The sequence below is a fragment of the Clostridium tarantellae genome, from assembly GCF_009295725.1.
In the GTDB taxonomy this organism is placed as follows: domain Bacteria; phylum Bacillota; class Clostridia; order Clostridiales; family Clostridiaceae; genus Sarcina; species Sarcina tarantellae.
The window spans coordinates 1-41,588 of record NZ_WHJC01000005.1 but is presented as its reverse complement, the minus strand read 5'-3'; the positions used below and the strand labels follow the sequence as shown (position 1 = coordinate 41,588).

Annotated in this window: 45 protein-coding genes, 1 tRNA gene and 1 other annotated feature; of the genes, 4 read left to right on the top strand and 42 right to left on the bottom strand. The window is 28.6% G+C overall.

All coding sequences use genetic code 11. The features are described 5' to 3' along the window. The 25 genes from GBZ86_RS01205 to GBZ86_RS01085 form a co-directional block, all read right to left on the bottom strand. Positions 1-145, bottom strand: a 145-nt coding sequence (locus GBZ86_RS01205; protein ID WP_234885102.1) for a GTP-binding protein, incomplete at its 3' end; no start/stop codon positions are given. 91 nt (positions 146-236) lie between these two features. Continuing rightward, positions 237-2,303, bottom strand: a complete 2,067-nt coding sequence (fusA, locus tag GBZ86_RS01200) for an elongation factor G (protein WP_152886961.1) — start codon at positions 2,301-2,303, stop codon at positions 237-239. 80 nt (positions 2,304-2,383) lie between these two features. Beyond that, complete coding sequence (rpsG, locus tag GBZ86_RS01195; protein WP_327443512.1) at positions 2,384-2,854, bottom strand: 30S ribosomal protein S7; 471 nt, start codon at positions 2,852-2,854, stop codon at positions 2,384-2,386. A 156-nt stretch (positions 2,855-3,010) separates the two neighbouring features. Next, a complete protein-coding gene (rpsL, locus tag GBZ86_RS01190) occupies positions 3,011-3,388 on the bottom strand; it encodes a 30S ribosomal protein S12 (RefSeq protein WP_055260258.1) in 378 nt (125 codons plus the stop codon). Positions 3,389-3,449: 61 nt separating this feature from the next. Then, positions 3,450-3,689 (bottom strand): ribosomal L7Ae/L30e/S12e/Gadd45 family protein, encoded by a 240-nt coding sequence (locus GBZ86_RS01185; RefSeq protein ID WP_152886959.1) that lies wholly within the window; start codon positions 3,687-3,689, stop codon positions 3,450-3,452. Between the two features lie 124 nt (positions 3,690-3,813). After that, a complete protein-coding gene (rpoC, locus tag GBZ86_RS01180) occupies positions 3,814-7,350 on the bottom strand; it encodes a DNA-directed RNA polymerase subunit beta' (RefSeq protein WP_152886957.1) in 3,537 nt (1,178 codons plus the stop codon). A 77-nt stretch (positions 7,351-7,427) separates the two neighbouring features. Next, entirely contained in the window at positions 7,428-11,117 is a 3,690-nt protein-coding gene (gene rpoB, locus GBZ86_RS01175; protein WP_152886955.1) for a DNA-directed RNA polymerase subunit beta, read from the bottom strand. 288 nt (positions 11,118-11,405) lie between these two features. After that, positions 11,406-11,768, bottom strand: coding sequence for a 50S ribosomal protein L7/L12 (gene rplL / locus GBZ86_RS01170; protein ID WP_152886952.1), 363 nt, complete (start codon positions 11,766-11,768; stop codon positions 11,406-11,408). Between the two features lie 56 nt (positions 11,769-11,824). Continuing rightward, positions 11,825-12,328, bottom strand: coding sequence for a 50S ribosomal protein L10 (gene rplJ, locus GBZ86_RS01165; protein ID WP_327443500.1), 504 nt, complete (start codon positions 12,326-12,328; stop codon positions 11,825-11,827). A 31-nt stretch (positions 12,329-12,359) separates the two neighbouring features. Further along, positions 12,360-12,486 (bottom strand) — a sequence feature (ribosomal protein L10 leader region). Between the two features lie 60 nt (positions 12,487-12,546). Further along, positions 12,547-13,236, bottom strand: a complete 690-nt coding sequence (rplA, locus tag GBZ86_RS01160) for a 50S ribosomal protein L1 (RefSeq protein WP_152886948.1) — start codon at positions 13,234-13,236, stop codon at positions 12,547-12,549. Between the two features lie 61 nt (positions 13,237-13,297). After that, entirely contained in the window at positions 13,298-13,723 is a 426-nt protein-coding gene (gene rplK / locus GBZ86_RS01155; RefSeq protein ID WP_152886946.1) for a 50S ribosomal protein L11, read from the bottom strand. A gap of 70 nt (positions 13,724-13,793) precedes the next feature. Next, positions 13,794-14,315, bottom strand: coding sequence for a transcription termination/antitermination protein NusG (gene nusG / locus GBZ86_RS01150; protein ID WP_152886944.1), 522 nt, complete (start codon positions 14,313-14,315; stop codon positions 13,794-13,796). A 38-nt stretch (positions 14,316-14,353) separates the two neighbouring features. Continuing rightward, positions 14,354-14,578: a preprotein translocase subunit SecE gene (gene secE / locus GBZ86_RS01145; protein WP_152886942.1), complete on the bottom strand. Its 225-nt coding sequence runs from the start codon at positions 14,576-14,578 to the stop codon at positions 14,354-14,356. A 56-nt stretch (positions 14,579-14,634) separates the two neighbouring features. Beyond that, a complete protein-coding gene (rpmG, locus tag GBZ86_RS01140; RefSeq protein ID WP_327443495.1) occupies positions 14,635-14,784 on the bottom strand; it encodes a 50S ribosomal protein L33 in 150 nt (49 codons plus the stop codon). A 174-nt stretch (positions 14,785-14,958) separates the two neighbouring features. Beyond that, a complete protein-coding gene (gene tuf / locus GBZ86_RS01135; protein WP_152886940.1) occupies positions 14,959-16,152 on the bottom strand; it encodes an elongation factor Tu in 1,194 nt (397 codons plus the stop codon). 59 nt (positions 16,153-16,211) lie between these two features. Further along, positions 16,212-16,287 (bottom strand) — tRNA-Thr (locus GBZ86_RS01130). Between the two features lie 87 nt (positions 16,288-16,374). Next, entirely contained in the window at positions 16,375-17,013 is a 639-nt protein-coding gene (gene sigH / locus GBZ86_RS01125; RefSeq protein ID WP_327443492.1) for an RNA polymerase sporulation sigma factor SigH, read from the bottom strand. A 50-nt stretch (positions 17,014-17,063) separates the two neighbouring features. Next, on the bottom strand, positions 17,064-17,576 hold the full coding sequence (locus tag GBZ86_RS01120; RefSeq protein WP_327443490.1) for an NYN domain-containing protein: 513 nt from the start codon (positions 17,574-17,576) through the stop codon (positions 17,064-17,066). Positions 17,577-17,592: 16 nt separating this feature from the next. Further along, positions 17,593-18,453, bottom strand: coding sequence for a 23S rRNA (guanosine(2251)-2'-O)-methyltransferase RlmB (rlmB, locus tag GBZ86_RS01115; RefSeq protein ID WP_152886938.1), 861 nt, complete (start codon positions 18,451-18,453; stop codon positions 17,593-17,595). Positions 18,454-18,481: 28 nt separating this feature from the next. Next, entirely contained in the window at positions 18,482-19,222 is a 741-nt protein-coding gene (gene thyX, locus GBZ86_RS01110; protein WP_152886936.1) for an FAD-dependent thymidylate synthase, read from the bottom strand. An 11-nt stretch (positions 19,223-19,233) separates the two neighbouring features. Then, positions 19,234-19,647 (bottom strand): Mini-ribonuclease 3, encoded by a 414-nt coding sequence (locus GBZ86_RS01105; protein WP_152886934.1) that lies wholly within the window; start codon positions 19,645-19,647, stop codon positions 19,234-19,236. A 153-nt stretch (positions 19,648-19,800) separates the two neighbouring features. Then, complete coding sequence (gene cysS, locus GBZ86_RS01100; RefSeq protein ID WP_327443515.1) at positions 19,801-21,198, bottom strand: cysteine--tRNA ligase; 1,398 nt, start codon at positions 21,196-21,198, stop codon at positions 19,801-19,803. Between the two features lie 64 nt (positions 21,199-21,262). Then, complete coding sequence (locus tag GBZ86_RS01095; protein ID WP_152886930.1) at positions 21,263-22,978, bottom strand: proline--tRNA ligase; 1,716 nt, start codon at positions 22,976-22,978, stop codon at positions 21,263-21,265. A gap of 323 nt (positions 22,979-23,301) precedes the next feature. Continuing rightward, a complete protein-coding gene (gene ispD / locus GBZ86_RS01090; protein ID WP_152886928.1) occupies positions 23,302-23,991 on the bottom strand; it encodes a 2-C-methyl-D-erythritol 4-phosphate cytidylyltransferase in 690 nt (229 codons plus the stop codon). Between the two features lie 20 nt (positions 23,992-24,011). Next, positions 24,012-25,130 (bottom strand): PIN/TRAM domain-containing protein, encoded by a 1,119-nt coding sequence (locus GBZ86_RS01085; protein WP_152886926.1) that lies wholly within the window; start codon positions 25,128-25,130, stop codon positions 24,012-24,014. 287 nt (positions 25,131-25,417) lie between these two features. On the opposite strand from GBZ86_RS01085, the gene GBZ86_RS01080 reads away from it, so the two are divergent. Beyond that, the gene (locus tag GBZ86_RS01080) at positions 25,418-25,816 is read left to right on the top strand and encodes a nucleoside triphosphate pyrophosphohydrolase family protein (protein WP_152886924.1); all 399 of its coding nucleotides are present in this window, start codon (positions 25,418-25,420) and stop codon (positions 25,814-25,816) included. A gap of 45 nt (positions 25,817-25,861) precedes the next feature. Here the strand turns inward: GBZ86_RS01080 and disA are convergent, their stop codons facing one another. From disA to GBZ86_RS01060, 4 genes are all read right to left on the bottom strand, one after another. Then, positions 25,862-26,926 (bottom strand): DNA integrity scanning diadenylate cyclase DisA, encoded by a 1,065-nt coding sequence (gene disA, locus GBZ86_RS01075; protein WP_152886922.1) that lies wholly within the window; start codon positions 26,924-26,926, stop codon positions 25,862-25,864. 15 nt (positions 26,927-26,941) lie between these two features. Further along, a complete protein-coding gene (gene radA / locus GBZ86_RS01070; protein ID WP_152886921.1) occupies positions 26,942-28,294 on the bottom strand; it encodes a DNA repair protein RadA in 1,353 nt (450 codons plus the stop codon). 161 nt (positions 28,295-28,455) lie between these two features. Then, positions 28,456-29,187, bottom strand: coding sequence for a glucosamine-6-phosphate deaminase (gene nagB / locus GBZ86_RS01065; protein WP_152886919.1), 732 nt, complete (start codon positions 29,185-29,187; stop codon positions 28,456-28,458). Continuing rightward, positions 29,184-29,906 carry a GntR family transcriptional regulator gene (locus GBZ86_RS01060; RefSeq protein ID WP_152886917.1) on the bottom strand — a complete coding sequence of 241 codons (723 nt, stop codon included), beginning with the start codon at positions 29,904-29,906 and terminating at the stop codon, positions 29,184-29,186. The genes nagB and GBZ86_RS01060 overlap by 4 nt, the downstream gene beginning before the upstream one ends. Positions 29,907-30,101: 195 nt before the next feature. Between GBZ86_RS01060 and GBZ86_RS16915 the strand changes: the two genes are divergently transcribed. Both GBZ86_RS16915 and GBZ86_RS01055 read left to right on the top strand, forming a co-directional pair. Further along, on the top strand, positions 30,102-30,269 hold the full coding sequence (locus tag GBZ86_RS16915; RefSeq protein WP_170272128.1) for a hypothetical protein: 168 nt from the start codon (positions 30,102-30,104) through the stop codon (positions 30,267-30,269). A gap of 111 nt (positions 30,270-30,380) precedes the next feature. Further along, positions 30,381-30,608, top strand: a complete 228-nt coding sequence (locus GBZ86_RS01055) for a glutaredoxin family protein (protein WP_152886915.1) — start codon at positions 30,381-30,383, stop codon at positions 30,606-30,608. Positions 30,609-30,715: 107 nt separating this feature from the next. Here the strand turns inward: GBZ86_RS01055 and GBZ86_RS01050 are convergent, their stop codons facing one another. The 7 genes from GBZ86_RS01050 to GBZ86_RS01020 form a co-directional block, all read right to left on the bottom strand. Next, on the bottom strand, positions 30,716-30,949 hold the full coding sequence (locus GBZ86_RS01050; protein WP_152886913.1) for a glutaredoxin domain-containing protein: 234 nt from the start codon (positions 30,947-30,949) through the stop codon (positions 30,716-30,718). 3 nt (positions 30,950-30,952) lie between these two features. After that, entirely contained in the window at positions 30,953-31,891 is a 939-nt protein-coding gene (gene trxB / locus GBZ86_RS01045; RefSeq protein ID WP_152886911.1) for a thioredoxin-disulfide reductase, read from the bottom strand. Positions 31,892-32,128: 237 nt separating this feature from the next. Continuing rightward, on the bottom strand, positions 32,129-32,485 hold the full coding sequence (locus GBZ86_RS01040) for a hypothetical protein (RefSeq protein ID WP_152886909.1): 357 nt from the start codon (positions 32,483-32,485) through the stop codon (positions 32,129-32,131). Positions 32,486-32,559: 74 nt separating this feature from the next. After that, positions 32,560-35,028 carry an ATP-dependent Clp protease ATP-binding subunit gene (locus tag GBZ86_RS01035; RefSeq protein ID WP_152886907.1) on the bottom strand — a complete coding sequence of 823 codons (2,469 nt, stop codon included), beginning with the start codon at positions 35,026-35,028 and terminating at the stop codon, positions 32,560-32,562. A gap of 22 nt (positions 35,029-35,050) precedes the next feature. Continuing rightward, the gene (locus tag GBZ86_RS01030) at positions 35,051-36,064 is read right to left on the bottom strand and encodes a hypothetical protein (protein ID WP_152886905.1); all 1,014 of its coding nucleotides are present in this window, start codon (positions 36,062-36,064) and stop codon (positions 35,051-35,053) included. Beyond that, positions 36,057-36,584 carry a UvrB/UvrC motif-containing protein gene (locus tag GBZ86_RS01025; RefSeq protein WP_152886904.1) on the bottom strand — a complete coding sequence of 176 codons (528 nt, stop codon included), beginning with the start codon at positions 36,582-36,584 and terminating at the stop codon, positions 36,057-36,059. The genes GBZ86_RS01030 and GBZ86_RS01025 overlap by 8 nt, the downstream gene beginning before the upstream one ends. A gap of 21 nt (positions 36,585-36,605) precedes the next feature. Further along, positions 36,606-37,061 carry a CtsR family transcriptional regulator gene (locus GBZ86_RS01020; RefSeq protein ID WP_152886902.1) on the bottom strand — a complete coding sequence of 152 codons (456 nt, stop codon included), beginning with the start codon at positions 37,059-37,061 and terminating at the stop codon, positions 36,606-36,608. Positions 37,062-37,267: 206 nt separating this feature from the next. Here GBZ86_RS01020 and GBZ86_RS01015 point away from each other — a divergent pair, with 206 nt between their 5' ends. Further along, positions 37,268-37,912 carry an MBL fold metallo-hydrolase gene (locus tag GBZ86_RS01015; RefSeq protein WP_152886900.1) on the top strand — a complete coding sequence of 215 codons (645 nt, stop codon included), beginning with the start codon at positions 37,268-37,270 and terminating at the stop codon, positions 37,910-37,912. Positions 37,913-38,030: 118 nt separating this feature from the next. Here the strand turns inward: GBZ86_RS01015 and GBZ86_RS01010 are convergent, their stop codons facing one another. The 6 genes from GBZ86_RS01010 to GBZ86_RS00985 all read right to left on the bottom strand — a co-directional run bounded on the left by GBZ86_RS01010 (position 38,031) and on the right by GBZ86_RS00985 (position 41,557). Further along, on the bottom strand, positions 38,031-38,201 hold the full coding sequence (locus GBZ86_RS01010) for a DUF362 domain-containing protein (protein ID WP_152886898.1): 171 nt from the start codon (positions 38,199-38,201) through the stop codon (positions 38,031-38,033). Positions 38,202-38,321: 120 nt separating this feature from the next. Then, a complete protein-coding gene (locus tag GBZ86_RS01005; RefSeq protein ID WP_152886896.1) occupies positions 38,322-38,525 on the bottom strand; it encodes a heavy-metal-associated domain-containing protein in 204 nt (67 codons plus the stop codon). Between the two features lie 12 nt (positions 38,526-38,537). Further along, complete coding sequence (locus GBZ86_RS01000) at positions 38,538-39,443, bottom strand: PSP1 domain-containing protein (RefSeq protein WP_152886895.1); 906 nt, start codon at positions 39,441-39,443, stop codon at positions 38,538-38,540. 2 nt (positions 39,444-39,445) lie between these two features. Continuing rightward, positions 39,446-40,378 (bottom strand): DNA polymerase III subunit delta', encoded by a 933-nt coding sequence (locus GBZ86_RS00995; protein ID WP_152886893.1) that lies wholly within the window; start codon positions 40,376-40,378, stop codon positions 39,446-39,448. Between the two features lie 24 nt (positions 40,379-40,402). Beyond that, on the bottom strand, positions 40,403-40,732 hold the full coding sequence (locus GBZ86_RS00990; protein ID WP_152886891.1) for a cyclic-di-AMP receptor: 330 nt from the start codon (positions 40,730-40,732) through the stop codon (positions 40,403-40,405). A 237-nt stretch (positions 40,733-40,969) separates the two neighbouring features. Next, positions 40,970-41,557 (bottom strand): nucleoside/nucleotide kinase family protein, encoded by a 588-nt coding sequence (locus GBZ86_RS00985; protein ID WP_152886889.1) that lies wholly within the window; start codon positions 41,555-41,557, stop codon positions 40,970-40,972. Positions 41,558-41,588 lie beyond the last annotated feature (31 nt).

Below are 41,588 nucleotides of genomic sequence, written 5' to 3'. Positions count from 1 at the left end.
CTGCATAGTTAAATGCTTCAGCGAATCCTCTATTTGCTAAAACTGTTGTTATAGCTGCTGTTAATGTTGTCTTACCATGGTCTACGTGACCGATTGTTCCAATGTTAACGTGTGGTTTACTTCTTTCAAATTTTGCCTTTGACATTGTAAATTCCTCCCTTATTTTGTAAATATTATAAATAAATGTTTTTTCTATATAATTATGTATAAGAAAAGCTTATGCTTTCTTTAACATACTATTTTTTTCTTTCTCCAGCAACTTTCTCTTGAATGCTCTTTGGAACTTCTTCATAATGGTCAAATACCATTGAATATGTTCCTCTACCTTGAGTTCTTGATCTTAAAGTTGTTGCATAACCAAACATTTCTGATAGTGGTACGAAAGCTCTAATTACTTGTGCACCATTTACAGCTTCCATTCCTTCTATTCTACCTCTTCTTGAGTTAATGTCTCCCATTACATCTCCCATATATTCTTCAGGAACTGTAACTTCAACTTTCATTGCAGGCTCTAATAATACTGGACTTGCTTTTTGCATAGCATTTTTAAATGCCATAGATCCAGCAATTTTAAATGCCATCTCAGATGAGTCAACCTCATGGTATGATCCATGAACTAACTTAACTTTGAAGTTTATAACTGGATATCCAGCAATTATACCATTTTTTGATGCTTCTTGAATTCCATTATCAACAGCTGGAATATATTCTCTTGGAATAGCTCCTCCAACAACTGCATTTTCAAATACATATTCACCTTCAGTTGGTTCCATTTCAATAACACAATGTCCATATTGACCTTTACCACCTGACTGTTTAGCATACTTAGCTTCAGCTTTAACTGCTGATCTGATAGTCTCTTTGTAAGCAACTTGTGGTGCACCAACGTTACACTCAACTTTGAATTCTCTTGTTAATCTATCAACAATGATTTCTAAGTGAAGCTCACCCATACCAGCTATTATTGTTTGACCTGTTTCTTGATCAGTAAATGTTTTGAATGTTGGATCTTCTTCTGCTAACTTAGCTAAAGCTAATCCCATCTTCTCTTGACCAGCTTTTGTCTTTGGCTCTATAGCTACAGATATAACTGGCTCTGGAAATTCCATTGACTCAAGAACTATTGGGTCATTATCACAACATAAAGTATCACCTGTAGTTGTATTCTTTAATCCAATTACAGCTCCTAATTCTCCTGCTTCTAACTCTTGAACTTCTTCTCTAGTGTTAGCATGCATTTTAACTAGTCTACCAATTCTTTCTTTTTTACCTTTAGTTGAGTTTAACACATATGAACCACTTTGCATAATTCCTGAATAAACTCTTGTAAAGGCTAATTTTCCAACAAATGGATCTGTAGCAATCTTGAATGCTAAAGCTGCCATTGGAGCTGAGTCTGAAGCTTCTCTTGATGCTTCTTCTCCCTCTAAAGTTGTACCTTTAACTGCAGGTATATCTAATGGTGATGGTAAGAAATCAACAACACCATCAATCATTTGTTGAACACCTTTATTTTTATATGATGAACCACATATACATGGTACTATTTCATTAGCTATTGTAGCTTTTCTTAAAGCAACTTTTAACTCTTCAAGAGTTAATTCTTCACCTTCTAAGTATTTCATCATTAATTCTTCATCAGTTTCAGCAATTGCTTCAATCATAGCTGATCTATATTCTTCTGCTTGATCTGCTAAATCTGCTGGAATTTCTTCAACTCTAACATCTTTTCCTAAATCATCATAGAACATTATAGCTTTATTTGTCATAAGATCAATCATTCCTTTGAATTGATCTTCTGCTCCTACTGGAATTTGAATCGGAACTGCATTTGCTTTTAATCTATCTCTTACAGTATTTATACATCTGAAGAAATCAGCACCTGTAGCATCCATTTTATTTACATATATCATTCTTGGAACACCATATTTATCTGCCTGTCTCCAAACAGTTTCAGTTTGTGGTTCAACACCACTTTTAGCGTCAAGAACTGTTACTGCTCCGTCAAGAACTCTTAATGATCTCTCAACCTCAACAGTGAAATCTACGTGCCCTGGAGTATCAATTATGTTTAATTCATAATCATGCCAGAAACAAGTTGTTGCAGCTGAAGTAATTGTTATACCTCTCTCTTGTTCTTGAACCATCCAGTCCATTGTAGCTGCACCTTCATGAACTTCTCCTATTTTATGACTTCTACCAGTATAGAATAATATACGCTCAGTAGTTGTTGTTTTACCAGCATCTATATGAGCCATTATTCCAAAATTACGGAATTTCTCTAATGGATATTTTCTAGCCATTTTAATTTCCTCCTCTCAACATAATAGTTTTTTAAATTCGACAAAACTGCTTTGGCAAGCCAAAACAGTTTTGAATATTATTAGTATCTGTAATGAGCAAATGCTTTATTAGCTTCAGCCATTTTATGAGTATCTTCTCTCTTCTTAACAGCTGCTCCAGTATTATTAGCTGCATCCATTAATTCTGCTGCTAATCTTTCTCTCATATACTTTTCGCCTCTTTTTGAAGCTGCCATAAGAATCCATCTAAGACCTAGAGTCTGTCTTCTCTCTGCTCTAACTTCGATTGGTACTTGGTAGTTAGCTCCACCTATTCTTCTAGCTTTAACTTCTAATAAAGGCATTACATTATTCATAGCTTCTTCAAATACTTCTATAGGCTCTTTACCTGTTTTATCTTGAATTATTTGGAAAGCATCGTAGCATATTTTTTGAGCTACTCCTTTTTTACCATCTTCCATTACGTTGTTTATTAATTTAGTAACAACTTTTGAACCGTAAACTGGATCTGGTAATACATCTCTTTTTGCAATATGTCCTTTTCTTGGCACTTTTCTTCCCTCCTTAACAATTTTAGTTTAAGTTCATCGGTACTCGACATAACTTACTATTTTTGTCGCAAAGTGCTTGCTTCATAAATCTATATAAACTTAAAATAATCTATTTAAATTTGAAGACACAGCACTTAAACTAAGTTTAAGCAACTATTACTTTTGCTTTGGTTTCTTAGCACCGTACTTTGATCTTCCTTGCATTCTGTTAGCTACTCCAGCTGAGTCTAAAGCTCCTCTTACTATATGGTATCTAACACCAGGAAGGTCCTTAACTCTTCCACCTCTTATAAGAACAACGCTATGCTCTTGTAAGTTGTGACCTACACCAGGAATGTAAGCTGTTACTTCGTATCCATTTGTTAATCTTACTCTTGCAATTTTTCTTAACGCTGAGTTAGGTTTCTTTGGAGTTGTTGTTTTAACTACTGTACAAACTCCTCTTTTTTGTGGACACTCTTTAAGTGCTGGCGCAGTTGATTTTGATGCTACTGTCTTTCTGCCTTTTCTTACTAATTGGCTTATAGTTGGCATACTTTCACCTCCTGATAAATTTTATTTAACTATCTATATTAATTATTAGATGTTAACAATCTTATTCTAGTACTAATGCTGTGGCAGCTTTTACTTCAATACCACACATTGATCCTAATATTTTCATTGTTTCAACATATTTTACTGGCATTCCACTTTCTTCCGCTATTTTTATTAATGGTAAAACTAATTTTTCATCTGCATCTTTAGCTACATATAAACAAATACCTTCACCATTTTTAATAGCTTTACTAGATTGTTTTATCCCAATAACTTTTTTTCCTAAAAGTCTGTCTATCATGAGATCCCTCCTTGATATGAATAATCATGTAGACAAGTTAATCCCTTAGTACTTTGTTAAATCACACAAACTGTATTTTATCATTTAAGACTATTACTGTCAATAAATTTAAAATTTAATTTTTTTATTCTTCTAAAGCATTTGCTGTTTCTTTTTCAACAATATCGCTTTCTGTGTTAAGTTTAACTGATCTATATCTTAACATTCCTGTACCTGCTGGAATTAACTTACCAATAATAACATTTTCTTTTAAACCAACAAGTGGATCAACTTTTCCTTTAATAGCTGCATCAGTAAGAACTCTTGTAGTCTCTTGGAATGATGCTGCTGATAAGAAACTATCAGTTGCAAGAGCTGCTTTTGTTATACCTAAAAGAACTGCTTCTCCAGTTGCTTTTTCTCCTCCAAAAGCTTCAACCCTAGAATTTTCTTCTTCAAAATCAAAAATATCAATCATTACACCTGGTAATAAATCAGTATCTCCTGATTCTGAAACTTTTATCTTTCTAGTCATTTGTCTTACTACAACTTCTAAGTGCTTATCGTTAATATCAACCCCTTGAAGTCTATAAACTTTTTGAACTTCTGAAAGTAAATATTCTCTTGCTCCATCTACACCTTTAATATTCATTATATCATGTGGATTAACTGAACCTTCTGTAATTTCATCTCCAGCTTCTATTATATCACCATCATGAACCTTTAATCTTGATCCAAATGGTATATCATAACTATATTCTTCACCAGTTCCTGACATTACATAAACTGTTCTTTTCTTTTTAGTTTCTTCCACTTTAACAGTACCAGCAATTTCACTTACTATTGCTAATCCTTTTGGTTTTCTTGCTTCAAATAACTCTTCAACCCTTGGAAGACCTTGAGTTATATCTGCTCCAACAACTCCACCTGTATGGAATGTTCTCATTGTAAGCTGTGTTCCTGGTTCTCCTATTGACTGTGCTGCTACTATACCAACTGCTTCACCTATATTTATTTTATGAGCTGTTGCCATGTTCATACCATAACATTTTGAACATACACCAATTTTAGAAGCACATGTAAATACTGATCTTATTTTAACTTTCTTAATACCTGTATTAGTTATTTTTTCAGCTAACATAGAATCCATATATGTGTCTCTAGATGCTAAAACTTCACCAGTTTTTGGATGCAAAACATCTTCTGCTGTATATCTTCCTGTTAATCTTTCTGCTAATCCTTCTATAGTTTCATTTCCTTCTTTTATTTCTGAAACATATAAACCGTCTTTAGTTCCACAATCTTCTTGTCTAACTATAACATCTTGGCTTACATCAACAAGTCTTCTTGTTAAGTATCCTGAATCTGCAGTTTTAAGAGCTGTATCTGCATTACCTTTTCTAGCTCCATGAGTTGATATAAAGTACTCAAGTACATCTAGACCCTCTCTAAATGAAGCTCTAATTGGTAATTCGATAATCTTTCCTGATGGACTTGCCATCAGACCTCTCATACCTGCTAACTGTTTAATCTGTGATTTAGAACCTCTGGCTCCCGAATCAGCCATCATGAATATAGGATTGAATTTATCCAAACTATTCATAAGCGTATTCGCAACTTCTTCAGTAGTATCAGTCCACTTTTCTATAACTCTTTCATATCTTTCTTCTTCAGATATAAGACCTCTTCTATACATTTTTTCTATTTTATCTACTGTTTCATCTGCATCTTTTAATAATTCATATTTCTTTTGAGGAACTATCATATCAGATGCTGCTACTGTTACAGCTCCAATAGAAGAATAATGATATCCTGTAGCCTTTATATTATCAAGCATTATAGATGTTTTTGTAGGACCATGCTTTAAATAACATTTATCTATTATTTTTCCTAATGACTTTTTAGTTATTAAGAAATCTATCTCTAATTTAAATAAATCTTCAGGATTTTCTCTATCTATAAATCCTAAATCTTGTGGTATAGCTTCATTAAAAATTATTAAACCTGGAGTAGTTTTTATTATACCTGATTTTACTTCTCCATTAATTTTTCTTTTAACTTTCACATTAATCTTAGCATGAATATCTATTTCTTTTAACTGATAAGCCATTATAGCTTCATCTAATGATGAAAAGCTTCTACCTTCTCCTCTAGCATTATCTTTATCCATTGTTAGATAATATGATCCTAAAATCATATCCTGCGTAGGTACACAAACTGGCTTACCATCTGAAGGCTTTAATATATTACCTGCAGCTAGCATTAAAAATCTTGCTTCTGCTTGTGCTTCCACTGATAAAGGAACGTGAACTGCCATTTGGTCTCCATCGAAATCTGCATTGTATGCTGTACAAACAAGCGGATGAAGCTTTATAGCTCTACCTTCAACTAAAATTGGTTGGAATGCTTGAATTCCTAATCTGTGTAAAGTAGGTGCTCTATTAAGAAGAACTGGATGATCTGCAATAACTTCTTCAAGTACATCCCATACTTGAGGCATTACTCTTTCTACCATTCTCTTAGCACTCTTTATATTATGAGCTATTCCATCTTCAACTAATTTTTTCATTACAAAAGGCTTGAATAACTCTAATGCCATTTCCTTAGGTAAACCACATTGATACATTTTTAATTCTGGTCCAACAACTATAACAGATCTACCAGAATAATCAACCCTTTTACCAAGAAGGTTTTGTCTAAATCTACCTTGCTTACCTTTAAGCATATCTGATAATGATTTAAGTGGTCTATTTCCTGGACCTGTTACTGGTCTTCCTCTTCTACCATTATCAATTAATGCATCTACAGCTTCTTGAAGCATTCTTTTTTCATTTCTTACTATTATATCAGGCGCTCCAAGATCTAATAATTTTTTAAGTCTATTATTTCTATTTATAACTCTTCTATATAAATCATTTAAATCAGATGTTGCAAATCTTCCACCATCTAATTGAACCATTGGTCTTAAATCTGGCGGTATAACTGGAATAACATCAACAATCATCCATTCAGGTTTATTACCTGATTTTCTGAATGATTCTACAACTTCTAATCTTCTTATTATTCTTACTTTCTTTTGACCAGTACTTTGTTTTAAATCTTCTTTAAGCTCTACTGAACCTCTTTCTAAATCAATTTCAGATAATAATGTTTGAATAGCTTCCGCTCCCATTCCTGCAATAAAGCTACCTTCACCAAATTTATCACATGCTTCTCTATATTCTTTTTCATTAAGAAGTTGCTTCTTTAATAAAGAAGTTTCTTTAGGATCTATAACTATATAAGAAGCAAAGTATAAAACTTTTTCTAAAGCTCTAGGTGACATATCAAGAATTAATCCCATTCTTGAAGGAATACCTTTAAAATACCAAATATGAGATACTGGTGCAGCTAATTCTATGTGTGCCATTCTCTCTCTTCTAACTTTAGATTTAGTTACTTCAACACCACATCTATCACAAACTATTCCTTTGTATCTTACTCTCTTATATTTACCACAGTGACATTCCCAGTCTTTCATTGGTCCAAATATTCTTTCACAGAATAGACCATCTCTTTCAGGCTTTAATGTTCTATAATTTATAGTTTCAGGTTTCTTAACTTCTCCTCTAGACCACTCTCTAATTTGTGCTGGAGATGCTAGCCCTATTTGTAAAGCATCAAAATTATTTAACTCAAACAAGGGTGTGTCCTCCCTTCATAATTTAATGTTTGTTCTTAAAGATTCCCCCACTTAATAAGTGGGGGATATTGTATTGTTTAGTTAAAATCATCTAATTCTAAATCGCCAGTAAGATCTTCTAAGTCAAGATTATCATAATCTATTTCTTCTTCTACTTCTTCTACTGGAATATATGCATTATTTTCTTCTGATGTTTTAGGTAACACTTCTTCTGTTCCCTCTATGTTAACATCTAAATCTTCTATCTCTTCTTCAACAAACTCTTTTAACTTAACTTCTTCCTTATCATCATTTAATACCTTAACATCTAAACATAATGCTTGAAGTTCTTTTATAAGAACTTTAAATGATTCAGGAACTCCTGGTTCAGGAATATTTTCACCTTTAACAATTGCTTCATAAGTCTTAACTCTACCAACAACGTCATCTGATTTAACTGTAAGAATTTCTTGAAGTGTATGAGCTGCTCCATATGCTTCTAATGCCCAAACTTCCATCTCTCCAAATCTCTGACCACCAAATTGAGCTTTTCCTCCCAATGGCTGTTGTGTAACTAAAGAGTAAGGACCAGTTGATCTAGCATGAATTTTATCATCAACTAAGTGAGCAAGTTTTAAAATATACATAATACCAACTGTTACAGTATTATCAAACTCTTCACCAGTTCTACCATCTCTTAAAACTGTTTTTCCATTTGCATTATAGCCAGCATCTTCTAAACATTTCTCTATATCTTCTTCAGTTGCACCATCAAATACTGGTGTAGCTATATGCCACCCTAAAGCACTAGCTGCCCAACCTAAGTGAACTTCTAATACCTGACCAATATTCATACGTGATGGAACTCCTAAAGGATTTAAGCAGATTTGAAGTGGTCTTCCATCAGGTAAGAATGGCATATCTTCTTCTGGTAAAACTCTTGAGATAACCCCTTTATTACCATGACGTCCTGCCATTTTATCTCCAACTGATATCTTTCTCTTTTGAGCAATATAACATCTTACAAGTTCATTTACTCCTGGAGGTAAGTCATCTCCATTCTCTCTTGTAAAGACTTTTACATCAACTATTATACCAGCTTCTCCATGTGGTACTCTTAATGATGTATCTCTAACTTCTCTAGCTTTTTCACCAAATATAGCTCTAAGTAGTCTTTCTTCTGCTGTTAATTCAGTTTCACCTTTTGGTGTAACTTTTCCAACAAGAACATCTCCAGATCTTACCTCTGCTCCAATTCTTATTATTCCTCTTTCATCTATATCCTTTAAAGTATCTTCACTTACATTAGGAATATCTCTAGTTATCTCTTCAGGTCCTAACTTAGTATCTCTAGCTTCACATTCATACTCTTCTATATGGATTGAAGTAAATACATCTTCTCTTACTAATTCTTCTGAAATTAGCATAGCATCCTCATAGTTATAACCTTCCCAAGTAATGAATCCTATTCTTATATTCTTTCCTAAAGCTATTTCTCCTAAATCAGTAGATGGTCCATCAGATAATACTTGACCTTTAGTAACTTTTTCACCTTTAGACACTATAGGTCTTTGATTTATACATGTTCCTTGGTTACTTCTCTTAAACTTAAGAAGTCTATAAGTATCTGTACCACCATCTAAATCTCTTTTAACTCTTATTTCATTAGCACTTACATAAGTTACAGCACCATCATTTTTAGCTTTTGGTAAAACTCCTGAATCTACTGCAGCTTTATACTCAATTCCGGTTCCAACTATAGGTGCCTGTGGTTTTAATAAAGGAACTGCCTGACGTTGCATGTTTGATCCCATTAGAGCTCTTGATGCGTCGTCATTCTCTAAAAATGGTATCATAGCTGTTGCAACAGATACTAATTGTCTTGGAGAAACATCTATTAAGTCAACATCTTCTTTTGGTATAACTAATACTTCTCCTTTAGCTCTTACAGTAACCTTTTTATCTATAAAACGACCTTCTTCATCTAATGGCTCATTAGCCTGAGCTACTAGATATTGATCTTCTTCATCTGCAGTAAAATATCTTATTTCTTTTGTCGCTATTCCAGCTTCTTTATCTACTACTCTATATGGAGTTTCAATAAATCCATACTCATTAACCCTAGCATAAGTTGCTAATGAGTTAATAAGACCTATGTTCGGTCCCTCTGGTGTTTCTATAGGACACATTCTACCATAATGTGAATGGTGAACATCTCTTACTTCGAAACCAGCTCTTTCTCTTGAAAGCCCTCCAGGTCCAAGAGCTGATAATCTTCTCTTGTGAGTCAACTCTGATAATGGATTTGTTTGATCCATAAACTGTGATAATTGAGAACTTCCGAAAAACTCTTTTATAGATGCAGCAACTGGTCTTATATTAATTAATTGTTGTGGAGTTATAGTTTCTTGGTCTTGAATAGTCATTCTTTCTTTAACTACTCTTTCCATTCTTGATAAACCAATTCTAAATTGATTTTGTAAAAGTTCTCCAACACTTCTTAATCTTCTATTTCCTAAGTGATCTATGTCATCTACATATCCTATGGAATATGCTAACCCAATTTGATAACTTATAGTTGCAAATATATCATCTCTGATTATATGCTTTGGTATAAGTCTTGTTATGTTCTTTTTAATTTCTTCTTTTATAGTTGCTTCATCTGAGTAATTATCTAAAATTTCTTTTAATGTAGGATAGTGAACTAATTCTCTTATATTTAAATCTGATAAATCAAAATTCACACACTTATGTATATCTACAAAGTGATTTCCTATAACTCTTATTACTCTGTCTTCAACAACAACATCAACTGAATTTATACCTTTATTTTGAATTTCTTCTGCTTTAACTCTTGAAATTTTTTCACCTTTAACTACTAAAACTTCACCTGTTTCAGAATCAATTATATCTTCAGCTGCTATTTGATTAGCTATTCTTAAATTCAAAGCTAATTTTTTATTAAATTTATATCTTCCAACTCTTGATAAATCATATCTCTTAGCATCAAAGAATAGAGAATCAATTAATGAAATAGCACTATCAACAGTAGGTGGCTCACCCGGTCTTAATCTTTTATAGATTTCTAATAGTGCTTCTTCCTTAGTCTTAGTATTATCTTTCTCTATTGTAGCTTTGAATCTTTCTTCTTCACCAAAATAGTCTAACAATTCTTGGTCACTACCAAATCCCATAGCTCTACCAAGAATACTTATAGGAAGTTTTCTTGTTTTATCTATTCTTACATAAATAACATCATTAGAATCTGTTTCATATTCTAACCATGCACCTCTATTAGGTATTACTGTTGCTGAGAACAGCTTTTTACCAGTTTTGTCTACATTATAATTGTAATAAACTCCTGGTGATCTTACTAACTGGGAAACAATAACTCTTTCGGCACCGTTAATTATAAAAGTTCCTTGCTCTGTCATTAATGGGAAATCTCCCATAAATACCTCTTGTTCCTTAATTTCACCAGTCTCTTTGTTTTGTAATCTTACTGCTACTTTTAATGGTGCAGCATAAGTAGCATCTCTTTCTTTACACTCTTCAACTGAATATTTTGTGTTTTCCATATCTAGAGTATAACCTACGAATTCAAGCACAAGATTTCCAGTAAAGTTTGATATAGGATTTATATCATCAAAAACTTCATGGAGCCCTTCTTTTAGAAACCAATTATAAGAATCTAATTGTACTTCAATTAAATTTGGCATTTCTGCTACTTCTTTTACTTTTCCAAAACTCATTCTCGTTCTTTTTCCAACTTGGACAGGATGTACCATCAACTTTCACCCCTTGTATAAACTAAAATAACCAAAAACATAATTTCCCTAAGGACCTATGCTTTCGGATTGCATACAATATCATCTTTTTAGTATAACCAGTTTTTACTGTACTATACATAAAAATACATATTAAAAAAATACTATCACTTAATAGTACATTTATTTATACTATCATACAGTTAACATATTGTCAACACGCTATAAAGCTTTAAATCTTAACGTTCTTTAACTCTTTCGTGAAAAAAAGAGGCACTTAAAAAGTACCTCTCCTATTTTAAAAGTTAATTATTTAACTTCTACTTCTGCTCCAACTTCAGATAATTTAGCTTTGATTTCTTCAGCTTCTTCTTTAGAAACAGCTTCTTTTAATGTTTTAGGAGCTCCGTCAACTATTTCTTTAGCTTCTTTTAAGCCTAATCCAGTTAACTCTCTAACAACTTTGATAACTTTTATTTTGTTAGCACCAGCGCTAGCTAATACTACATCAAATTCAGTTTTTTCTTCAGCAGCAGCACCTGCAGCAGCTCCAACAACAGCTACTGGAGCAGCAGCGCTTACACCAAACTCCTCTTCACAAGCCTTAACTAACTCGTTTAATTCTAAAACAGTCATACCTTTTATAGCTTCTATAATTTGCTCTTTTGTCATGATTAGCACCTCCGAATTTTCTTTCCTATTTAATTAATTATTTATTTTATTTTATTTTATTCAGCAGATTCTGATTCTTTCTTGTCTGCTATTGCACTTAATAAGTATGCAAAATTTGATACTGGAGCTTGGAAGCTTCCAAGAAGTTGTGCAAGTAACACTTCTCTTGAAGGAATTGATGCAAGTTGTTTAACTTTTTCAGCATCAAATATTTCTCCATCAACGATACCTGCTTTTAACTCAAGCTTTTTATTTTCCTTAGCGAAATCGTTAAGGATTCTTGCAGCAGCTGTAGCATCCTCGTATCCAAATGCTATTGAAACTGGACCTTCTAAAAATGGAACTATTCCTTCGTGTCCTAATTCTTTAGCAGCTAGAGTAACTAATGTGTTTTTGTAAACTTTGTACTCAACACCTGCTTCTCTTAAGCTTTTTCTTAACTTAGTATCTTGTTCAACAGTTAATCCTTGATAGCTTGCAAGTATAACAGATTGAGCTTTCTCTAACTTCTCTCTGATTTCTGCAACCTTAGCTTCTTTTAATTGTCTGTTTTTATTCACTGTGTCCACCTCCTCACAGTTTAAAACTGCTTCATATATTAAGAAAAGTCTTCCCGTAGACATAGGAAGACTCATTACATACAATGTATTGAACCTCGGTAGGTTGATTTACGTTATGCTTTTGCACCTACTGTCTACGGAAACTTTATTTGCTTTTTTCAACAAGTGATATTTTATCACTTCACTTAAGTTATGTCAACTATTTTATTAAATTAAAATTAATCTAAAACTTTAGTTGGGTTAACTTTTGCTCCAGGTCCCATAGTAGCTGAAACTGAAACTGATTTAATGTATTGTCCTTTAGCTGCTGCTGGCTTAGCTTTTACTAAAGCATCCATTAAAGTTTTGAAGTTATCACTTAACTTTTCAACTCCAAAAGATTTCTTTCCGATTGGACAGTGAACTATAGCAGTTTTATCAACTCTATACTCAACTTTACCAGCTTTAATATCAGCTATAGCTTTAGCTACATCAAATGTAACTGTTCCTGATTTTGGGTTTGGCATTAATCCCTTTGGTCCTAATACCCTACCTAATCTTCCAACTACTCCCATCATATCTGGAGTAGCAACAACTACATCATAGTCAAACCAATTTTCTCCTTGGATCTTTTGAACTAATTCATCAGCTCCAACGAAATCTGCTCCTGCTGCTTCAGCCTCTTTAGCTTTTTCACCTTTAGCAAATACTAAAACTTTAACAGTTTTACCAGTTCCGTGTGGAAGAACTACTGCTCCTCTAACTTGTTGATCAGCATGTCTTGGGTCAACCCCTAATCTTACATGTAATTCAATAGTTTCATCAAATTTAGCTTTTGCAGTTTTAACAGCAAGCTCTAAAGCTTCTGCTGGAGTATATAATGCATTTCTATCTATTAATTTTGCACTTTCAACATATTTCTTTCCCATGAATATAATCCTCCTTCGTGGTATTAGCGGTTTTTACCTCCCACCGTTTTGTGTGAATAAATTATTCTACTACAGTAACTCCCATACTTCTAGCAGTTCCTTCTATCATGCTCATTGCACTTTCAATTGAAGCTGCATTTAAGTCAGGCATTTTTAATTCAGCAATTTTTCTAACTTGCTCTTTAGTTATACTTCCAACTTTAGTTCTATTTGGAACTCCTGAACCACTTTCGATTCCTAATTCTTTCTTTATAAGAACTGCAGCTGGTGGAGTTTTTAATATAAAGCTGAATGATCTATCTTGATATACAGTTATTACAACCGGTATTATTAATCCTGCTTGATTAGCAGTTTTTGCATTGAACTCTTTACAGAATCCCATTATATTTACACCATGTTGACCTAAAGCTGGTCCTACTGGTGGTGCTGGTGTTGCTTTCCCTGCAGGAAGTTGAAGTTTTATCATTCCTGTTACTTTCTTAGCCATGAGTTTGTTCCTCCTATACTGTGGTATTTTCGGACTTACGCCCTCCCACTTAATTAAGACGTTAGTCTGATTAATCTAATTTTTCTATTTGATTAAAATCTAGTTCAGCAAGAGTCTCTCTTCCGAACATATCAACTAAGGCTTTAACCTTATGTTTATCTGCAGTAATTTCTTGTACTGTTGCACTAAAGCCACTTAAAGCACCTGAAATTATATTTATTGTTTCTCCTACCTCCAAGTCTACATCTACAAAAGTCTGCATTACTCCCATAGATTCCACCTCTTCATCGGTAAGTGGAACAGGTTTAGATCCTGGTCCAACGAATCCAGTAACTCCTCTAGTATTTCTTACTACATACCAGGAATCATCTGTCATTAACATGTTAACTAAAACATACCCTGGAAATTTTTTCTTCAAAGTAGTTTTAACCTTACCATCTTTCTCTTCTGTACATTCTTCCATAGGAACTTGAATATCTAGAATCAAAGAATGAAGATTTCTATTTTCTATAGTTTTTTCAATATTAGCTTTTACTTTGTTTTCATATCCAGAATAAGTGTGTACAACGTACCATCTAGCTCTTTCACTCATATTCTATCTGGTGATTATTTCACCAAACCTCCCTTATATTATTTAAGTCCAAACACTAAATCAAAGAGGTTTTTAAAAATAAAGTCCATGCTACCTACTAGTAATATGAAAGCTATAGCAAATACAAATACAGCTAATACAGCTTTCTTAGTGTCTTCTTTAGAAGGCCAAGTTATTCTTTTAACTTCTGCCTTAACCTCTCTAAAAAATCTTGTTAAACTAAATCTTCTTTTAGACTCTTTAACATTTTGTTTTGCTGTCATAAATTCACATCCTTAACACCATTTATGTGTTCAAATTTAATTAATATAAAACTTAATTACTTAGTTTCTCTATGAAGAGTATGTGACTTACAGAACTTACAGTATTTGTTCATTTCTATTCTGTTAGGATCATTTTTCTTATTCTTCATTGTATTGTAATTTCTTTGTTTGCACTCTGTGCATGCTAAAGTTATTTTTACTCTCACGTCCAGCACCTCCAGTTTTATTATATATAAAATTAGTTTTACTTACTTTGTTTACTTATGTGTTACTAAACTACATTATCACAAATCCATAAAACTGTCAACAAATGTTGACTATGTAAAGGACTAGGTTAATTCACCCAGTCCTTTGTTTTAAATATATTTTAATAATAATTATTACTCTATTATGCTAGTAACAACTCCTGAACCTACAGTTCTTCCACCTTCTCTGATTGCGAATCTTAATCCCTCATCCATTGCTACTGGGTTGATTAATTCAACATTCATGTCTATGTGGTCTCCTGGCATTACCATTTCCATTCCTTCTGGTAATTTGATTGATCCAGTTACATCTGTTGTTCTGAAGTAGAATTGTGGTCTATATCCATCAAAGAATGGTGTATGTCTTCCACCTTCTTCTTTTTTAAGTACGTATACTTGACCTACAAATTTTCTATGTGGGTTTACTGATCCAACTTTTGATAAAACTTGACCTCTTTCGATATCAGTTCTTTGAACACCTCTTAATAATGCTCCTATGTTGTCTCCAGCTTGCGCCTCATCTAGTAACTTTCTGAACATTTCTATTCCTGTTACTACTGTTTTCTTTCTTTCATCAGTTAATCCGATTACTTCAACTTCGTCTCCTACGTGAAGTATTCCTCTTTCAACTCTTCCTGTTGCAACTGTTCCTCTACCAGTAATTGTGAATACATCTTCTACTGGCATTAAGAATGGCTTATCTGTTGCTCTTTCTGGTGTTGGAATGTAGCTATCTACTGCTTCCATTAACTCTAAGATTGGTGCTATTGAAGCTTCATCTGTTGGGTTCTCTAATGCTTTTAATGCTGAACCTTTTATTACTGGTATATCGTCTCCTGGGAAGTTGTACTCGCTTAATAACTCTCTAACTTCCATTTCTACTAATTCTAATAACTCTTCGTCATCTACCATATCTGCTTTATTTAAGAATACTACGATATAGTCAACTCCTACTCTTGATGCAAGTAAGATATGCTCTCTTGTTTGAGGCATTGGACCATCTGCTGCTGAACAAACTAATATTGCTCCATCCATTTGTGCTGCTCCTGTTATCATGTTCTTAACATAGTCAGCATGTCCTGGACAATCAACGTGTGCATAGTGTCTATTATCTGTTTGATACTCAACGTGTGCTGTGTTGATTGTTATTCCTCTTTCTTTCTCCTCTGGAGCTTTATCTATATCTGCATAGTTAAATGCTTCAGCGAATCCTCTATTTGCTAAAACTGTTGTTATAGCTGCTGTTAATGTTGTCTTACCATGGTCTACGTGACCGATTGTTCCAATGTTAACGTGTGGTTTACTTCTTTCGAATTTTGCCTTTGACATTGTAATTTCCTCCTTAAAATCAAATAAACTCTGCCTAGCGTGTTGTGAATTCCATTTTTTGGAGCTCACGATCGGGATTGAACCGACGACCTCCGCCTTACCAAGGCGACGCTCTGCCGACTGAGCTACGTGAGCAACTTCAAAATTTATTCAATTTATTCCTTATACCATAAAAATTTTACTACTAATAAATTTCTTTGTCAATATTTTTTAACAAATGATTTATTTAATATTTAAACACTTTTCTAGCTTTCTTTTAACTCTTTGTAAAGCATTATCAATAGATTTAGCATGTCTGTCTAAATCGCATGCTATTTCTTGATAACTCTTTCCATCTAAATAAGAATTTAAAACTTCTAATTCTAATTCTGAAAGAACTTTTTCAATTTCTTTCTCTATGTGTTGAACTTCTTCTTTACTTATAATAACTTCTTCTGGATCAGTAATTGTTAAACCTTCTAAAACATCTAACAAAGTTCTGTCAGACTCCTCTTCATACATAGGCTTGTTTAATGAAACGTATGTATTTAATGGAATATGCTTTTGTCTTGTAGCTGTTTTTATAGCTGTTATAATTTGTCTTGTTATACATAATTCTGCAAATCCTTTAAAAGAAGCTAATTTATTAGGATTAAAATCTCTAATAGCCTTATATAAACCTATCATCCCTTCTTGATAAATATCTTCTTTATCTGCACCTATTAAAAAATATGATTTTGCTTTTGCTTTAACAAATTGCTCATATTTATTAATAATATATTCTAAAGCTCTTTCATTTCCACCTTTTGCTATAATAACAATTTTTTCATCTGATTCTACTAAAGGGTCAAAACTATTAGTTAATACTCGTTTATTACTCACTATACCCCCCCTTAAACCATAAATATTCTAGATTAAACTATCCTTTTGTATTATTTACTTTTTCTAATTTCATCTAATTTTTTAAAGACTTCTCCTGTTAAGCTGTCTCCAAGAAAATTTTTATTTGTAGATAATTTATTAATCTCTGATTTTTTTCTAATTTTTTCCTCTACCTTTATAACTTCATGATAGAATTCTAAAGAGGACATTCTTATAGCTCCTCTTTGAAATATTGTTTGTTGCTCTAACCAATCGGATGTAACAACTGTAACTTCTATTTTTTTCCCTATGTCATTAACCATTCTCTCTATATAAGCATCTGCTGTTTCTCCATCTTTTGTAAAAACCGTGATAATTTGTCCGGTTATATCTTTTTTTTCTAAGCTACCTGTAACCTTATGTGCATCAAAAACTACATGTATTTCACAATTATCATAATAAGCATAGTTTTCCATAATATCAGCTAATTTCTTTCTAGCAGATTCATAACTATATTTTTTTATTGTCTTTAAATTAGGCCAACTATTTATAACATTATATCCATCAACAAAAATAACCTTCACATATATCACTCTTTTTCTATTTTCTTATTCTAGACTTTAATACTTCATACATCATTATACCACCTGCAACCGAAGCATTTAAAGAGTTTATTTTTCCAACCATAGGAATTTTAACTAATTTGTCACATTTACTTTTAGTTAATTTAGACATTCCTTTTCCTTCACTTCCTATAATGATAGCACAAGCACCTTGAAAATTTATTTCATAGCTATATTCATCTCCCATTATATCAGCACCATAAACCCATATATTTTTACTTTTTAATTCATCTATAACAGAATTTATATTTGTTACTTTAGCTATTTTAATATGTTCTATAGCTCCTACTGATGCTTTATACACAGTTCCTGTAACTCCTACATTTCTTCTTTTAGGTATTATTATGCCATGAACACCACATAATTCAGCTGTTCTTACTATAGAACCTAGATTATGAGGATCTTCTAATTCGTCTAAAATTATTATAAACGGAGATTCACCTCTTTTTTCAGCATATAAAAGTATATCTTCTACAGTTGAATACTTAAAAGGTGTTATTTGAGCAATAACTCCTTGATGAGCTCTTGTTTCACTCATAGAATCTAATTTTTTTCTATCAACTTCTTTAATTACTATTTTCTTTTCTTTTGCTAATGCTATTATTTTATTTATTGAACCTTCTAATTTTCCATTAGCTATAAATAATTGTTCTATGGTTTTATCAGTTTTTAATAATTCTATTACAGCATTTCTTCCTTCAACTAAATCTTCTCTATTTTTTACTTCATTAGTAGCTTCTCTATCAAATTTTTCTTTAAACATTTTATTTTGTTGTCTTACTAATTCACTTTTTTGTTTACGAGTTAAATTTCTAAATTTATTTTCTGACTTTGTCATAAGTATTCTCTCCTTAATTAATTGATTATTATTTTTTAAGATATAAACTTCTCATTTCCTTAACTTTTCCACAGCTCATAGATCCTTCTGGACATACTCCTGCAACACAACTCGGTCCTGATTTTTTAAATAGTATTGGTGCTACTTCTCTAACTTGATACACCATTTGTTTAGCTAATTCTCTAATTTCCCATTGAGCTCTTTCACAACATCTATGATGAAAAAAATTAATTAAACTTCTAGCATTCATAGTAAATACTACTTTAGTTTCACAAGCATTTGGAAATACATATCTTGCATCTTCTATAGCTTTTTTTTCTGCCATTTTATCATTAATACCTTGGCATATATATTTTTCCTTAAGTATTTTAGCTATTTCATCATAACTATTTTGACTTTCTTTCATAGCTTTTATAAATAAAATTTTAGCTTCTTCATTTTCCTCTATAGCAGGAGGAACTATATATTCAAATTGTTCTAACTTAACATATCTTTGACTTTGTTGAGAATATGACGCTATTCTATGTCTAACTAATTGATGAGTTAAACTTCTAGAAACTCCTTCTACTGCAAAAGTAAAGCTAACATGTTCAATAGGTGATGCATGCCCATAAGACATTAACATATTTAAAAATTTTTCTGTATTTTCTTCTGTTAATTTTTCCATTATATCATCTACCCCAACAGCACTGTAACAAAGTTTAGCTGCTGCTGCTATTGTTTTTTCAGGTTCTGGTGTATATTGTATTAATTTAACTTTTAAACTCATTTATAACTCTCCTAAACATTAATCTTTATTGCTTTAATTAGAATGTAATTTAATCTCTCTTCATTATTTGATAAATATAAATATCCAATTAATGCTTCAAAGCCTGTAGCATTTCTATAATCTCTAACATCTGCATTTTTAGGAACTGTTGCTGATTTAGCATTTCTTCCTCTTTTATATATATAATGTTCTTCTTCATTTAGGTCATCTTCTAAGAGCCTTATTATGTTACTTTGAGCTTTAGCTTTAACATATTGTATAGCTTTAATGTGAATTTTATGAGCAGATAAACCTACATTATCACTCAATATATAGTTTCTTATAAATAATTCATAAACTACATCACCAATTAATGCTAATTGTAATGGATTTAACATTCTTGCTTCATCCTTAGTAAATTGTTTAAATAATAAGTTATTTAGCATTTTCTCTCCTTTATTTTAATACTAAACCTATTTTCTTTAATATTTTAAGGTAATTAAGTATTACATTCAATAATTAATTTAGTCACTACATAATATATTTTAAATTTAAAAGAATGACTTGCAAAGAATTTCTTCATATGCAAGTCATAACCATTATATTTTTTTCCATCTAACTCCTTGAGGAGTATCTTCAAGAACAATACCTCTTGCTTTTAAATCATCTCTTATTTTATCAGCTAAAGCAAAGTCTTTATCTTTTCTAGCTTTTTGTCTTTGCTCTATTAATCCTTCTATTTCATCTTCAAGAGTTCCTTTTGTAGATTTTTGTAAAATTCCTAAAGGCATTCCTAATTCTCTTATTAAGCTTAAAGCTTCTTTTACTAACTCTTTAGAAGAATTTATTGTAATATTTGTATTTATATCTTTTATTAAATCAAATATAGCAGTAATAGCATCAGCTGTATTAAAATCATCATCCATTTTTTCTATGTATTTATTTTTATACTTTGATAATGATTCTAAATATTTTTTTTCTTCCTCATTTATTTCATCTCTAGAAACTTCAACTATTAAATTTTCTAAATTTCCTATAGTATTGTATATTCTTTCTACAGATGCTTTTGCAGAGTATAATAAATCTTCACTAAAATTAAGTTGTTGTCTATAATGTGCTGATAACATTAAAAATCTAATTACATCAGCATCAAACTTTTCTAATATTTCTCTTGCAGTAAAAAAATTATTTAATGATTTAGACATCTTTTCATTATTTACATTTACAAAGGCAGAATGTAACCAGTAATTTGAAAAAGATTTCCCAGTTAAAGCTTCACTTTGAGCTATTTCATTTTCATGATGAGGAAATGCTAAATCTGAACCTCCAGCATGTATATCTATAGTATCACCAAGAATCTTTTTAGCCATACATGAACATTCTATATGCCATCCAGGTCTTCCCATTCCCCACGGACTTTTCCAAGCTGGTTCTCCTGTTTTTTGTGCTTTCCAAATTGCAAAATCCATAGGATCTTGCTTTCTTTCATCTATGCTTATTCTTGCTCCTGACTGCAAATCTTCTATATTTTGCCCCGATAATTTTCCATAGCTATTAAACTTTTTAGTTGAAAAATAAACATCTCCATTTACTTCATAAGCATATCCTTTATTAACCAATTCCTTTACAAACTTTATAATATCACTAATATACTCTGTTGCTCTTGGATTAACAGAAGCTCTCTCTATATTTAAAGCATCTGCATCTTTATAATACTCTTTTATATATTTATCTCCGATTTCTTTAACTGTTGTATTTTCTTCGTTAGCTTTCTTAATCATTTTATCATCTATATCAGTAAAATTTTGAACAAAATCAACTTTAAAACCTCTATATTCAAAATATCTTCTTATAGTATCAAATACTATGAATGTCCTCCCATTACCTATATGAAAAAAATTATAAACGGTAGGACCGCATACATACATTTTCACTTCGCCATTAACTAATGGTTTAAACTCTTCTTTTTGTTTAGTTAGAGTATTATATACCTTAATCATTATTACCCCTCCTATTATTCTATAACTCTGAATATAATTTTAAGTATTTTGGATTGTTATTTTATTGAACCTTTAATCCTTCATTTAAAAATTCTTTTTTAATTTTAGTGAAGATTTCATCTGTATTAATTACTTCCATATCTCCACCTTTTCTTAACTTAAATTCTACTTGATTTTCCCCAATTTTTTTTCCAACAGTAATTCTCATAGGGATTCCCATAAGTTCCGCATCCTTGAATTTAACTCCTGCACGTTCATTTCTATCATCAAGTAAAACATCTATGCCTTTAGATCTTAAGTTTGTATATATTTCTTCTGCCGATTTAACTTGCTTTTCATCTTTAATATTAGCTACTATAATTGAAACATGATATGGCGCTACAGACAATGGCCATATTATTCCATTTTCATCATTATGCTGTTCTATTATTGAAGCCATAGTTCTAGTTACACCTATTCCATAACATCCCATAACAAAAGGCTTTGATTTTCCATCTTCATCTATAAATGTAGCATTCATAGCTTCTGAATATTTAGTTCCTAATTTAAAAATATGTCCTACTTCCGTTCCTCTAGCTATAGTAATTTCACATCCACAACAAGGGCATTTTTCACCAATTGTTATATTTCTATAATCGCCAACTTTACCCTGGAAATCTCTTTTAAAATTAACATTTTTCATATGATATCCTGTTTCATTAGCTCCAACTATAAAATTAAACATATTTGCAACTTCTTCATCAACTAATAATTCATCAACCTTTATCCCTATAGGACCTGCAAATCCAGTAATTGCTCCTGTAGCATTTTTCACTATTTCCTCATTAGCCATTTCTAATTCTATAACTTCACCTAAAGCATTAGCTACTTTTGTTTCATTTACTTCTCTATCTCCTCTAACCATAACTGCAACTACTTTATTATCTACTCTATAAATTAAAGTTTTTGCCATTTTTTTATTTGAACAATTAAAGAAATTTTTTAAATCTTCTATTGTTTTAATATTTGGTGTTTCTACTTTATTTAAATCTCTTAGCTCTTCTTTTTCTGCTAACTCTGGTGTAGCTATGGCTTTTTCTATATTAGCTGCATAATTACATGATGTACAGAAAACTACATCATCTTCTCCAACTTCTGATTTAACCATAAATTCAGCTGAATTTGAACCTCCTATTGCACCTGAATCAGCCTCTACACATTTAGCATCTAATCCACATCTATTGAATATTTTAACATACGCTTCATGCATTTTATCATATGATAAATCTAAACCTAATTGATCTTTATCAAAACTATAAGCATCTTTCATTACAAACTCTCTAGATCTCATTATTCCAAATCTTGGTCTTCTTTCATCTCTATATTTTGTTTGAATTTGATATAGATTAACTGGTAATTGTTTATATGATTTTATTTCATTTCTTGCTATATCCGTAAACACTTCTTCATGAGTTGGTCCTAAACAAAAATCTCTTTCATTTCTGTCTTTTACTCTAAACATTTCTGCTCCATAAGCTTCCCATCTACCTGACTCTTTCCAAAGTTCTGAAGGTATTAATGCAGATGCTAAAAATTCTTGTGCTCCAGCATTATTCATTTCTTCTCTTACTATATCTTCTATATTTTTTAATACTTTAAGACCTAATGGCATATAATTATAAATTCCAGCAGCCATTTTTCTCATCATACCAGATCTTAACATAAGTTTATGACTTGCTATTTCAGCTTCTGCTGGCACTTCTCTTAACGTTGATACTAACATATTTGACATTTTCATAATTCTACCTCCTAATATAACTTCCTATGAATATTAAAATTTATAAAAAAAAGCTCCCCTAAGAAAAAAATTCTTAGGGCGAGCATATATCGCGGTACCACCTAAATTTGTACTTTCATAATGATAACGGTATTTCACCGATTAGTTTTTTTCTATAACTCCGAAGTAGGTTCAAAACTTTATTGGAATCTTTCAGCCTTGGATTCACTCTCTGTATAAAATAGTTTCTACTAATCTTCTTCAACGCTTTACAAATATACATTTTTTACTTTTTTCATTATATCTATATAATCATACTATGTCAATAAAAGAAGTAAACTATTCTAAACTTTATAACTCTTTACAAATTCATTGCATAATATTAAATCTTCTGCTGTTGTAACTTTAATATTTTTATAATCACCTTCATAAAGATATACGTTATTTTTAAACATATCTACAGCCATTGTATCATCTGTTACTGTTTTAGATTCTTTTTTTATTTTTTCATGACAATCTAATATTATTTCATATTTAAAACACTGAGGTGTTTGAACTGCTACAAGTGAATTTCTTTTCGGTGTATCAATAGAAAAATTATGTTCATTTTTAATTTTGATTGTATCCTTAGGCACAACTCCTGGAGCTGCAGCACCAAATTCTCTAGCATACTTAATTCCATCATATATAATATTTAAATTTACAAATGGTCTTGCACCATCATGTATTAATACAATTTCACAATCATTTATAGATTTTAAAGCATTATATACTGAATCTTGTCTTTCTACTCCACCTTCAACTATCTTATGTATTTTAAAAGTAAATCTATTTAATATATTATTCTTAAAATAATCAATCTCTCTTTTAGGAAGAACTAATATTATTTCATCAATAATTGAACATTTTTCAAAAGCCTTTAATGTATAATATATTAAAGGTTTACCTTCAATTTCAATGAATTGTTTACTTATGTCTCCTCCCATTCTTTTTCCTTTTCCACCTGCTAATATTACACTTACTATTTTTCCCATAAAACTTACCTTTCAATTTTTCAAGCTTTTTGTTTAGCAAATATCATTCTACCAGCTGCCGTTTGTAAAACCGACGTAACTACTACATTTATTTCTTCCCCAATAAATTTTCTTCCCCCTTCTACTACAATCATTGTTCCATCATCTAAGTAAGCAACCCCTTGACCTGATTCTTTACCATCTTTTACTACAGTCAATCTCATATCTTCACCAGGAAGAACTACTGGTTTTATAGCATTAGCTAATTCATTTATATTTAAAACAGGAACACCTTGAACCTCTGCAACTTTATTTAAGTTATAATCATTAGTAATAACTTTTCCTATTAATTTTTGTCCTAATTTTAATAATTTACTATCAACTTCATTTATTTCTGGAAAATCACCTTCCCAAATTTGAACTTCTATAGTTAATTCTTTTTGTATTTTATTTAAAATATCTAATCCTCTTCTACCTCTAGTTCTTTTTAAACTATCTGAACAATCTGAAATATGTCTAAGTTCATCTAAAACAAAACTTGGTATTACTAAAGGTCCCTCTATAAATCCTGTTTGACATAAATCAAAAATTCTTCCATCTATTATTACAGATGTGTCTAAAATTTTTGGTATCATACCACCCTTTGCTTTAGATTTTTTTTCTTTTTGATTTGATTTATCTCTTTTTAAATTTTCTAAATAATTAAGAATATCTTCTCTTTTTTTTACAGCTAAATCTACACCTATAGCAATTGAGATTAGATTTCCAACTATTAAAATAAGTGGACCTATAAAATCACTAAATTTATTATCCATCTTATTTAGAATACTATTTAATGGAATAGTAAAAATTGAAGCTATAATTAGAGCTATAATTGCTCCTAATACTCCAAAAATTATTTCACTTGGTGAAAGTTTATTTATACTCCTTTCAACAAAGGACATAAACTTTCTTATAATTCTATAAATAGCTGGTGAAAGAATAAATAATAAAATTCCCAAAATAACTGTTAATATAATATAAAATGATACCAATAAAATAATATTAGAAAAATATCCATTTTCAGCTATATATTTACTTTTAACTATAGAATCGGCCAATATATATCCTATTAATAACCCTAAAATAGTAAATATAATTCTAAATACTTTTTTGATCATTTTATCACCTCCTAAGCTTAATTATTGACATGTTTTATAACTATAATTCAAAAATCTTTAGGCATTTATTTATAGAATATCACCTTATAAAAAATTCTTCAATTCATATTTGATATATTTGGTATTTAATGCCCCCTGTTAATGTTATATACTTTGTTTTAATATTATATTTAAGTTCTGGTTACGTATCCATATTAATTACTAACTGGAATTTAATTGACAAGTGATTTGGAAAAATTTTATAATTATTATAGGTCAAAGATTCTTTTGTTAAGGAGTTGAACACTATGAAAGATTTAATTTTTGACGATTTTCAAAATAGCGTAAATAACTCTCTATTAAGACACAAAAGCATATTAGATATATTAAGTAAATATCAAGAATCTCAAGCAAGAGCGAATAGAGCTATTTGCAAATCCGTCACTAATTGTGGTTGCATTAAAATTAATGCTGAAAAACAAAATTTAGAATGTGAAAAGACATCTTTAGAGGATTTAAATACTTGTTTTAAATCTCACCTAACTGGCTCTCTATGTGAAAGTTGTAGAGAGGTTATTGAAAGAGAATTAGGAAATAATATATTTTATATTACTGCTTTATGTAATTGTTTAGACTTAAATTTATATGACATACTATTAAAAGAATATGGTAAAATCAATACTTTAGGAAAATTCTCTTTTAGATAATATTAATATCAGTAAGTGCCATTATATTTAATGGCACTTACTGATTTATAAATTTTTATTAACTAATACCTGTTCTCTAGTTCTTCTTAATCCATTTTTTATAGCACGCGCTCTAGCCTCACCAATTCCCTCAACTTGATCCAATTCATCTTTTCCAGCTTCTAATACATATTTTAATTTCTTAAAATGTTTCACTAAATTTTCTATTACAACTGATGGAATTCTTGGTATTTTACTTACTATTCTATAGCCTTTAGGTGACACTAATGTGTCAACTAAAGATTTGCCAATATAGCCTAACTCTCTAGAAATCTGGTCTAAATCTAATAAATCTTCTGCTGATAAACTTTGTATACTTTGATATACATCTTTATAATTAACTATTTCTGTACAGTAATCTCTAATTAATAAAATTCCGTCTTGTTCTATACTTCTAACTAATTCATTTAATTGCATGGAAATTAATCTTCCTTCATTGCCCAGTTCTATAATATATCCTTCTATTTCTTCTACTATTCTCATTACCATCTCTGTTCTTTGTATAGCTGTAACTACATCAAATAAAGTTGCTAAATCTTGAAACTCTAATATGTTAAGATTATTTATTACTCTTTCTAAAACAGCAACATATTTTTCAAGAGTTTGTATCGCTTGATTAGCTTTACTTAAAACAACACTACTATCTCTTAAAACATATTTTATATCTGATTTATATATAGTTATTATATTTCTTCTTTGGGAAATTGCTATAGCTACATTTCCTGTTTGTTTTGCTACTCTTTGAGCAGTTCTATGTCTAGTTCCAGTTTCATAAGTAGTTATTGATTGTTCTGGCATTAATTGAGTATTTGCATATAATATTCTTTTCAAATCCGAACTAACAATTATAGCACCATCCATTTTAGCTAATTCATATATATATGCTGGACTATAATCTGAATTTATATTAAATCCTCCATCTACAAGATCCAAAACTTGTTCAGTATCACCTAATACAATTAATCCACCGGTTTTAGCTCTTAATATATTTTCTAGTCCCTCTCTTAAACTTGTTCCAGGACTCATTATTTTTAAAATATTTTTCAATTCGTTATCATTTTTTTCTCTCATATGCTCACCCATCTATTAAAATATCTTTGAAATTGCTTCTTTTAAAGTTTTAACAGCTATTATATTTAAATTATAATCTTTTAATTTTTCTAAATTTCTATATGGAACTACAGCATTTAAAAAACCCATTTTTTTAGCTTCATTTATTATTCTATCACAATTTGAAACTGGACGGATTTCACCTGTAAGTCCAACCTCTCCAATTATTAAAACTTTTTCTAAAGATGTAACTTTTCCTTTAATTGAAGATATTAATGCTATAGCAATACCTAAATCGGCAGTAGTTCCATCTATCTCTAATCCACCAACTACATTTACATACACATCATTATTGTAAAAAGGTATTCTTAATTTTTTTTCTAATACAGCCAATATTAAACTTAATCTAGAATTATCTACTCCTACTGCTGTCCGTCTTGGCATAATTGCTTTTGTTTCACTAGCTAATGATTGAATTTCTACTAAAATAGGACGAGTTCCCTCCATAATTCCAACAACTACTGATCCTTCTTGATTAAATGAAGTATCTTCTAAAAATAACTTTGATGGATCATACACTTGCATTAACCCTTCTTGTCGCATTTCAAATACTCCAATTTCAGCAGTAGTTCCAAATCTATTTTTCATAGTTCTTAAAATTCTAAACTCTTCTGTTCTTTCTCCTTCAAAAGATAATACTGTATCTACCATATGTTCTAAAACCCTTGGACCAGCTAAGTCACCTTGTTTAGTAACATGAGCTACTATAAACAATGGAATATTATTACTTTTAGCTATTCTCATTACTAAATTAGAGCATTCTTTAACTTGAGATACACTTCCTGGTGCTGATGATAATGTATCTCTATATATAGTTTGAATTGAGTCTATTATTACAAATATAGGTTTTAACTCATTTATATATGCTTCTATCACATCTAAGTTTGTTTCTGAAACTATATATAATAAATCAGCACTTATACCTAATCTATCTCCTCTAATTTTTATTTGCTCTTCTGATTCTTCTCCTGAAATATATAATACTTTTCCATATTTACATGAAATATTATTGGCGGTTTGTAAAAGTAGTGTTGATTTTCCTATACCAGGGTCTCCTGATATTAATGTTAATGATCCTCTTACAATCCCACCTCCTAATACTCTATTTAATTCACCAATTCCTGTATCATATCTCTCTTTTTCTCCTGATTTGATATCTGATATTTTTTTTACATTAGATATATTAATATTATTATTATAATTTTGCTTTAAATCTTTTACTTCCTCCACCATTGTATTCCAATTATTGCATCCTGGACATTTTCCTAGCCATTTTGGCGATTCATATCCACAATTCTGACAAGAAAAAAGCGTTTTTATTTTTGCCAATTATATCATCTCCAAAATTATGTTTGTTTTTCCTAAACTCTTTAAAAATATAATAATAATAATACCATATAGTTTTTCATTATCACACATATTTGTTGCAAATAAAAAAAGAAATCATCTAATATTTTACTTTAGATGACTTCTTAAATAATATATAAAAACTATTTATTAACTAATTTAGCGGCATCTTCATCTACAATTACAATAACATTATTGTGCATTTGTAACATTGATGCTGGAATATCAGTTGTTATTTTTCCATTCATAAGCTTTGATACTATATCAGCTTTACCTTTACCACTTGCTATAACAATTATTTCCTTAGCTTTCATTATGCCTCCTAATCCCATTGTTATAGCTTTTTTAGGAACCTCGTCTATTGAACTAAAAAATCTAGCATTAGCTTCTATTGTATCTTGTTTTAAGTTAGTTAAATGAGTTCCTACTGTTAACTCATCATTAGGCTCATTAAAACCTATATGACCATTATTTCCCAAACCTAATAATTGAACATCTATTCCACCTAATTCTTTTATTTTTTCATCATATATTTTTCCTTCTTTTTCCACATCTTCTGATAATCCATTAGGAACAAATGTATTATTTTTATCTATATTTATATGATTAAATAAATTTTTATTCATAAAATATCTATAACTTTGATTATGTTCTCCTGATAGTCCAACGTATTCATCTAGATTTACACTTTTAACCTTAGAAAAATCTAATTCTCCATTTTCATACATTTTTATAAGTTCTTTATACATTCCTACCGGTGTTCCTCCAGTAGCTAACCCTAATACTATTTCTGGATTAGATTTGATACTTTTAGCCATTTCATCAGCAGCTATTTTGCTCATTTCATTATAATCTTTAGCTATTATTAACCTCATTTTACTTGCCCCTCTCTCTGTGAAATATTTATTTCTAAAATATATTTATCTGATCTATAAATTGCATCTTCTACATATACCACTTTACCTTCACTATTAAAATTTATATTATGACTTTTCAATAGTGGAACTTGTTCATTTATTTCAAATAGTTCTTTAAGTTCATCATTCATTATTATAGCTACCAAAGAAGATTCACAACTTTCAATTCCATAACCCTTAGATTCTAAAAGTTTAAATAATGATTCTTCTAATTGATTTTTATTTAAATAGCCACAATATTCACAAGGAATATATACTTCTTCATTTGCTACTACTTCTTCATCTACATATCTTACTCTATTTATTCTATATAATTTAATTTCTGAAAAAATTTGAACTAGTTCTTCTGGTGTATCTATAACTTCCAAAACTGTAACTTTAGTTTTTAAATTTCTTCCTGTTTTATTTACTAATTCTGAAAAACTCATCATATTTTTTTGTTTTACTTTAGGTTCACATACAAATGTACCTTTACCTTTTTCTCTTATAAGCAAACCTTCTTGAACTAATTCCCCTAATGCTTGCCTAACTGTCATTCTACTAACAGAATAATGATCAGATAATTCTCTTTCACTATTTATACATTGTCCTACTTTCCAAACCCCTATATCGATTTTATTTTTTATATCTTCTTTCAGTTGATAATAAACTGGAATAGGACTATTTTTATCTATCATTAATCTTCCTCCTTAATTATACTAAAAATAATAACACATGTCTAGACCACTATACAATCTAATTATACTCTAATATTTTTATTTTATCATATATCAATCTATTAGTTTATATTCCTTCAATTTAAATGAATATTTAATATTTATTTTATCAATAATAATATTAATATTTATTTAAATAATAAGGAGTTGATATCATTGGAATATAAAAATATTTCTATAGACTTCAATAACAAAAATAGCAAAAATCCTTTACATGATGATATTGAATATTCTACAGTTTCTTCAATAACTAATCCTTCTTATGAAACTATAGATAATTTATTAATGAATCAGTATATTACAAGTAACAATTTAATAAAATAAATATATTAATACATAATATTTGATAATATTGTATACTTTACAAATCTTTTATTCAGTTATAAAATTTATATTAAATAATAATTATTATTTTTTAATAGAAGAGGTGATTTTATGATTAAAGTATATACTACTAATTCTTGTCCTTGGTGTGTAAAGGCTAAACAATATTTAGAAAAAAAACAAATACCTTTTACAGAGCTAAATGTACAATCAGATATGGCAGCAAGGGAAGAAATGGTGAAAAAATCTAAACAAATGGGTGTTCCTGTTTTAGATGTAAATGGAACTGTTATTGTTGGTTTTAATAAAGATGCTATTGATAATGCATTGAATAAATAGAAAAAAGCGTAATTAGAATAAAGTTCTAATTACGCTTTTTTCTTTCCTAAAATTTTCATTTATTATTAATTATTTTACTTATAACTTAAATTAAATATCTTGCTCCTTTATTTTAACTCTTTTAGAGCTGAATCAATTTCCATTTTATTAAAACCTACAATTACTTTATCATCAATAGTCATAACAGGGACAGATCTTTGACCTGATATTTTAAGAACTTCATCTCTATCTTCTTTGTTATCAGCGACTGTTATAACTTCATAATTTAATCCTTTAATATCTAAATATTTTTTTAGTTTGTTACATGGTCCACACCAATTAACAGAATAAATTTTTATCATAAATTATTCTCCTTTCTCTTTAACTATATATTTTTCAGCTTTTAATGAAGCAATTGTTCCGTCTGCTACAGCAGTTGTTATTTGTCTAAATTCTTTTTCTCTAACATCTCCAGCTGCAAATACTCCTTTTATATTTGTTTTCATACTTTCATCAGTTTTTATATATCCATCTTTATTTAAATTTATATACTCTTTGAATAATGTTGTTTTAGGTACTGTACCTATATATACAAATACTGCTTTTATTTCTACTTCTTTTTCTTCATAGGTTTTAGTATTTTTAATTTTTACTTTTTCCACAAAATCATTTCCTAATACATCAACTAAATCCCAATTATACATAATTTCTATATTTTCTGTTTCTTCTACTTGCTTAAGTACTGTAGCTTCTGCTTTAAAGTAATCATAACGTCTTATTATTATTACTTTTTTAGCTAATTTAGATAAAAATAATGCTTCTTCTAATGCAGCATTTCCACCACCTACCACAGCTATAACTTCATCTTTATATGAAGCACCATCACAAATAGCACAATAATGAATGCCTTTACCTTCATATCTCTCTGAATTAATCAATGGTAATTTTTTAGGAGTTGCTCCTGTTGCAATTATTATTGCCTTTGCTTTATACAAGTACTCAGAAGTTTCTACTATTTTTTCATAATCCTTAAATGAAACACTTTCTATAAAGTCAAATTCATCTATAATTGCACCTAATGCTTCTGCTTGTTCTTGCATTTTATCTGCTAATTCATTACCTTTTATAACTTTGAATCCTGGATAATTTTCTATAGTATAACTTGATCTTATTTGACCTCCAATTATATCTTTTTCTAAGACAAGAGTTTTTAAATTAGCCCTTGTTGCATAAATAGCAGCAGTTAATCCAGCCGGACCTGCACCTATAATTATTAAATCTATTTCTTTTAATTTTTTACTCATAATACACCACTCTCCTCAAATATATAAGCACTATAAAAACATAATACATTAATATATTTCTCATATCCTTTATACCCCCTATGGGTATTTTTTTAAATTATACTCATCTTTTCTGCATATTGTCAACATAACACCTCCTACCTATTTTTAATCCTAACTTATATTTTTAATCTATAAATTTAAAGAAAAACAATATATTTTAAAGAAAATAAAAAAAGTATCAAGAATTTTGATACTTTAATATATCTTCTTATTTTTATTTATTTTTTTAGTTTTTATAACTTTATTTTTAAATTTACTATTTATTTTTTTTATATTTTTTATTTCTATATAAATAAAAAATATAACTACCATTATTAAAATACCATATGATATACCGCCCCATTTATTATTCATAAATGCAACTGATCCTAACAGTATAGCCATAGGTACTAAAGGAGAAGCTAAGTCTTTACTTGCTTGCTGTTTATCTTTTGCTTTCATATTTTCAATTGCTTGTTCATTAATAAAAGCTACTTTAAAATTTTCCTTTATACCAATAATATAATAAAACATTAATAAAATAAGAGACATACTAATTAAAATTATTTTCATATCAAAATCCTCCTTGAAATAACAAATAAAAAAATCACATATGATATATTTTACCATATATGATTTCTTCTTTTCTAAATTTTATCTATTTTAGGTATAAAACTTATTTCATTATCCACTAATATAACTTCAATAAAATTACCTTTTTTAACTTTTCCTTTTAAAATTTCCTCACTTAATTTATCTTCTATAGACTTTGTAATTATTCTTCTTAACGGTCTAGCACCATAATTTTCACCTATGCTCTTTTCAACAATCATATTTTTTACTTCATCTGTAAAATCTAAATATATTTCATGTTCCTTAACTCTATTTTTAGTTTCCATTAACATTAAATCTACAATTTTTAATAAATTATCTTTATCTAGAGAATGAAAAACCATTATTTCATCTATCCTATTTAAAAATTCTGGCTTAAAAGTTTCCTTAAGTTCTTCCATCATTTTATTTTTCATTTTTTCATACTTGTCATTCTCTTTATTATTAGTAACAAATCCAACAATACTAGATTTTTTTAATATATTCGCTCCAACATTTGAAGTTAGTATAATTATAGTATTTTTAAAATCTACAGTTTTACCTTTTCCATCAGTTAATCTTCCATCCTCTAATATTTGAAGTAATATATTAAAAACATCCGGATGAGCTTTCTCTATTTCATCTAATAGTATAACAGAATAGGGAACTCTTCTTACTTTTTCAGTTAACTGTCCACCTTCCTCATAACCTATATATCCAGGCGGTGAGCCTATAAGCTTAGAAACACTATGCTTTTCCATATATTCTGACATATCTATTCTTATGAAATTTTCTTCATTTCCAAACATAACTTTAGCTAAAACTTTACTTAACTCAGTTTTTCCAACTCCAGTAGGTCCTAAGAAGATAAAAGAACCTATTGGTTTGTATGGATCATTCAGTCCAACTCTAGCTCTTCTTACTGCTTTAGCTAATACTTTTATTGCTTCATCTTGTCCTATTACTTTACTTTTAAGATTTGATTCTAAATTTAATAGCTTTTCTGATTCACTTTCATTTAATTTTTCTACTGGTATTTTAGTCCATTTAGCAACAACTTTAGCTATATGATTTTCTTCTACTTTCTCTATAGATGTTTGACTATTATTTATCCATTCATTTTTTTTCATATTTAACTCTAATCTTAAATTTTTTTCTTTATCTCTCAAGCTTGCTGCATTTTCAAAGTCTTGATTTTCTATAGCTTTTTCCTTTAAAATATAAGTATTATTAATTTCATCTTCAATACTCTTAAGAGATTTAGGAGTTGTCAGTGCCTCTATTTTTACTTTTGCTGATGCTTCATCTATTAAATCAATTGCTTTATCAGGCATAAATCTATCATTAATATATCTATCTGCCAAATTTACTGCTGCTTCTATAGCTTTATCTGTTATTATAACATTATGATGTTCTTCATATTTTCTTTTTAATCCTTTTAATATTAATAATGTATCTTCTTTAGATGGCTCTTTTACATTTACAGGTTGAAACCTTCTTTCTAAAGCCATATCTTTTTCTATATATTTTCTATATTCATCTATTGTTGTAGCTCCTATACATTGAACTTCTCCCCTAGCTAATGCTGGTTTTAATATATTTGAAGCATCAATTGCCCCCTCTGCTCCTCCTGCTCCTACTATAGTATGAATTTCATCAATAAATAAAATTATATTACTAGCTTCTTTAACTTCCTTAATTATTTTCTTTAGTCTCTCCTCAAATTCACCTCTATATTTTGCTCCTGCGATCATAGCTGTTAAATCTAATGTTACCACTCTTTTATCTTTTAAAATTTGAGGAATATTTTCTTCTATTATTTTTTGAGCTAAACCTTCCACTATAGCAGTTTTTCCAACTCCTGGTTCACCAATTAAACAAGGATTATTTTTTATCCTTCTACATAATATTTCTAAAACCCTTTCAGTTTCTTCTTCTCTTCCTATTACTGGATCTAATTTATTTTGTCTAGCCATTTCTGTAAGATCTATGCCATAATTATTTAAATTAGGTGTTTCTACTATTTTTATTTTTTCTTTTGGTTCTTCTTTCTCTTCAATATTTTCTTCTTCTAAAAATAAGTTTTCTTCTAGATCATTTAAAATAAACTCTCTTAACAACTCTATATTTCCTTTAAAAAGTTTTTCTAATATAGTAAATCCTACACTATCTATGTCTTTTAGTAATGCAAGTATTATATGCTCAGGATTTATAAAGTTTTTATTTAATTCTTTACTTTCTAACAAGCTAGCTTCTAACAATCTTTTACTTCTAGGAGTTAAAGGAATCTCTTCAAAACTATATATTAAATCACCAGAACCAATATACTTTTTTATAAGACTAATAGCATCTTTTTCATTTACACCATATTTATTTAAAATTTTCTTACTTGCTCCATCATCTTCTTTTAATATTCCTACTAATATATGCTCTGTACCAATATAACCATGTTTAAGCTCTATAGAAATTTCTTTGGCACTTTCAAGTACCATCTTTACTTTATCTGTAAATCTTTCAAAAAGCATTATCTCCCACCTCATACCAATTCTATTTTTTATCTAATTTCTCAATCCATTCTCTTAAAAATTCTGCTCTTTTGATATTTATTTCTTTAAAATTTAAGTTACTCTCTTTATATTTTCTTTGTATGCTTATAGGTTGTATTTCAAAAAATAATTCATCTACATCACTTAACTCTATATGTGTTATCAATCCAATTTCTATTCCGAATCTAATATAAGACATTAATCTTATACTTTCACATAAATCTATAAGATAAAAATTCTTAATCAGTCCTAAAGCTCTAAAAATCATATCTTTTACTTCTATTTCTTTATCTTCCATTAATTTATCTCTTGTATTTTTTTCTTTTAAAATTATTTCATATAAAATAGCTTTAAAATTTTGTATTATTTCTATTTCTGAAAGTTCATTAGAGAATTTAGTGAAAACCTTGTAAATATATCCTATTTCTTCTATTCCATTAACATACATAGGTAATAATTCTATATTCTCTTTTGATAATTTATACTTTAAATCTTTTATTCCATTGTTTAAAGCAATTGCAGGTAAATGTATAATAACTCCAACTTTAAATCCACTACCAATTTCACTAGGAAAAGATGTAAGATATCCCAAGTTTTCATTAAATGCATATTCTACACATTCTTCTATTGAATCATCTAATGAATTAACTTCTTTAAAGATCTCATTAAAATTTAATCCTTCACTTATAGTAGATAATAATATGTGTTCTTTTTGATTTAATATGATGCAATTTTTTTTAGTTTTATTTGATATAACTTTAGTTATTCTATTTAAATTATTTATATTATCTAAAATATGATTTTCTTTTAACCAATTCTTTTCCTCTTCTTCATTTATAATTATAAAATTATTTTTTTCCTCCTCTTTTAAAAATATTTTTTCTATATATTTGAATAATACCCTAAATTGTTCATTGTTAATCAAGTATGAAAAAGGAATTTCATTAATATTTCTTGTTAAGTTAACTATAGAGTACATAACTATATCTTTGTTATAAATTTTATCCTTATCCATTAATATTATCTCCTTCTAAGCGCTTAGAAAGTTCTTTTATTTTATCTCTTAATTTAGCTGCTTGTTCATAGTCTTCTGTTGAAATAGCCGTTTTTAATTCTTCACTCAATAATTTTATCTTTACTTTTTCTTGAAATTTTTCTCCATATTTTTTTGGAAATTTTCCTTGATAAATATTATTTTTATTTATCTTATTACATTCATTCAAAACATCATAAAATATTTTGTAACAATTTCCACATCCTAATGCCTCTTTTTCTTTAATATCTTTATAAGATAAATTACAAATATCACATTTTAATTTTTTAAAATCTATACTTTTATCTTTATTAGGAATATCCATTAATGTACTTAATAATTTTTTAAATTCTTCTCCATCTAAATCTTTAAAATTACTTATAGGTTTATCAATTAATCTACTAGCACACTGTTCACAAACCATCATTTGTTCTCTATTTCCATTAATAATTTTAACTATACTTATTGTTGCTTCATTTTTATTGCATTTTTCACAAAGCATATTCAATTCCCCCTTTTATAATTATTTTATTAAACTTATTATCATAGCTTTTAATATATCTGCTCTTAATTTATTTTTATTAGTAGATCTTTTTAAAGTTCTCTCATTTAATATAACTTTTATTAAGTTTAAGTTAATATCATCAATAATTTTAATTTCATTTAAATACTGTATTAATATTATTGCTTCATTATATTTAATACTTTCACCTATTTGTTCTATTATTATCCTATTCAAATTATCCTTACTTTGATAACTAACTCTTTTTATTTTTATATGCCCACCCCCACCTCTTTTGCTTTCTATTAAATATCCTTTATTATATGAAAACCTTGTATTTAACACATAATTTATTTGAGAAGGTGCACATTTAAATTTTTTTGCTATTTCATTTCTTTGAATTTTTATCTCATAATTTTTAGATTTTTCCAAAAGAATTTTTATAAAACTTTCAATTGTATTTGATAATTTGGACATCATTCCCCCTTATTTTACTTTAACTTTCTTTGACTTTAATAAAAATAAATTAAACTACTCTATATAATATAACTTTAATCAATACAAATATAATTATTTCCTAGATTTATTCTAAAATTCATTTAATTAACAAAAAATTTGTTTAAAAAATTTTTATTGGCAAATAATTTAATTATAAATTTAAAAATATTAGAAAGGATTTTCATATGAATATTTATTGGTTTGGTCATTCTTGTTTTTTAATTAAAACATCTAAAAGCAAAAGAATTCTTACTGACCCTTTTGATTTAGATATAGGTTATGTTCCTTTTAAAGGATTTGTAGATATTGTAACTATAAGTCATTCACATTTTGACCATAATTGTACTAAATATTTAAATAAAGATACTCATATTTTAAATGAAAAGGTATTTTATGAATGCGAATTTTTTAATATAAAATCATTTACTTCTTTTCATGATGAACTTAATGGAAATAAAAGAGGAGATAATTTAATATTTAAATTTGTAATAGATGATATAGTTTTATGTCATTTAGGAGATTTAGGTCATATTTTATCTAAGAAAACAATACTTGATTTAGGACATATTGATATATTATTTATACCTGTAGGAAATTATTTTACTATAAACTTAAATATTGTAAAAAAATTAATAGATTTAATATCACCTAAATATATAATTCCTATGCACTATAAAACTAAAAATTTCAAATTTTTTTTAGATGGAATAGATAAATTTTTACTTAAAATGAAATCTTATAAAAAAACAACTTCAAATATGCTTTCTGTTGATAAAACTTCATTACCTAATGAAAGTACTATTGTTATATTGAATATATGCGAAAATTAATAGAAAAGTTCAATGTTTTTAAAAATTTTGCTTAAGGATTTAATTTCTTCATATTAATTTTAAATTATTATAATTTTGCACAAAAAAAGAGACCCTTATAGGTCTCTCTTAATTATGATTATGCTTCAACTGGTGCACCTACTGGACAAACGCTAGCACAGCTTCCACAATCTATACAAGCATCTGCATCAATTACAAATATTGTATCTCCTTGAGAGATTGCATTTACTGGACATTCTGCAGCACATGCTCCACAACTTACACATGAATCTTCTATTTTATATGCCATAATAAAACACCTCCTAGAAATTATGGTATTAAAATACCATAATTATCTTATCATACTTTTAACGAATTTAAAAGTATTTTAATTATTTAAAAGTTATTTCCATTATGTAATAATAATAATTTATAAAACTATATATCCTAAATCTTCTATACTAGAAATTATATTATCTAAGTTTAAAAAACGATCATCATATACTATATTTACTAATTTTAAGCTTTTATTTATTTCACAAGCAACAACACCTTCTTGTGAGGCTATAACTTTTTTTATTGTAGACATATCTTCATTATTTTTCATATCCATTATTTTGATTGATGATTTCATTATTAAACCTCCTTAATTTTTCTTAAATAATTCTTTTATTAACTTCTTATCTGTCTCATCTTCTATTTCTAATTTAATATCATTCTCTTCAATAACATCTTCATACGATCCAGAAATTAATTTAATATTATCTATACTAAAAGATTCAATAATCTCTTCATTTTTTATTTTTAATTTAACTTTTACTTTTTCTTTTAATACGTTGTTATCTACAACTTCTCCATTTCCTTTAGTAGTTTCTACAATAGATCCAATTTTAGGTAACCTTTTTCTTATATCTTCATATGTGCTTTGTTCATAATTTAAGCAACACATTAATCTACCACATATACCTGATATTTTAGTAGGATTTAATGAAAGACTTTGTTCTTTTGCCATTTTTATAGATACTGATGCAAAATCTCCTAAAAAAGTAGAGCAACATAGTGATCTTCCACAAGGTCCTAATCCACCTATCATCTTTGCTTCATCTCTTACTCCAATTTGTCTTAACTCAATTCTAGTTTTAAATATAGTTGCTAAATCTTTTACAAGCTCTCTAAAATCAACTCTTCCTTCCGCTGTAAAATAAAAAATTACTTTATTATTATCAAAAGTATATTCAACATCAATTAACTTCATAATTAATTGATGTTCTAAAATTTTTTTAAAGCATATATTAAAAGCTTCAACTTCTTTATTTTTATTTTCTTTATGTTTAGTTATGTCTTCTTCCGTTGCTATTCTAAGAACAAGCTTAAGAGGTGCTATTATATCTTCTTCAAGAATTTCTTTAATTCCTATTACACACTCACCAAACTCAATGCCTCTAGCAGTTTCTACTATAACAAAATTTCCTTTTTTCACATCCAAATCATTTGGCCCAAAATAATATATTTTTCCTGCTTTTTTAAACCTTACCCCTATAACTTTAATCATTATTATTCCTCCAATATGTTAATTAACATAGTATTAAAAGTACTCCATGAATTTGTATTACTCTTTAGATTTATTCTTGCTTCATCAACTTTTGAAATAATCCTACTTAATTCCTTATATGACAGCATATTAGATAATTGTTTAATTTCTTCTAATTTATCACCATTTATAATTGAACTTTTTTCCTCTAATTCTTTATATATAATAATATCTCTAACAAAAGATACTATTGTAGAAAAAATTTCATCTTCTTTATTTTTAAAGGACATAAAAATATCCGAATATTTTAAAGCTATATATTGTGATGTTGAACTTAATTCCATAAGAAAATTTATAATAACTAATCTTAAATTATTAAACTGATCATCTTTTAAAAACTTCTCTATTTGTCCTGGAACACCTTCTGCAAATGCTAATAATGTCTTAATTAAATTTTCATCTTTTAAATCTGGATAATTTACCTTTAAAAACTCCATCATTTCTAATCTTTTCAAAGGTATTAATCTATGAATTTGACATCTTGATTTTATAGTTTCTAAAATTAATTCTCCATTCTCAGATAATATAATTATAAATATACCTTTTTGTGGTTCTTCTATGGTTTTTAATAAAGCATTTTGTGCTTGAACAGTTAATTTCTCTCCTTCATATAAAATTATAACTTTTTTATCATTTGCATAAGGCTTCTTATTAGCTTCAGATATTATTTCTCTTACTGTATCAATTCCAAAAGAAGATTTATTAGATTTATAATGTATTATATCAACATAATCCTTTTGTTCTGGAACACCTAAAATTTCAAATGCAAACTTTCTAGCTAATAAACTTTTTCCTATTCCTTCTTCTCCTATTATTAAATGAGCATGTGAAAGTGTATCTCTATTTATTGATTTATAAAATCCTTCAATAACTTTCTTATGTCCTATTATGTTCATTATTTACTTCTTCCTTTATTTTAGTTATATTTTAATAAATTTATCTACATCTAATACAAATATAGTAGCTCCTCCAACTTGAACTTCTATAGGATATGGCATATATATCCCTCCTTGTTCCGCTATAGGAGTTGGTGTCGTAATAATACCTTTTCTAGTTTCACAAACACTTCTAATAATATCAATTACACTTTCTACTTTTGCTTTTTCTATACCTATTAACAAAGTTGTATTTCCAGCTTTTAAAAAACCACCTGTAGTAGCTAACTTTGTAACACTATATCCCTCTTCTGTTAAAGAATTTAATAATTCTAAAGAATCATCATCTTGAATGATAGCAATTATTAATTTCATAAGCTACCCTCCTATAATACTACTATTTTTTATTAATCTATTTATAAATATTATATCATTAATTAACTACTGTTAAACACTAGATTAATTAAAAATTGTAATATTTTCAAATAATTATTTTGTTATATATATAATATTTTTAAAATAAAAACCTTTAAATAAGATTATTTTTATAATCTAATAAATCTTATTTAAAAGGTTTGTACTAAAATATTTTTTTATTAATAAATAATTATCTTACAAATATTTTTTTATATCTTTTTTTATTTCTTCTAAGCATTCATGTAAATCATAATTTTCATAAAATTTATTTATTCTGCACTCTTTAAGATTATTATAACTAAAATCTATATCATCAGCTAAAAATCTTCTGCATAATTCGTTAAAATTAGGATTAATTTGTTTCTTTTCTCTAACTAAAGCTCTTTCTAGTCTTACTCCATCATCTAAATTAATATATATTGGAATTATATTATTTTTCCCAAAATACTTAATTAAACTTTTATAAGCTTCTAATGTTGATATAAATAAATAATTGTTTTTATTTAATTCTATTTGTCCATCATCTATAGTTCCATAATACCATTTGCCATTAACAGTATCATAACTTCTAACTTCTATAATTTTCCTCAAGTTTTTATAGTTTTCTAATTCATTATTAGTTATAAAAAAATATTCTATACCATGTGTTTCATTTTTTCTCATAGGTCTTGTAGTATAGCCTATTATAGGTAATAAATTCAAATCTTTATCTCTTTTTAAATGCCCAAATATAGTGTCTTTCCCAGATCCACTTTTACCTAATATACAAAAAATTTTTCCCATTTATATGCTCCTATACTATATTCTTATATGT

Excerpts from the sequence above, each read along its gene's own strand:
- rlmB (WP_152886938.1), bottom strand. The coding sequence starts at position 18,453 with ATGACAAAGTCAGAAAATAAATTTAGAAATTTAACTCGTAAACAAAAA.
- GBZ86_RS01040 (WP_152886909.1), bottom strand. The coding sequence starts at position 32,485 with ATGAAAATAATTTTAATTAGTATGTCTCTTATTTTATTAATGTTTTAT.
- secE (WP_152886942.1), bottom strand. The coding sequence starts at position 14,578 with ATGACAGCAAAACAAAATGTTAAAGAGTCTAAAAGAAGATTTAGTTTA.
- GBZ86_RS01025 (WP_152886904.1), bottom strand. The coding sequence starts at position 36,584 with ATGCTTTGTGAAAAATGCAATAAAAATGAAGCAACAATAAGTATAGTT.
- rplL (WP_152886952.1), bottom strand. The coding sequence starts at position 11,768 with ATGACAAAAGAGCAAATTATAGAAGCTATAAAAGGTATGACTGTTTTA.
- nusG (WP_152886944.1), bottom strand. The coding sequence starts at position 14,315 with ATGAGTGAAAGAGCTAGATGGTACGTTGTACACACTTATTCTGGATAT.
- GBZ86_RS01015 (WP_152886900.1), top strand. The coding sequence starts at position 37,268 with ATGAATATTTATTGGTTTGGTCATTCTTGTTTTTTAATTAAAACATCT.
- rpoB (WP_152886955.1), bottom strand. The coding sequence starts at position 11,117 with ATGGTACATCCTGTCCAAGTTGGAAAAAGAACGAGAATGAGTTTTGGA.
- GBZ86_RS01085 (WP_152886926.1), bottom strand. The coding sequence starts at position 25,130 with ATGATCAAAAAAGTATTTAGAATTATATTTACTATTTTAGGGTTATTA.
- disA (WP_152886922.1), bottom strand. The coding sequence starts at position 26,926 with ATGAGAGAAAAAAATGATAACGAATTGAAAAATATTTTAAAAATAATG.
- GBZ86_RS00990 (WP_152886891.1), bottom strand. The coding sequence starts at position 40,732 with ATGAAATTAATAATTGCTATCATTCAAGATGATGATTCTTTAGAATTA.
- GBZ86_RS00995 (WP_152886893.1), bottom strand. The coding sequence starts at position 40,378 with ATGAACATAATAGGACATAAGAAAGTTATTGAAGGATTTTATAAATCA.
- nagB (WP_152886919.1), bottom strand. The coding sequence starts at position 29,187 with ATGAGGTTAATAATAGCTAAAGATTATAATGAAATGAGCAAAATAGCT.
- GBZ86_RS01030 (WP_152886905.1), bottom strand. The coding sequence starts at position 36,064 with ATGGATAAGGATAAAATTTATAACAAAGATATAGTTATGTACTCTATA.
- thyX (WP_152886936.1), bottom strand. The coding sequence starts at position 19,222 with ATGAGTTTAAAAGTTAAATTAATACAATATACACCAGAACCTGAAAAA.
- fusA (WP_152886961.1), bottom strand. The coding sequence starts at position 2,303 with ATGGCTAGAAAATATCCATTAGAGAAATTCCGTAATTTTGGAATAATG.
- GBZ86_RS01060 (WP_152886917.1), bottom strand. The coding sequence starts at position 29,906 with ATGATAGATAAAAATAGTCCTATTCCAGTTTATTATCAACTGAAAGAA.
- tuf (WP_152886940.1), bottom strand. The coding sequence starts at position 16,152 with ATGTCAAAGGCAAAATTCGAAAGAAGTAAACCACACGTTAACATTGGA.
- GBZ86_RS01035 (WP_152886907.1), bottom strand. The coding sequence starts at position 35,028 with ATGCTTTTTGAAAGATTTACAGATAAAGTAAAGATGGTACTTGAAAGT.
- GBZ86_RS01185 (WP_152886959.1), bottom strand. The coding sequence starts at position 3,689 with ATGATAGACAGACTTTTAGGAAAAAAAGTTATTGGGATAAAACAATCT.
- GBZ86_RS01010 (WP_152886898.1), bottom strand. The coding sequence starts at position 38,201 with ATGGCATATAAAATAGAAGATTCATGTGTAAGTTGTGGAGCATGTGCT.
- GBZ86_RS01095 (WP_152886930.1), bottom strand. The coding sequence starts at position 22,978 with ATGAAAATGTCAAATATGTTAGTATCAACGTTAAGAGAAGTGCCAGCA.
- rplK (WP_152886946.1), bottom strand. The coding sequence starts at position 13,723 with ATGGCTAAGAAAGTAACAGGAATGATAAAACTTCAACTTCCTGCAGGG.
- GBZ86_RS01050 (WP_152886913.1), bottom strand. The coding sequence starts at position 30,949 with ATGATAAAAATTTATTCTGTTAATTGGTGTGGACCATGTAACAAACTA.
- GBZ86_RS01020 (WP_152886902.1), bottom strand. The coding sequence starts at position 37,061 with ATGTCCAAATTATCAAATACAATTGAAAGTTTTATAAAAATTCTTTTG.
- GBZ86_RS01005 (WP_152886896.1), bottom strand. The coding sequence starts at position 38,525 with ATGAAATCATCAATCAAAATAATGGATATGAAAAATAATGAAGATATG.
- rplA (WP_152886948.1), bottom strand. The coding sequence starts at position 13,236 with ATGGGAAAGAAATATGTTGAAAGTGCAAAATTAATAGATAGAAATGCA.
- GBZ86_RS01080 (WP_152886924.1), top strand. The coding sequence starts at position 25,418 with ATGAAAGATTTAATTTTTGACGATTTTCAAAATAGCGTAAATAACTCT.
- GBZ86_RS01105 (WP_152886934.1), bottom strand. The coding sequence starts at position 19,647 with ATGCTAAATAACTTATTATTTAAACAATTTACTAAGGATGAAGCAAGA.
- ispD (WP_152886928.1), bottom strand. The coding sequence starts at position 23,991 with ATGGGAAAAATAGTAAGTGTAATATTAGCAGGTGGAAAAGGAAAAAGA.
- GBZ86_RS00985 (WP_152886889.1), bottom strand. The coding sequence starts at position 41,557 with ATGGGAAAAATTTTTTGTATATTAGGTAAAAGTGGATCTGGGAAAGAC.
- GBZ86_RS01055 (WP_152886915.1), top strand. The coding sequence starts at position 30,381 with ATGATTAAAGTATATACTACTAATTCTTGTCCTTGGTGTGTAAAGGCT.
- rpsL (WP_055260258.1), bottom strand. The coding sequence starts at position 3,388 with ATGCCAACTATAAGCCAATTAGTAAGAAAAGGCAGAAAGACAGTAGCA.
- trxB (WP_152886911.1), bottom strand. The coding sequence starts at position 31,891 with ATGAGTAAAAAATTAAAAGAAATAGATTTAATAATTATAGGTGCAGGT.
- GBZ86_RS01000 (WP_152886895.1), bottom strand. The coding sequence starts at position 39,443 with ATGATTAAAGTTATAGGGGTAAGGTTTAAAAAAGCAGGAAAAATATAT.